General features: G+C 42.1%; 55 protein-coding genes and 3 pseudogenes (1 of these 58 only partly in view). 9 read left to right on the forward strand and 49 right to left on the reverse strand.

Going from position 1 to position 57671, the window contains the following annotated elements:
- Window positions 1–42: 42 nt before the first annotated feature.
- From MKZ04_RS14020 to flaG, 9 genes are all read right to left on the reverse strand, one after another.
- Window positions 43–897, reverse strand: a complete 855-nt coding sequence (locus MKZ04_RS14020) for a YitT family protein (RefSeq protein WP_020453097.1) — start codon at window positions 895–897, stop codon at window positions 43–45.
- Window positions 898–1100: 203 nt separating this feature from the next.
- Window positions 1101–2202 (reverse strand): peptide chain release factor 2 gene (gene prfB / locus MKZ04_RS14025; RefSeq protein WP_096748347.1). Its coding sequence is split into 2 segments (ribosomal slippage): window positions 1101–2129 and window positions 2131–2202, totalling 1101 coding nucleotides; the frame shifts between segments, so codons are not numbered across the junction.
- A 62-nt stretch (window positions 2203–2264) separates the two neighbouring features.
- Window positions 2265–4790, reverse strand: coding sequence for a preprotein translocase subunit SecA (gene secA / locus MKZ04_RS14030; protein WP_020453099.1), 2526 nt, complete (start codon window positions 4788–4790; stop codon window positions 2265–2267).
- Between the two features lie 160 nt (window positions 4791–4950).
- Entirely contained in the window at window positions 4951–5511 is a 561-nt protein-coding gene (gene hpf, locus MKZ04_RS14035; RefSeq protein WP_025810706.1) for a ribosome hibernation-promoting factor, HPF/YfiA family, read from the reverse strand.
- A 231-nt stretch (window positions 5512–5742) separates the two neighbouring features.
- Complete coding sequence (locus MKZ04_RS14040; protein ID WP_020453101.1) at window positions 5743–6120, reverse strand: hypothetical protein; 378 nt, start codon at window positions 6118–6120, stop codon at window positions 5743–5745.
- 9 nt (window positions 6121–6129) lie between these two features.
- Window positions 6130–6471, reverse strand: coding sequence for a flagellar protein FliT (locus MKZ04_RS14045; RefSeq protein WP_020453102.1), 342 nt, complete (start codon window positions 6469–6471; stop codon window positions 6130–6132).
- Window positions 6471–6872 carry a flagellar export chaperone FliS gene (gene fliS, locus MKZ04_RS14050; RefSeq protein WP_020453103.1) on the reverse strand — a complete coding sequence of 134 codons (402 nt, stop codon included), beginning with the start codon at window positions 6870–6872 and terminating at the stop codon, window positions 6471–6473. The genes MKZ04_RS14045 and fliS overlap by 1 nt, the downstream gene beginning before the upstream one ends.
- Window positions 6873–6893: 21 nt before the next feature.
- The gene (locus MKZ04_RS14055; RefSeq protein WP_075212707.1) at window positions 6894–8375 is read right to left on the reverse strand and encodes a flagellar hook-associated protein 2; all 1482 of its coding nucleotides are present in this window, start codon (window positions 8373–8375) and stop codon (window positions 6894–6896) included.
- An 18-nt stretch (window positions 8376–8393) separates the two neighbouring features.
- Window positions 8394–8735, reverse strand: a complete 342-nt coding sequence (gene flaG / locus MKZ04_RS14060) for a flagellar protein FlaG (protein WP_020453105.1) — start codon at window positions 8733–8735, stop codon at window positions 8394–8396.
- Window positions 8736–8993: 258 nt separating this feature from the next.
- Between flaG and MKZ04_RS14065 the strand changes: the two genes are divergently transcribed.
- Window positions 8994–9377: a hypothetical protein gene (locus MKZ04_RS14065; protein WP_229129243.1), complete on the forward strand. Its 384-nt coding sequence runs from the start codon at window positions 8994–8996 to the stop codon at window positions 9375–9377.
- A gap of 142 nt (window positions 9378–9519) precedes the next feature.
- On the opposite strand, the gene hag is transcribed toward MKZ04_RS14065, so the two are convergent.
- From hag to MKZ04_RS14140, 15 genes are all read right to left on the reverse strand, one after another.
- A complete protein-coding gene (gene hag / locus MKZ04_RS14070; protein WP_151253365.1) occupies window positions 9520–10455 on the reverse strand; it encodes a flagellin Hag in 936 nt (311 codons plus the stop codon).
- Between the two features lie 134 nt (window positions 10456–10589).
- Window positions 10590–10814 carry a carbon storage regulator CsrA gene (csrA, locus tag MKZ04_RS14075; protein ID WP_020453107.1) on the reverse strand — a complete coding sequence of 75 codons (225 nt, stop codon included), beginning with the start codon at window positions 10812–10814 and terminating at the stop codon, window positions 10590–10592.
- Window positions 10808–11239, reverse strand: coding sequence for a flagellar assembly protein FliW (gene fliW, locus MKZ04_RS14080; RefSeq protein ID WP_035337783.1), 432 nt, complete (start codon window positions 11237–11239; stop codon window positions 10808–10810). Before fliW ends, csrA begins: the two co-directional genes overlap by 7 nt.
- 21 nt (window positions 11240–11260) lie before the next feature.
- Entirely contained in the window at window positions 11261–11827 is a 567-nt protein-coding gene (locus MKZ04_RS14085) for a DUF6470 family protein (protein WP_341046190.1), read from the reverse strand.
- Window positions 11828–11876: 49 nt separating this feature from the next.
- Window positions 11877–12788 (reverse strand): flagellar hook-associated protein FlgL, encoded by a 912-nt coding sequence (gene flgL, locus MKZ04_RS14090; RefSeq protein WP_075212710.1) that lies wholly within the window; start codon window positions 12786–12788, stop codon window positions 11877–11879.
- Between the two features lie 10 nt (window positions 12789–12798).
- Window positions 12799–14322, reverse strand: a complete 1524-nt coding sequence (flgK, locus tag MKZ04_RS14095) for a flagellar hook-associated protein FlgK (protein ID WP_229129242.1) — start codon at window positions 14320–14322, stop codon at window positions 12799–12801.
- Window positions 14323–14337: 15 nt separating this feature from the next.
- Entirely contained in the window at window positions 14338–14814 is a 477-nt protein-coding gene (locus MKZ04_RS14100; protein WP_023856391.1) for a flagellar protein FlgN, read from the reverse strand.
- An 18-nt stretch (window positions 14815–14832) separates the two neighbouring features.
- Entirely contained in the window at window positions 14833–15099 is a 267-nt protein-coding gene (gene flgM / locus MKZ04_RS14105) for a flagellar biosynthesis anti-sigma factor FlgM (protein WP_020453113.1), read from the reverse strand.
- A 79-nt stretch (window positions 15100–15178) separates the two neighbouring features.
- Window positions 15179–15598, reverse strand: coding sequence for a TIGR03826 family flagellar region protein (locus MKZ04_RS14110; protein WP_020453114.1), 420 nt, complete (start codon window positions 15596–15598; stop codon window positions 15179–15181).
- A 58-nt stretch (window positions 15599–15656) separates the two neighbouring features.
- Window positions 15657–16391, reverse strand: coding sequence for a ComF family protein (locus MKZ04_RS14115; protein ID WP_341046191.1), 735 nt, complete (start codon window positions 16389–16391; stop codon window positions 15657–15659).
- A complete protein-coding gene (locus MKZ04_RS14120; RefSeq protein WP_341046193.1) occupies window positions 16348–16632 on the reverse strand; it encodes a late competence development ComFB family protein in 285 nt (94 codons plus the stop codon). The genes MKZ04_RS14115 and MKZ04_RS14120 overlap by 44 nt, the downstream gene beginning before the upstream one ends.
- A gap of 54 nt (window positions 16633–16686) precedes the next feature.
- Window positions 16687–18081, reverse strand: coding sequence for a DEAD/DEAH box helicase (locus tag MKZ04_RS14125; RefSeq protein ID WP_341046194.1), 1395 nt, complete (start codon window positions 18079–18081; stop codon window positions 16687–16689).
- Between the two features lie 123 nt (window positions 18082–18204).
- Window positions 18205–19047: a DegV family protein gene (locus MKZ04_RS14130; RefSeq protein ID WP_020453118.1), complete on the reverse strand. Its 843-nt coding sequence runs from the start codon at window positions 19045–19047 to the stop codon at window positions 18205–18207.
- Window positions 19048–19166: 119 nt separating this feature from the next.
- Complete coding sequence (gene degU, locus MKZ04_RS14135; protein WP_003185730.1) at window positions 19167–19856, reverse strand: two-component system response regulator DegU; 690 nt, start codon at window positions 19854–19856, stop codon at window positions 19167–19169.
- An 81-nt stretch (window positions 19857–19937) separates the two neighbouring features.
- The gene (locus tag MKZ04_RS14140) at window positions 19938–21095 is read right to left on the reverse strand and encodes a sensor histidine kinase (RefSeq protein WP_020453119.1); all 1158 of its coding nucleotides are present in this window, start codon (window positions 21093–21095) and stop codon (window positions 19938–19940) included.
- Window positions 21096–21317: 222 nt separating this feature from the next.
- On the opposite strand from MKZ04_RS14140, the gene MKZ04_RS14145 reads away from it, so the two are divergent.
- Complete coding sequence (locus tag MKZ04_RS14145; protein WP_095323723.1) at window positions 21318–21956, forward strand: YigZ family protein; 639 nt, start codon at window positions 21318–21320, stop codon at window positions 21954–21956.
- A gap of 14 nt (window positions 21957–21970) precedes the next feature.
- On the forward strand, window positions 21971–23047 hold the full coding sequence (locus tag MKZ04_RS14150) for an LCP family protein (RefSeq protein WP_095323724.1): 1077 nt from the start codon (window positions 21971–21973) through the stop codon (window positions 23045–23047).
- 51 nt (window positions 23048–23098) lie between these two features.
- Here the strand turns inward: MKZ04_RS14150 and MKZ04_RS14155 are convergent, their stop codons facing one another.
- The 14 genes from MKZ04_RS14155 to MKZ04_RS14220 all read right to left on the reverse strand — a co-directional run bounded on the left by MKZ04_RS14155 (window position 23099) and on the right by MKZ04_RS14220 (window position 39113).
- Window positions 23099–23482 carry a YunG family protein gene (locus MKZ04_RS14155; protein ID WP_341046196.1) on the reverse strand — a complete coding sequence of 128 codons (384 nt, stop codon included), beginning with the start codon at window positions 23480–23482 and terminating at the stop codon, window positions 23099–23101.
- Window positions 23483–23590: 108 nt separating this feature from the next.
- On the reverse strand, window positions 23591–24655 hold the full coding sequence (locus MKZ04_RS14160; RefSeq protein ID WP_020453123.1) for a glycosyltransferase family 4 protein: 1065 nt from the start codon (window positions 24653–24655) through the stop codon (window positions 23591–23593).
- Window positions 24656–24785: 130 nt separating this feature from the next.
- A complete protein-coding gene (tuaH, locus tag MKZ04_RS14165; RefSeq protein ID WP_328066811.1) occupies window positions 24786–25973 on the reverse strand; it encodes a teichuronic acid biosynthesis protein TuaH in 1188 nt (395 codons plus the stop codon).
- Between the two features lie 21 nt (window positions 25974–25994).
- Window positions 25995–26753 carry a teichuronic acid biosynthesis protein TuaG gene (gene tuaG, locus MKZ04_RS14170; RefSeq protein ID WP_026580179.1) on the reverse strand — a complete coding sequence of 253 codons (759 nt, stop codon included), beginning with the start codon at window positions 26751–26753 and terminating at the stop codon, window positions 25995–25997.
- A 29-nt stretch (window positions 26754–26782) separates the two neighbouring features.
- On the reverse strand, window positions 26783–27457 hold the full coding sequence (tuaF, locus tag MKZ04_RS14175; protein WP_035337789.1) for a teichuronic acid biosynthesis protein TuaF: 675 nt from the start codon (window positions 27455–27457) through the stop codon (window positions 26783–26785).
- 41 nt (window positions 27458–27498) lie between these two features.
- Window positions 27499–28953 carry a teichuronic acid biosynthesis protein TuaE gene (gene tuaE, locus MKZ04_RS14180; RefSeq protein WP_020453127.1) on the reverse strand — a complete coding sequence of 485 codons (1455 nt, stop codon included), beginning with the start codon at window positions 28951–28953 and terminating at the stop codon, window positions 27499–27501.
- Between the two features lie 63 nt (window positions 28954–29016).
- The gene (locus MKZ04_RS14185; RefSeq protein ID WP_101561403.1) at window positions 29017–29946 is read right to left on the reverse strand and encodes an NAD-dependent epimerase/dehydratase family protein; all 930 of its coding nucleotides are present in this window, start codon (window positions 29944–29946) and stop codon (window positions 29017–29019) included.
- Between the two features lie 17 nt (window positions 29947–29963).
- Window positions 29964–31295 (reverse strand): UDP-glucose 6-dehydrogenase TuaD, encoded by a 1332-nt coding sequence (tuaD, locus tag MKZ04_RS14190; RefSeq protein WP_095292153.1) that lies wholly within the window; start codon window positions 31293–31295, stop codon window positions 29964–29966.
- A 198-nt stretch (window positions 31296–31493) separates the two neighbouring features.
- On the reverse strand, window positions 31494–32672 hold the full coding sequence (tuaC, locus tag MKZ04_RS14195) for a teichuronic acid biosynthesis protein TuaC (RefSeq protein ID WP_020453130.1): 1179 nt from the start codon (window positions 32670–32672) through the stop codon (window positions 31494–31496).
- A 22-nt stretch (window positions 32673–32694) separates the two neighbouring features.
- Window positions 32695–34134, reverse strand: a complete 1440-nt coding sequence (gene tuaB / locus MKZ04_RS14200) for a teichuronic acid biosynthesis protein TuaB (protein ID WP_020453131.1) — start codon at window positions 34132–34134, stop codon at window positions 32695–32697.
- A 23-nt stretch (window positions 34135–34157) separates the two neighbouring features.
- A complete protein-coding gene (locus tag MKZ04_RS14205; protein ID WP_445662248.1) occupies window positions 34158–34793 on the reverse strand; it encodes a sugar transferase in 636 nt (211 codons plus the stop codon).
- 253 nt (window positions 34794–35046) lie between these two features.
- Window positions 35047–36534: an N-acetylmuramoyl-L-alanine amidase gene (locus MKZ04_RS14210; RefSeq protein WP_026580183.1), complete on the reverse strand. Its 1488-nt coding sequence runs from the start codon at window positions 36532–36534 to the stop codon at window positions 35047–35049.
- Window positions 36535–36618: 84 nt separating this feature from the next.
- Window positions 36619–38763, reverse strand: a complete 2145-nt coding sequence (locus MKZ04_RS14215) for a SpoIID/LytB domain-containing protein (protein ID WP_026580184.1) — start codon at window positions 38761–38763, stop codon at window positions 36619–36621.
- A gap of 29 nt (window positions 38764–38792) precedes the next feature.
- Complete coding sequence (locus MKZ04_RS14220) at window positions 38793–39113, reverse strand: hypothetical protein (RefSeq protein WP_026580185.1); 321 nt, start codon at window positions 39111–39113, stop codon at window positions 38793–38795.
- A 197-nt stretch (window positions 39114–39310) separates the two neighbouring features.
- Here MKZ04_RS14220 and tagU point away from each other — a divergent pair, with 197 nt between their 5' ends.
- Complete coding sequence (tagU, locus tag MKZ04_RS14225) at window positions 39311–40231, forward strand: polyisoprenyl-teichoic acid--peptidoglycan teichoic acid transferase TagU (RefSeq protein ID WP_026580186.1); 921 nt, start codon at window positions 39311–39313, stop codon at window positions 40229–40231.
- A gap of 30 nt (window positions 40232–40261) precedes the next feature.
- Here the strand turns inward: tagU and wecB are convergent, their stop codons facing one another.
- On the reverse strand, window positions 40262–41401 hold the full coding sequence (gene wecB / locus MKZ04_RS14230) for a non-hydrolyzing UDP-N-acetylglucosamine 2-epimerase (RefSeq protein WP_026580187.1): 1140 nt from the start codon (window positions 41399–41401) through the stop codon (window positions 40262–40264).
- Window positions 41402–42237: 836 nt separating this feature from the next.
- Between wecB and galU the strand changes: the two genes are divergently transcribed.
- Window positions 42238–43116 carry a UTP--glucose-1-phosphate uridylyltransferase GalU gene (gene galU / locus MKZ04_RS14235; protein WP_026580188.1) on the forward strand — a complete coding sequence of 293 codons (879 nt, stop codon included), beginning with the start codon at window positions 42238–42240 and terminating at the stop codon, window positions 43114–43116.
- Window positions 43117–43166: 50 nt separating this feature from the next.
- Here galU and MKZ04_RS14240 read toward each other — a convergent pair.
- From MKZ04_RS14240 to MKZ04_RS14270, 6 genes and pseudogenes are all read right to left on the reverse strand, one after another.
- Window positions 43167–43466: pseudogene (locus MKZ04_RS14240) on the reverse strand (hypothetical protein); the annotation flags it as partial.
- A gap of 511 nt (window positions 43467–43977) precedes the next feature.
- Window positions 43978–46680 (reverse strand): bifunctional glycosyltransferase/CDP-glycerol:glycerophosphate glycerophosphotransferase, encoded by a 2703-nt coding sequence (locus MKZ04_RS14250; protein ID WP_341046201.1) that lies wholly within the window; start codon window positions 46678–46680, stop codon window positions 43978–43980.
- Between the two features lie 96 nt (window positions 46681–46776).
- Entirely contained in the window at window positions 46777–48117 is a 1341-nt protein-coding gene (locus tag MKZ04_RS14255; protein ID WP_026580190.1) for a glycosyltransferase family 2 protein, read from the reverse strand.
- A gap of 533 nt (window positions 48118–48650) precedes the next feature.
- Complete coding sequence (locus MKZ04_RS14260) at window positions 48651–48734, reverse strand: hypothetical protein (protein ID WP_257007265.1); 84 nt, start codon at window positions 48732–48734, stop codon at window positions 48651–48653.
- A 115-nt stretch (window positions 48735–48849) separates the two neighbouring features.
- Complete coding sequence (locus tag MKZ04_RS14265; RefSeq protein ID WP_245117679.1) at window positions 48850–49029, reverse strand: CDP-glycerol glycerophosphotransferase family protein; 180 nt, start codon at window positions 49027–49029, stop codon at window positions 48850–48852.
- Window positions 49030–49210: 181 nt separating this feature from the next.
- Window positions 49211–49409: pseudogene (locus tag MKZ04_RS14270) on the reverse strand (hypothetical protein).
- Window positions 49410–49929: 520 nt separating this feature from the next.
- Between MKZ04_RS14270 and MKZ04_RS14275 the strand changes: the two are divergent.
- Window positions 49930–50327: pseudogene (locus tag MKZ04_RS14275) on the forward strand (sugar phosphate nucleotidyltransferase); the annotation flags it as partial.
- Window positions 50328–50398: 71 nt separating this feature from the next.
- Here MKZ04_RS14275 and tagH read toward each other — a convergent pair.
- Entirely contained in the window at window positions 50399–51982 is a 1584-nt protein-coding gene (gene tagH / locus MKZ04_RS14280) for a teichoic acids export ABC transporter ATP-binding subunit TagH (protein WP_341046203.1), read from the reverse strand.
- Between the two features lie 19 nt (window positions 51983–52001).
- Complete coding sequence (locus tag MKZ04_RS14285; protein WP_026580192.1) at window positions 52002–52829, reverse strand: ABC transporter permease; 828 nt, start codon at window positions 52827–52829, stop codon at window positions 52002–52004.
- Window positions 52830–52868: 39 nt separating this feature from the next.
- Here MKZ04_RS14285 and MKZ04_RS14290 point away from each other — a divergent pair, with 39 nt between their 5' ends.
- Complete coding sequence (locus MKZ04_RS14290) at window positions 52869–53183, forward strand: hypothetical protein (RefSeq protein WP_142368384.1); 315 nt, start codon at window positions 52869–52871, stop codon at window positions 53181–53183.
- A gap of 30 nt (window positions 53184–53213) precedes the next feature.
- On the opposite strand, the gene MKZ04_RS14295 is transcribed toward MKZ04_RS14290, so the two are convergent.
- Both MKZ04_RS14295 and tagD read right to left on the reverse strand, forming a co-directional pair.
- The gene (locus MKZ04_RS14295) at window positions 53214–55328 is read right to left on the reverse strand and encodes a CDP-glycerol glycerophosphotransferase family protein (protein ID WP_026580194.1); all 2115 of its coding nucleotides are present in this window, start codon (window positions 55326–55328) and stop codon (window positions 53214–53216) included.
- A 142-nt stretch (window positions 55329–55470) separates the two neighbouring features.
- Complete coding sequence (gene tagD / locus MKZ04_RS14300) at window positions 55471–55860, reverse strand: glycerol-3-phosphate cytidylyltransferase (protein ID WP_026580195.1); 390 nt, start codon at window positions 55858–55860, stop codon at window positions 55471–55473.
- A 363-nt stretch (window positions 55861–56223) separates the two neighbouring features.
- Here tagD and MKZ04_RS14305 point away from each other — a divergent pair, with 363 nt between their 5' ends.
- Window positions 56224–57003 (forward strand): WecB/TagA/CpsF family glycosyltransferase, encoded by a 780-nt coding sequence (locus tag MKZ04_RS14305; RefSeq protein WP_026580196.1) that lies wholly within the window; start codon window positions 56224–56226, stop codon window positions 57001–57003.
- 19 nt (window positions 57004–57022) lie between these two features.
- Window positions 57023–57671, forward strand: the 5' portion of a protein-coding gene (locus MKZ04_RS14310) for a CDP-glycerol--glycerophosphate glycerophosphotransferase (RefSeq protein WP_026580197.1). Its footprint extends 515 nt past the window's final position; only the first 649 of its 1164 coding nucleotides appear in the window; the start codon lies at window positions 57023–57025; its stop codon lies off the right edge, out of view.

Raw genomic sequence — 57671 nt, forward strand, 5'->3', positions numbered from 1 at the left:
AAGTCAGCTCCTTTAACAAGTCAACCTTTATTATAACCTCGATTACGCGCGTTTAAAACCCTCGCCAAGCACCTCTGAAGCATCCATTGCAATGACAAATGCAGACTCATCAATGTGTTTCACAAGTTGTTTCAGCTTTGTGAACTCGGTCTGGCCGACCACGCACATCAAAATGGGCCGCTCATCATCTGTATAGCCTCCGACCGCTGATATTTTCGTAATCCCTCTGTCAATTTTATTCAGTACCGCATGTCGAACTTCCTCTTCCCGGTTGGTAATGATCATCGCCATTTTGGAACGGTTCAGCCCGACCTGGATAACATCGATGGTTTTGCTTGATATATAAACGCCAAGCATAGCATACAGTCCCTGTTCGATGTTAAAAACAAACATCGCCGACAGGACGATCGTTCCGTCGATCAGCGCCAAACATTTGCCTTGCGAAAGCCCGGTGTACTTATGAATGATTTGCGCAGCCAGCGCAGTCCCGCCTGTAGAACCCCTTCCGAGAAAGACCATCCCGATACCAACTCCGATGCCGACACCGCCGAAAATGGCGGCTAAGAGCGGATTCTCTGTCGCCGGAGCAATGTCCCGTGTCATATATACGATAAAGGGGAGAAAAACAGACCCGACAAGCGTTTTAATGCCGAATTTTCCTCCGAGTATGAGAATCCCGGCAATAAATAAAGGAATATTAAATGCCCATTGCACATAGGCAGCTTCAAAGCCGAATGATTGCAAAATGGTGCTGATGCCGCTGACTCCGCCGGCTGCAATCCGGTTGGGAAGCAGAAACATATTAAATGTCATAGCGACGACAGCTGATCCAAACAGGATATAGCCGTAGTCACGCAACACCGCAAACAATTGATGTCTCGTTTTATCCATATTCATATCTGTCATCCTCCGCACGATTCGTTACCAATCGAGAGTATAGCATTTAGCTTATTGTAAGTAAATAACAGCCAAATAACGTATTAATCGGATAAAGCGGCAGAGGGACAAAGCTTCTTACGGCTTAGGCTGAACATATCCAAGCGGATTTACCCGCAAAAAAAAAAGACACATCTCACAATATGGATGTGTCTTTCTCCAATTTAGGAAAGCTTTGAACGCAAATATGCGTCGATGAAAGAGTCAATGTCTCCGTCCATAACCGCCTGCACGTTCCCCATTTCCGTGTTCGTTCTATGATCCTTCACTAGGGAATACGGATGGAAAACGTATGAGCGGATCTGGCTTCCCCAGCCGATTTCTTTTTGTTCGCCGCGAATTTCGTCAAGCTGTGCCTGCTGCTCTTCGATTCTGCGCTGATACAGCTTCGACTTCAGCATTTTCATGGCACGTTCGCGGTTTTTAATTTGTGAGCGCTCCGTTTGGCAAGTGACGATGACGCCTGTCGGCAAGTGGGTGATCCTGACGGCGGAGTCTGTCGTATTGACGTGCTGCCCGCCGGCGCCGCTTGCCCTGTACGTATCGACTTTAATATCTTCCGTACGGATCTCAATGTCGATTTCTTCGTTGAATTCAGGCATGACATCACAAGACACAAACGACGTGTGCCTGCGCCCTGATGAGTCGAACGGAGAAATTCTGACGAGCCTGTGTACGCCTTTCTCGGCTTTTAAATAGCCGTAGGCATTGTGTCCTTTGATCAGGAGAGTGACAGACTTGATTCCTGCTTCATCCCCTGGGAGGTAATCAAGGGTTTCCACCTTAAATCCGCGGCGCTCTGCCCACCTGGTGTACATTCTGAGAAGCATTGAACCCCAATCCTGTGATTCGGTGCCGCCGGCTCCCGGGTGAAGCTCAAGGATCGCATTGTTTTTATCATACGGCTCGCTTAACAACAGCTGCAGCTCAAATTCGTTAAATTGCTTTGTTAAGCTTTTCAGCTCGCTGACCAGTTCATTTTGCAAGTCTTGGTCAGGATCTTCTTTTAAAAGATCGTGTGTCATTTGCAGTTCTTCATGAGATTCGCTTAACTTGTTATACGTGTTGACATAATCTTTTAACGCATTCGCTTCATTAATGATCGTCTGCGCTTTCTGCTGATCTCCCCAAAAGTCAGGGTCAGCCATCTGCTCGTCTAATTCGCTGATTCTTGCTTCCTTTGTTTCGAGGTCAAAGAGACCCCCTGAAGTCCGCTAATCGAGTAGCCATATTTTCAAGTTCCTGTCTGATTTCTGCCAATTCCATTATTCTTTCACCTCATCATAGATTTCAGCCTGTTCAAAATAAAAAGAGGCGTGCACCTCTTTTTATTCTGTTCTTCCGCAGCAGTTTTTATATTTTTTTCCGCTCCCGCAGTAGCAAGGATCATTGCGTCCGATATCCACCGCTTTGCGGACCGGTTTTTTCTTCGCTTGCTTTTCCTCATCGCCTTCTTTCGGCTGATGGGCTGTCGTCTGTCCTTGAATGACCTCTTCGCGCTCAAGGTTGTTTTCAATTTCAGCCTTCATGACGAATTTGGCTACATCATCTTCGATGGCCGCGATCATGTTTTCAAACATTGCAAAGCCTTCCATTTGATACTCGCGAAGCGGGTTTGTCTGAGCGTAAGCGCGCAGATGAATTCCTTGACGCAGCTGATCCATCGCATCGATGTGATCCATCCATTTCGTATCCACTTCGCGGAGAACGATGACTTTCTCAAATTCGCGCATTTGTTCAGAGCCGTACCGCTCTTCTTTCTCATCGTATTTCGTCTTAATCCTGTCATAAATGAGCTCTGTAATCTCCTCAGGCTCTTTTCCGAAAATGTCGCTTTTCTCCACTCCGCCCTCATCAAGGAAATTCGCATTTACAAGCTCGACAAGGCCTTCAAGATTCCACTCTTCAGGCAGATCTTCCTTTGGCGTGTATGAAGCAACAGCCCTCTCAAGTGAAGCTTTAATCATATTTTCGACGATGGAGCGGAGGTTGTCGGAATCGATGACCTCAAAGCGCTGTTTATAGATGACCTCACGCTGCTGGCGGAGCACGTCATCGTATTGCAGAAGCTGCTTACGGGCATCAAAGTTGTTGCCTTCCACACGCTTCTGTGAAGATTCGACCGCTCTTGAAACCATCTTGCTCTGAATCGGCGTCGAATCGTCCATTCCGAAGCGGTCAAGCATCGCCATCGTCCGTTCTGCACCGAAGCGTTTCATTAATTCATCTTCCATGGAAAGATAAAATTGGGTGATACCAGGGTCCCCCTGACGGCCTGAACGTCCGCGCAGCTGGTTGTCAATCCGCCGTGATTCATGGCGCTCTGTACCGATAACGGCCAGTCCGCCAAGCTCTTTTACGCCTTCGCCAAGCTTGATGTCCGTACCACGTCCCGCCATGTTGGTCGCGATGGTGACCGCGCCTTTTTGCCCGGCATCTTCGATAATCTGGGCTTCCCGCTCGTGGTTTTTCGCGTTTAACACCTGATGCGGAATGCCTTTATTTTTAAGCAGCTTTGAAATCAATTCAGATGTTTCAACCGCAACCGTACCGACAAGAACCGGCTGACCGACCATATAGCGCTGGGCGACATCCTCTGCAACAGCTTTAAATTTTCCTTCCATGGTCCGGTAAATTAAATCCGGGCGGTCATCACGGGCGATCGGCTTGTTGGTCGGAATCGTTACAACCTGCATGTTGTAGATGTTGCGGAATTCTTCTTCTTCCGTTTTTGCCGTACCCGTCATCCCTGCCAATTTTTCATACATGCGGAAATAGTTCTGGAAGGTGATCGTCGCGAGCGTCATGCTCTCATTTTGGATCTCAAGTCCTTCCTTCGCTTCAATGGCCTGGTGGAGCCCGTCGCTGTAGCGGCGGCCTTTCATCAGACGGCCTGTGAAAGAGTCGACGATAACGACTTGGCCGTCTTCGACGACGTAATCGACGTCTTTATGCATCGCCGCATGGGCTTTAAGCGCCTGGGCAATATGATGGTTTAAGGCGACATGGCGGACATCAAACAAGTTTTCGATGCCAAATGCCTTTTCTGCTTTTGTCATCCCTTCTTCAGTCAGCTGAACGCCTTTTGTTTTCACATCGTATGTGTAGTCCTGATCCACTTTTAACGTGCGGACAAACGCATTGGCCTGAACGTACAGCTTTGTTGATTTGGCCGCTTGTCCAGAAATGATGAGCGGCGTTCTTGCTTCATCGATCAAAATCGAGTCGACTTCATCGATGACTGCAAAATGAAGCGGACGCTGAACCATCTGCTCTTTATAAAGCACCATGTTGTCGCGCAAGTAGTCAAAGCCAAGCTCATTATTCGTAGAGTACGTAATATCGGCTGCATAGGCTTCACGCTTCTCGTCTTTTGAAAGGCTGTTCAGGTTTAAGCCGACTGTCAGCCCGAGAAATTCATAGATTTTTCCCATCTCTTCAGCATCGCGGCTCGCCAGGTATTCGTTGACCGTCACGATGTGAACGCCTTTCCCTGACAAAGCGTTCAAATAAACAGGCATTGTGGACGTCAGCGTTTTACCTTCCCCCGTTTTCATTTCGGCGATATTCCCTTCATGAAGGGCAACGCCTCCCATCAGCTGAACCTTAAACGGGAACATGCCTGTCACACGCCGGGAAGCTTCCCTGACAACGGCAAACGCTTCAGTCAAAAGATCGTCAACTGTTTCGCCTTTTTCAAGGCGCTCTTTGAACTCGATTGTCTTTTGTTTCAAAGCTTCGTCTGAAAGCCTCTCTATATCTGCCTTGAGCGCATCAATCTCGTTCGCTTTCTTTTCATAACGGCTGAGCGTGCGTTTTGTCGGATCAAACACTTTATTTAAAATTCCAAGCATAGAATAACGCTCCTCTTTATTTTCCTTGTTTAAGTATGAGTAAACAGTAATTTTTATATATGCAATATCATATCATACCTTTTGTCATTTCCAAACAATTTACCGCGGGGAAACGGAAAAAATCCCCTCTGCGGAAGATCCGGGAGGGGACTTGATATATTTATTCGTTCGGTTCGATCAAACCGTATTTTCCGTCGTTTCTTCGGTAGACCACATTGGTCAGATTGGTTTCGGCGTTTGTAAATACAAAGAAGCTGTGTCCAAGCATATTCATTTGTAAAATCGCTTCTTCATTATCCATCGGTTTTAAATTAAAGCGCTTTTGACGGACAACCTGCGGCTGTTCATCCTCAGTGTCATCCTGCACGGCCGTTCCGATGCCGTTTTCTTCGGCAAAAACATACTTCGGAGAACCTTTTTCGCGGAATTTCCGGTTCACTTTTGTTTTGTGCTTGCGAATTTGACGTTCCAGTTTGTTCGTTGCGAGATCGATTGCATTGTACATATCTTCGTGGTGAACTTCCGCACGGAGAGAGAGGTCTGTCATTGGAATTGTCACTTCCACCTTAGATTCCTGATCGTTGTAGAATTTCAAGTTGACGTGAACAATCGCATCAACGTTATTTTCAAAATAACGCTCAAGCTTTCCAATTTTCTTCTCGACGTGTTCTCTTAACGCTGGTGTTACCTCAATGTTTTCTCCTCTGACGTTGTACTCCATCAAAAGAACGCCTCCTTTATATTAAGGATATGTAAATACATTTCGTCTTTTCCCTGCTGAATTCCTGCATAAACGTAAAAATTATGTGAAAAATCCGTGAATTTTGACGAAGATTGTCTCCTGTCATTTGAACCCCTTTATTAAATCTTAAATATATTCACATGCGAATAAAATCAGAACGCCATTTTTGCTTTTTAAAAAATATGGCATACACCTGTCAGGTGTATGCCGTCAATGGATAACGTAAGGTCTCATGCATTGGTGGATCGTTTTCATCCATTCCCGATAAAGCGGTAAAAAATGATGGGTTAAGTCATGCTGAAATTCAGCAGACGGATAATTGTAATAAATCAGACTGTCAAACTCACGGAAGACTCTGTCAAAAAAACGAATCGAAGATTTGGCACAGCTTGTCTCCAAAATCGACAGCAATACAGCGTGCGACGAATCCAACTGAAAAAAAGCATAGATTAGATCGTTAAAAATCCGCTCTCCTTCTGTCTTCGCCAAATCTTGATTCGCTTCTATTAAATAGCAAAACCCCTCTTCAATCGTAAACAAAAGCTGATAATAAGTCGTTAAGAGCATGTAATCGTCGGTGCTTGTCAAAGCGATCACCTATTTGCGCTTGTCATAATATGTGCCGTCAATCGTCATGTTGGCGTACGGATTGATATAGGAATGATGCATGGCTCGCTTCTGCTTCGCCTGAAGCAGCTCATGTTTGACAGCCTGCTGCAGCCTTTTTAGTTCGGCCATGAGCAATGGCTCCATATCCGTCACTTGCCGCAGCTGCTGCTTTTCTGTCTCAGAAAGAGGCGGCTTGATCTCCTTGATCAAGCCATCGCGTTTTTCAAGAAAAGCTTCGATTGCCTGAACCAGCTCATCACTTTCCGGGGCGTCTTTTATTTGAGCGAGCATATGTTTTGTTTCGCTGTACAGCAGCTCAATCTTTTCCATTATGCCAGCCCGCCCGATCCGAACCGGCCCTGCCGTTCGATTTGAAGCGCTTGCTTCCAGGCATCGCGTAAATCTTTAACATACCCTTCGACTTCCGTCACGATATCTTTGTCATTGCGAATGTTGGCTTCAACCAGGCGGCGGTGGATATACTCGTACATTGCCCCCATTGATGCGGCCAATTCGACTTTCCGGTCAAGAGTGATATTGAGCTCCTGAATAATCTTTTGAGCTTTAACAAGGTTCGTATTTTTCGTTTCCATATCCTCTTGTTCAATCGCCTGTTTCGCCAGCTTCATAAATTTAAGGCAGCCATCAAATAGCATAAGCGTCAATTCTCCAGGGGTCGCCGTGTTGATTGAATTTTGCTGATAAGCTGCATACGGGTTGTTTAAAGCCATTCTTGATCCTCCAAACTACGATTATTGTCCAAGCAATTGCGCCAAATATGTTGATTGTTCATTCATTTTTTGAATTGCTTTTTCCATCGCCGTGAATTTTGTGTAATAGCGATTTTCGATTTGTTTCAGGCGGTTATTCATGGACGAAATATCGGTTTCAACTGTATTTAAGTTTTTCCCAATCAAGAATTGATTGTTTGCCATTGATGAATTTCCCGCTTTATCTTCAATCTGTTTCTTCGTATCAGTTAAAACAGACTGAATCCGCCTCAATATCCCTTTTTCATTATAGTTTTCAGTACTGCTAGTTCCCGCCATAAAAAGGTTAGCCACACTGTCGGGGTCCTCTGCGATCTTTTCTCTCAGTTTTTTTTCGTTTATCTCTAAATGACCGCGCTGACTGTAAACGCTTGAAGTAGAAATTCCAAACTGGGTAAGTTGCAGCGATTCTCCATTAGCAGATACATTAGCGTAAAAATCAGTCCGCATTTGGTTGGTGGCGCCGCTTAAAATCGTGTCGCCCCTTAACAATCCGCTTTTCGCTTTTTCTTCCCATAGCTCAATTTGCTTTTCCGTCATATCTTTTTTCTGTTCTTCTGTCAGCGGCGTATAGTCGCGGTATTTCTTTTCCGTGAGCTTTCCGTTGACCATATCGATCAGTTCATTGTATTTTGTAACGAAGTCTTTAATCTTCTCATAAATCCCATCAACATCAGTTGCTACGTCAAGCGAAACAGGGCTGGTTGTCGTATTTTTCAGCTGATATGTCACATTATTAACGGTAAAGTTGTTCGTTGTCTTCTCAATCTGCAACCCGTTGATGATAACTTCGGCATTTTGACCGGCTAGACTGGCTGTCAGCTTGTTGTCTGCGTCAAGCGCAAAACCGAGTTGATTAGACATAAAGTTCGCCGTCGCATCATCAGCTGCCTGTATGCTGCCCCCTGCGCCGGTTGCTTTTGATGTGAAAGCGATCGTTTCCACATATTCAGAACCGTTATAAATCTTTTCTTTCATAGCGGTTACGCCCAAGTTTGATTTGTTGATTTTGGAAACGATGTCATCCAGCGTATCCGTGCTGCTGACACTGATTTCAACTTTTTTTGCAGTCGTTTCTCCAGGAGCTGTCACTTGGAAAGTTAGCGTTTGATCGCTCCCTGTATACCCTGAAAGGCTGGAAGATTTATAGGTGGCCGCAGTTGCCAGCTTGTTGATTTGAATCGTGCCTGATGCCGCATTCGTGGTGCCTGTTGCCGTAACAGCCGACTCGTTAGAGCTTGTCACCTTTTTCGCGCCGTACGTGCTGGGACGGAGCATAAGGTTGATTGATTCCTGCAAATCTTTAATTTTTGTATTGATTTCACGATAGCTGTCGCGCTGCCATTCCAAAGTCTGTTTCTTTTGCGTGAGCTTATCAAGCGGAACTCTCTCCGTCTTCATTAATTTACTGATAATCTCATCAATATCCATTCCTGAAGCTAAACCAGATATCCTCATTACCATACCTTGTACACTCCTGTTCTATGTAGTTTGATCGACAATTAATCCCATAAACTCCGCCATCGCCGCATAAAAATCGAGCCACTCCTTTGGTGGGATCTCGCGTACGACTTCCTCCGTCCGATTGTCCACGACCTTCACATAATACTCTCCCAATTTTTCGTGAAGCACAAACTGAAGGTGGACTTGAGACGGCTCCAAAAGATTGTTTGCGCCTTGTACCGTTTTTTCAAGCTGAGCAAATGTAAATTCTGCAGCGTCCGTCTGCTGCGGACGTTCCACAGCTTCGTACTGTTTATTCAACATCTGTGTTTTGTAAGCATTAATAATGGGTTCTAAAGATGACAATCTATTGATCGACAATTTTCACCATCCCCTATGCTATGATCTAAAACTTATATCGGCAGTAAGAGAGAGAGATTCAATATATTCATGGAAAAAATTAATGAAAGGCAGTAGGAACTAGCCACTTAAAGTATATTTAAATATTTTAAGAGTAAAGACCATGTTAGAATCTCCTTTTTATAACACATGAAATATTTTTCAATAAATTTTCAAACTTGTTATTTGTTTCAATGTTATAATTAAATTGAAAATATCTACAAGAAAGGGGATTTGTTCATGAAAAAAATATTTTTGTCGCTGGCAATAGCCTTTGTATTGTCATTTGGTTTTTACTCATCTTCGAAGGCAGCAGTATTAGCTCGAGTAGCTGTATACCCTGGTGAAATTCGCCAAAGCGCTGATATTTTTCATGGCGTTGGGGAGGGGGATTTCCGGTGCAGATTTTATAATGCAACACGTTTAGGCGGTGGTACATGTTCACTTTATGAAATTACTCCAGATGGAAGAAATAAATTAGTTGCCTCTTCCAGTGTAGATTACTCGCTACAACAAGAAATTCAGACAGTTTATACAGATCCAGATCTCCTCTACTATATAAAAGGGAAGAATTCTGCACTAAGTGGTACAAGAACACTTATTATTAGCGAATTCTCTAATTAATAGACATTCTATATTGAGACACTCTAAGATCAATAATTGAATATCTCTTATCTAACCTTTTAAAAAAGATCTTAGCAATCTTTACTGGGATTGATATTCCAATAAAAAAGACCTCGGCAAAAGCCAAGGTCTTTTTAAGTAATTAACGAAGCAACTGAAGTACGTTTTGTGGCTGTTGGTTAGCTTGAGCAAGCATAGCTTGAGAAGCTTGAGAAAGAATGTTGTTCTTAGTGAACTCGCTCATTTCTTTAGCCATGTCAACGTCACGGATACGAGACTCAGCAGCAGTTAGGTTCTCACCAGAAGCACTCAAGTTGTTGATTGTGTGTTCTAGACGGTTTTGAACCGCACCAAGTTTAGAACGTTGAGTAGATACTTGTTTGATAGCATTATCAATTGCGCCTAGTTGATTTTTGAAACTGAATTTAGCTTTATCTTCATCAGAAAGGTCTGTTCCATCTGCGGCTTTACCAGTCAATTTAGTAACATCGATATCAGCAATTTTGAAAGAATTTGTATCGTCATCTGGATCAATTGTTCCGATATCTTGGATTGACATGCTTGAGATATTTACAGACAATGTTTGCTCGCTGTTAGCACCAATCTGGAATGTAAGCTGCTCAGTTGCAAAGTCTCCGTTCAACAGTTTTTTACCGTTGAACTCAGTGCGGTCAGAGATACCTTTACTTGCACCGGCTTCAGTAGAACCGCCGATTTCTTCTTTAAGTGCTTTAATCTCATCTTGGATTGCTGCAAGATCAGTATTATCTTGAGTTCCTAAGTTGTTTGCTTGAACAGTAAGCTCACGAACACGTTGAAGGATGGAGTGAGTTTCAGTCAACGCACCCTCAGCTGTTTGGATAAGAGAGATGCCGTCTTGAGCGTTTTTCTGAGCCATTTCAAGACCGCGAATTTGTCCTCTCATTTTTTCAGAGATTGCAAGACCTGCAGCATCATCTCCTGCACGGTTGATGCGAAGACCAGAAGAAAGTTTCTCCATGTTCTTTTGGCTTGCGCCGTTGTTTGAAGACAGACGGTTCAGCGTGTTAAGCGCTGCAATGTTGTGGTTGATTCTCATTGTATATTTCCTCCTTGAAATGTGTTTGATTGCACGTCCATGTGCATATTTTGGAGCATTCAGGCTGTCCTTCCTGCTACATACTTTATATCGGAGATGCCTTAAAATTGTTTATAGCAAAAATAAAAAAATCCTCACTTTTTTTGTGAGGACAATTTCGCAAGCAAATCGTTTGAGATGGAAGCGGCCCGGTTGTTTTCTTCCTGGATTGCCAAATAGATTTCCTTGCGGTGAATTTCGATATGCTTCGGCGCGTCAATGCCGATTTTCACCTGGTCGCCGTCAACGGATATGATTTTCACTTCGATATCGTCTCCGATTTGAATCGCTTCATTGAGCTTACGGGATAGGACTAACATGCTTCCCCTCCTATCGGCTGCTTTGTCAGATAAGAGGAGTCATGCAAAATCACTTGTTTGGCAAGCATTTTTCTGCGGTTCACGACAATCGGCGCCATCAAATTGGCCGTTGATTTCTCGAATGGCTCTTCGATCGTTAAAATCGCCATCACTTCAACGTCTTCGGCAGATTCGATTTCAAGAAGTTCAACCGTCGTTTCATCAAGATCAAAGCCATAATCTTTGAAAAAGACGAACGGACTGGCGACAATGAATGCAAGCTCTTCCGACTGCACCGACTGAAGGACGACAAACGGCGAATCCTCGGAAAGCGGCAGGATGACGAACTTCTTCTCCCCTGTAAATCCGGGTAGGCCGTTTTTAAACATGATCGTCTGATCTTCTTGAATTTGTGTTTCTCCGTGATACTTCGTTTTAATGATCATCATTCACGATCCTTTGCTAAATTACTTTTGTTTTGGGTATTCCACATCTATTTTTACCTCCGGATATTGGAGCATGTCAACCTTCACACTGCCTGGCGTATAGTTAACAACCGGTTTATTCGGCGTTGCTTCGATGATAGGCTTACGCGGTGTTGCTTCAATGTTCACTTTGGCCGGTTCATATGCGATCTTCACCCTGTCAAATGACGGCGTAAAATGAACGCCGATTTGAATCGGTTCAGTCTCGCTGATTCGTCTCGCCTGGTCTGCAAGCGGATTGCCTTCGATTTCAATCCGCATCATCTCGTCCCCTTCTTCAGCGGTCCGAGCCATTCCGGCAAGCCAATCCTGATAGCCTTGCTGCGCCCCTTCTTCAATCCTTTTAAAGATATGCTTTCTTTCTAAGTCTTCCCATGCTTTAGTCTGGTCAATCGTGAGCTTCGAAGGGGTAGTTGTCATCTCCAGTTCAGCCGGCGGCTGCTCGATTTTCAAGTCGGCGCGCGGCTGTTCCATTTTCAAATCCGGCGGCGTTGTTGTTAAACCGATGCGGCCTGGGATATTTTGCATGATCAGCCTCGGCATCTCCATTATGATATCCTCCTTTTGCTGAAAAAAAGCAACTCGGATAGAGTCGCTTTTATCTTAAAAAGTCAACCAGTGTCGGCTGAACAATTTTCGCGTTTACGGCAAGTGCAGCTCTGTGAACCGATTGCTGTGTAATAAATTCAGTAATGATTTCTTCAAGCTCAACATCTTCGTTGTCTGACAAAACTTTTGTCGCCGTCTCTTCCTGCTCGCTCAGCCGTGAATTGATCAATTCGAGCCGATTGTAGCGCGCTCCAATATCAGACCGCTCATTGCTCATCTGATTGGAAAACTGGTCAATGTCTGAGAGGGCGTTTTCCATCCCTTCCATTGTTCCCGCTTTTAAGGCGTTCTCGAGAGACTCAATCATTTCAAACACATTTTGTCCGCTGCCTGACTGCCCGCCGAAAGCCGAAATCGGATTTGAGTTTACATTTAAGGTTGCGTTTGGCGAAACATTGATGTTGACGTCAGAGCTGCTTGTATAGTTTTCAAAATTGTATGTGTACGTACCGTCGGCGTTTTTTGTGATTGGAGCGACGTCAGAGTTCGTACCGTTAAAGAGGTAGCGGCCGTTGACCTGCGTATTGGCGATCTGAATCAGCTGGTCTTTCAGCTGGCCGATTTCGACTCCGATCGCATTTAGTTCTTCCCCGCCGTTTGTACTGTTTTGAGCCTTAACAGTCAGCTCCCTGATTTTCCCCATGATATCAATGCCTTCTGTAATGTTCGTTTCCGTGTTTTCAAGCCATGTAAAAGCTTGGGAGGCATTACTTTGATATTGTTTAACCTGAGACAATTGCGTATTGTACTTCAGGCTTTTCATTGCGACGACGGGATCATCGGACGCCTTTGAAATCTTTTTTCCTGACGAAATCTGGGATTGAAGCTTATCCAGCTTTCCATAGCTTGAATTGATGTAGCGCAAAGAGTTTTTTGCGATCATCCCTTGGGTTACCCGCATGAATCTTTACCTACCTTCCCACGACACCCATGCCGTTAATAATTTTATCGAGGACTTCGTCCTGCAGCGTTATCATTCTCGCAGCTGCGTTATAAGCATGCTGGAATTGGATCATGTTCGACATTTCTTCGTCTAATGATACGGCGCTTACAGACTGCCTGTTCAACTCAGCAGTGTTTACAAGCGTTTCTGTATTTTTGGCCAGTCTGTTTGTTTCCTGAGCTTTTACACCCATTTCACCGATAATACCTGCATAATAGTCTAAAACGGTCGTCGTTTTGTCGCCGATTTGAATTTTCTTGGTGAAGACATTAGCGAGATTTGTCGCGTTGGAGTTGTCGCTCGCTTCACCATTCAGCGATGCAGCGATTTTATCGCCTTTTGAATTCATGATCTCATCGGTTACTTTGATTTTGCCGGCGGCTCCCTTTGCAGGCTCAGCCTCTCCTCCGGTAAATTCAAAAAAGATGCCTCCCGGTTCTCCCGATGAAGTAAACCCGCTTTGATGGACTGCATTAAACTCTTTCGCAAAAGCAAGCGCCAGCGTATCCAGATCTGCGAGCATTTCAGGATACAAACCTTTTTCTTTACCGTTTGACATATATCCGTAAGACTCGATTAAACCGCGCAGCGATCCTTTGCTAGTAAACGATTCGATGCCGATGTCCGTCCCGCCGAGGGAAACGCCTGTCACAAGGCCTGTATCGTTGTCGTAATTTACTTTGACAGTTTCAGTCGTGAAGTTTGGTCCGTCAAGAACCTTGCCCAGAGACTGGCCGTTTTCGTCCAGGATTTCGATTGATGCAATGCCTTCAGCGGTTGCAAGTGGGTTGCCGCCAGTCTTCGTATAGCTGACTTTGATATTAACCATTGAAGACAGTTCATCAAGGAGCTGATCACGCTTATCGTACAAATCATTCGGGAGATAGCCGTTTGGCTCGACTTTGGCGATCTGCTCGTTCAAGCTGTTCAGCTGTGACAGAAGCGAGTTGATCGTCATCACATTTTGATCAATCTGGTCGCCTAAATTTGATTGAACGGTTGTCAGCGATTGATATAGAGTGTTAAATGTATCGGCCACCGCCTGCCCTTTTTGTCCGACGACAGAAGCAGCGCTCGGCTCGTGGGCGTTGTTCGTCAATTCCTGAATGGAATTCCAGAATGAATTCAGAACCTTGTTTAATCCGGTGTCGTTCAGTTCATTCATAATCCCTTCCATTTGGTTAAAAGCGTCCACTTTTGCATTATAATAGCCTGCCTTTGTATTCTGTGTCCGGTATTGATAGTCCAGAAAGCTGTCTCTTACCCGTTCAACCGAACCGATCTCAACGCCTGTACCCATTTGGCCGGCAAGTCCGATAGAGTCTTTTGAAACGGTCGGATAAGGGGTTGACGCTTTAAATGTGACACGCTGTCTTGAATACCCTTCAGTATTGGCGTTGGATATATTGTTTGCTGTCACGCTCAGAGCTGATTGCTGCGCGGACAAGCCTCTTTTGGCGATTTCCAGCCCTAAAAAAGTTGGGTTTGTCATCTTTTTCACTCCGTTCTAAGCTTTTGAATCGAATAAAGAAAGCCGTTTTGTTCCGCCAGTCTGATTTGACTGTTGCTCTTTTCCGTAATTCGAACCGCTTTCTTTCGGAAGGAGCATATCAAATGTAAGCGAGATAAATTGAAGCGACTGAAAAGTCAGCTGCTTGTTCAAATCGTTCACATCCTTTAAACGAATGACGAGCTGTGAGAGCTTGGCATACAGCTGTTCCAGCACCTTTTTCTCGCCGCCCGCAGCTCTGCTGATACATGCGCTGATGGTCGCGTCCGAGCTGCCGATACAGCTTTTAGTTGCTTCAATGCGGGACTGCTCCGTTTGTTCAATGGCTTGCACATACTTTTGTTCTTTCGTCACGATTTCTGAAAGTGCCTTTATTTCGTTCGTCTTCAGCGCCTCCGTTTTTTGTTCCGACAGAGACAGCAGATGTTCATGCAGCACGCATAAGCGCTCCAGCTCTTCAATCACCCGTTTCACTGAACTGACTTCCTCCTTTTATTGCTGTTTATAAAAATTAACCATTTTTTCAGCTATGCCTTTGCCGTCCACTTTGTATGTTCCATTCTCTACGGCTGCTTTCAGCTGGGCAATTTTCTCCTGACGCTCCTTCATTAAATCAGGGCCTTTTTGCAGCTCCTTTGCTTTCGCAGAAATCTCAACTTTATCTTCCGGCTGTGCTGCAGCCTGGGAAGAAGCTGTTTGTTTTTCAAATGATTTATGATAAGGATTAACAGGTTGTGTTCCATATTGGTTGATCTTCATGGGATTCCTCTCACTTTCCGCCATAGTTATCTATGATCATACTCATTTTATCGTCTGAGCTTCAAGTTAGTTTAGGGAATCAGTCATTTTTAGGATTAAAGGTATAGTACGTGCCTTTAGAACTATTTCTCTTCTCTTTTTCAAGCTGCTCCAGCTGGTCTAATTGACTCATTTGCGATGCTAAATCTTGATCGCATGACAGGCAATAACGCCCTTCCCGAATAAGTGTGCCGCACCTTTCGCACGGATAGCCGAGATTCGGGAAATTGGAGATTTGAATGCGTTTCTGTCTGATGAACTTCAATATTAACTCTTCTTCGACACCTGTTTTTTCTACGATCTGAAACATTGTAGACTGCCGGTTTTCTTGTTTTTTCAGAAATTTATAAACGGTTTCAAACGCACGTTCTTCTTCTTTCAAGCATGAAACGCAAACGGTTTGAAAACTGCTTTTCATAAACAATGCATTACATCTTGGACAATTCGCCAATTGACTCATAAATTTTGACCCCTATCCTTAAATTCTATCTTTTATATCGGCAGGGAAAAAAAATGATTTAGCTTCGAATTAATGTAAATGATGATACAGATTTTGCCTCACCGGATGTCATCAGACAAGCAGCGGCATGATGAAGGGTCGCCCCTGTCGTATACAAGTCGTCGATCAATATGATATCCAGATTCTTTACCGATCCCTTTTCGGTTCTAAAAACCGTTTTGGGCTTGATCCGTTCTTTTCTGCTTTTTTTGGATTGTTTTTCATTTTCGATTCTGATCAAAGGATGCATAACGGGTTTTTTTAATAAGGAAGCAAGCCTCTCCGCCTGATTGAATCCCCGCTCCGCTTTACGTTCTTCACTGAGTGGTATCGGAACTAAAACAGCTGGAGTGCGGCGGTAATATTGGTGGAAAGCATTGATATATAAAGGAGCAAAAGCGAAGACCAGTTCAGCATCACCTCTGAACTTAAAACGGGCAAGGACTTCTTTCATGAAGGTATTGTAGATATAGACAGAGCGGTTTTGCCTCAAAAGAGAGCGGGTTAACGGATCAGCTTCCCATTTTAGGCAGTCACCGCAAAGTCCTTCGCTCTCTTGGGGGCGCCCGCACTTAGGGCACACCGTTCCTTCGATCCTGATAAAATTGTCTTTACATGCCCTGCATATTTTCTCTTCTGATCGTAAAAAGAATAAAGCGCGCCATGAAAGAGAATGTAAAAGAGGCGCTTCACAAATTAAACAATGCAGTTCATTTCCTCCCTTTTCGATTGCTTTCGCAAAGCGGGTTGTCATTCACCTTTCTGGCAGCTTCTGCCAAGGTGACGAGCATTGATGTATTTTTTTGTTTGTCAACGAGCTCTGCTTTTATGTAAGTCAGCTTCGACTCATCTGTTACATATTGCGGTTTTACTGCATTTAAAGCCAAGGCGAGCACATCCTCTCTGCACCTGTTGCACATACAGCTCATGTGCAGCTGTTCGATATACTGATCAAACAACTCTTCCAAAACAGCCTCTTTAGCATTGACTAGCATCCGGCACCGCTCCTCATTTTATATTCATAGGTATACTTTACCATGAATATCAGACTAGTCAATCAGCATTTCCTTTTTAGACAGTTTATTCATATATTGAATATGACGTCGTGCCGCATTCATCGACTTTGTCCTGCCGTGATGAAAGAAACAGACGTCTCCATCTGTGTGCTCAGGATGCCTGCCGGCTCTTCCGGCCATTTGGACAAGAGCGCTTTCCGAAAAAACAGCCGACTCTGCCCCCAATACTCCAACCTGTGCTTTTTTGACGGTTACACCTCTCTCCAAAATCGTTGTCGTCACGAGCACCTCAAGCTTACTTTTCCTAAACCGGTTCACTTTTTCATTTCTCTCAGGGTCTTCGGCATAGACTCCTTCTGTGCGAAATGTTTCCTTTTTCAGCAGACTGACCACGGTTTTAAGAACAGGGATAGAGGGAACAAACAGAAAAACCGGATGCTGCAGTTCCTGGTGCTTAAAAAGCCATTTTTTGAGGCGAAAAGGAACTTTTCTTCGTTTCAACCCCCTTTCCCAATTTCCGCACCAAATCAATGTAGGTTCAGGCAGCGGGCTGCGGTGGAATCTTGCGGGAATACGGACGGTGTGCAGCTTTCCGCTCTCAGCCCTTTTCTTCATATCTCTAGAAGGCGTGGCAGTTAAATAGATATGTGCGCTTTGCCGTTTGGCCGATTTTTTAACAGCGTATTGCAGCGTATTATCAATAGAATACGGAAAAGCATCCACTTCATCTATGATGATCACGTCAAATGCTTCTTTATAGCGGAGTAGCTGGTGGGTAGTTGAAATGACAAGCGGCGAGAGAGTCCCAACGTCTGGGCTCCCTCCGTATAAAGCGGCGATTTCCACCCCGGGAAAGGCGTGGCGAAACCGTGGAGCAAGCTCGAGCACAACGTCTGTTCTCGGAGTGGCGATACATACTCTCAAACCGTTGTTCAGCGCGAATTCAATTCCTTGAAAAAGAAGTTCTGTTTTTCCCGACCCGCAAACCGCCCAGATCAACAGCTCTTCTTTCCTGCGTATAGCATCGATAATAGATTTTGCCGCTTTTTCCTGACCGGCTGAAAGCGCGCCCTTCCACTCCGTGTAAACAGGCGCCCATTCATGTCTGCCATGTCCACGCCAAGTCAACAGAGGGGTACACTCGCTCACCCTGCCCATCATGACACAGGCTCGGCAGTACACGCAGCATTTATTGCACCTATAGCAAGGATATCGAGCGAAACAGGAGCGCTCGTGCTGGCCGCACCTCAAGCAAACAAAGCCTCTCTTCGTTTTTTTAATGCCTTCCTCCGTTTTTATCAGGCCTTCTTGGATATGCCAATCAATGACAGGTTCCGGAAAAGGAAGTTCGCTTTTCAGAACGTGGCGCTGCTCCAAACATGACCGCAATTCACAGGAATAGGATGCCGGATGTTCGATGTGAATCACCTCCAATCTGCCATTCAGTATCTATCATCCATGTTTTCTTGTAAAACAGTCAAAATCTAAAAATCTCCCTCCAAAACCGTAGAAAAAGAAAAAATCTCCGTTTTGCAAAACGGAGATTGGCTTTTATACTGTATACCAGGCGATACCCATTGCTCCTTCACCAAGGTGAGTGCCGATCACAGGCCCGAAATAGCTTTTATAAAATTCGACATGTGCGTATTGCTGCGACAATTCTTCGATTATTTGATCGGCTTCTTCTTCACGGTTGGCATGAATCACAACTGCTCTCAACGGCTTTCCTTTCTCGGCATCTTCGCCAAAAAGCTCAAATAAACGGTTCATCGCTTTTTTTCTCGTCCGGATTTTTTCGAAGGGAACGATCAGCTTGTTCTCAAAATGCAAAATCGGCTTTACTTTTAAAAGGCTTCCGACAAAAGCCTGGGCGCCGCTCAGGCGTCCTCCCCTTTGCAAATGCGAAAGGTCGTCAACCATAAAATAAGCCCTCATTGAGGTTTTCATATGATCCAAGTGGCGAATGATTTCTTCCGGAGCCGCTCCTTTTTCCGCCATCTCAGCCGCTTCGATCGCATAAAAACCTTGAGCCATGCAGCTGATTTCTGAATCAAACGGATACACTTTAATTCCTTCAAGCATACCGCGTGCTGATACAGCGCTGTTGAATGTTCCGCTGATGCCGCTGGAAAGGTGGATGCTGATGACCGCATCATATGTTTCCCCGAGTTTTTCATAGAGAGAAATCAGCTCGCCGTATGCGGGCTGGGAAGTCGTCGGGAGATTTTCGTGAGCTTTTACTTCTTTGTAATAGTCCTTCCAGCTCATATCGATTTCTTCCCTGTATGAAGTCTCTCCAAAGATCACATTGAGAGGTATCATATAAATATTGTAGCGCTCACGCAGGTCTTTAGGTATATATGCCGTACTGTCTGTTACTACTGCTGTTTTCATGAAATAAACCTTCCTTATGAAAGATACTCTTTTCTATTCTAAAAGAAAAAGCAGCTTTTTTCATTATAAAGTTTGATTTTCTGCTAAAAGAAAAGACCTGCCTTATGGCAAGTCCACCTTTATCTCATTTCTACCCAGCCATTTTTAATGGCTACAACGACAGCCTGCGTTCTGTCGTTTACATTCATTTTTTGAAGGATGTTGCTGACATGGTTTTTAACCGTTTTTTCACTGATAAATAATGATTCGCCGATTCCGCGGTTGCTTTTTCCGTCCGCCAGCATCTGCAGAACCTCGCATTCCCTTCTGGTAAGAATGTGAAGAGGTCTCCGGATTTCCGGATACACTTCATGCTGAGCGTGAGATGATACACCGCTTGTTGCAAGACGGCGGAATTCATTCACAAGATTATGAGTAACCTTAGGATGCAGATAAGATCCGCCTTCAGCCACAACTTTCACGGCTTCGATCAGCGTGTCGGCATCCATTTCTTTCAGCAGATAGCCGCGGGCTCCTGTTTTTAATGCATGTGTAACATAGTTTTCGTCGTCATGGATAGATAAAATAATAACCTTTGATTCCGGATACAAGTCGACCAGTTGTTTTGTCGCTTCTACGCCGTTTACATTCGGCATATTAATATCCATGATTACCACATCAGGATGGTAGTGCTCGACAATGCGAGCCGCTTCATCTCCGTCGTCTCCTTCGGCCACTACCTCAAAGGTAGGTTCGAAATCCAAAATCCGTTTGACACCTTCACGGAATAACTGATGATCGTCAATAATTACAATATTTACTTTAGTCACAAGCTACGCCTCCCCATTCTCATTGTTAAACACACCGCTTTTATGGTCAATATGTCTTTTGTCTCTATTTTACAATTATCTTTACAAAGACAGCGGAACTTTAATCAAAATAAATGTCCCAAGACCTATTTTCGAATCGATTGTCATTGAACCTTCGAGCAAGTCGACTCTTTCTTTCATACCTAGCAGACCGAAAGATTTGTTCTTCTTGCCTTTAACTTCTTTTAAGTCAAAGCCGTTTCCATTGTCTTTGATAATCAACGTCACAAAATCTTTTGTCACTTCTACTTTAACATGAATCTCAGTTGATTCGGAGTGTTTTAAGGCGTTTGTCACTGCTTCCTGTGCAAGCCGGAAAAGTGCAACCTCAAACCGCGGTGCTATTCTTCTATCTTCCGATTCTCCGATGCATTGGAAATGGATCTTTGCTTTTCCATGATAATCTTCGATCGTGTTCAAGTATTTTCTGAGCGTCGGTATCAATCCCAAATCGTCTAAAGCCATCGGTCTTAAATCATAAATGATTCTTCTGACTTCATAAAGAGCATTTCTGACGTTTTGCCGGAGGTTTCTAATTTCCTGAAAGCCTTCTTCTGTTCCTTTGTCTCTGAAGATGCGTTCGATCAGCTCAGATCTCATCATGACGTTGGCCAGCATTTGCGCAGGGCCGTCGTGGATTTCCCTTGAGACCCTTTTTCTTTCTTCCTCTTGGGCTTCGATGATCCGCAGTCCGAAATCCTGTTTGGCCTGCGCATCTTCTAGGAGAACGCCAACCTGGCGCAGATCCTGATTTAAATAGTTTAAGACGACGGTAATCTGGCTGACAAGCCCTTCCGAACGCTCGATGATTTCCTGAAGCCCCAAAAGGCGCCGTTCCAGATCATCACGCTTCTCTCTCAGCTGCTTTTCACGCTGCTGGATCATCGTCAGTTCAACCTGCAGTTTGTGGGCTTTTTCATAAGCTTCGCGAATCTCTTCTTCACTGAATTTATGAAAGTTTCTGCTGACCTCAGACAAGCGGTTTCGCGCATGGCGGGCATGCACTTCCAGCCTGTCTCCAAGATCGATGACTTCGTTGACCTGCTGTTTAATCTGCTTCAGCTCTTCTACCAAGCCTTCATATTGCTGACGGGACTGCTCTCCGATTTGAAAGACCTCATCCTTGCTCCCGTCAACCGTTTTTAACATCTTCATAATGATTGAATCTAAAACTTTGGAGTCCATTTTGGAAACACTCACCCATTTTCCCTCCGTAACAGCATTGTCATTTACTTTTATCATAAATTTCATTGAACTGAAATTCGTGTCGAATTATAATGAAAGAATGCGTATTCTGGTTTTTTGGTCTTTTTATGGTTACCGATCCATTTCTATTTAATCATAACAAAATACGCGCCAAAATTCTAAGTCTGTTCGATTTTTAGGAGAACAGCCGCATGGCTTGTCAGGAGGTAAGCAGGCATGCTGCAAAGTTATCTCACTGTTGCAGGTGAAGGGACCCATGAAATCGTGATTGAAAAATCCCGTTTTATATGTCACTTAAGCCGCGTCAGTACTGAAGAAGAAGCACAGAACTTTATCAATCACATAAAAAAGCAGCATTGGAATGCGACGCATAATTGCTCGGCTTACGTCATAGGAGAAAATGATCAAATTCAAAAAGCAAATGATGACGGAGAACCGAGCGGGACAGCTGGAGTTCCGATGCTTGAAGTTTTGAAGAAACGCAACCTTAAAGATACGTGCGCCGTTGTGACGAGGTATTTCGGCGGTATTAAACTCGGCGCTGGAGGGCTGATACGGGCTTATGGAAAATCCGTGTCAGAGGGGCTGAACCATGTCGGCGTTGTCGAACGAAAGCTGATGCGGGTGATGCACACGACAGTGAACTATACATGGCTCGGCAAGCTTGAAAACGAGCTTCGCGAGTCCCCTTATCAAATAAAAGACATTCATTATGCCGACGATGTCGAGTTTGAAACGTATGTCAAGGAAAGTGAAAAACAGGCATTTACGAAATGGATAACCGAATTAACAAATGGCAAGAGTGAGAATAGTGAAGGCATTCAAGTCTATTTGGAAGAAGCTTTTAACAATTAAAGGAGAATTATTATATGGCTGAGCGTATTAAAGTGAAAGTTCGAAAAAAAAAGAATAAAAAGAGAAAGCTGCTTAAACGGTTTATAGTCCTTATGCTGCTCGCACTTCTCGTAGTGGGCGGAGTGGGCATATATAAAATTATTAACACGATTTCCGCGGCTGACGGCACTTATGATGAGCTTGAGCGCGGAGAGAAGTCAAAGCTCAGAGACGATGTCGTTAATATTCAAAAAAAGCCGTTTTCAATTCTTTTTATGGGGATTGAAGATTATTCGACAAACGGTGAGCACGGACGGACGGATTCCCTGATTGTCGTGACGCTCGATCCTAAAAAGAAGTCGATGAAAATGCTGAGCATTCCGAGGGACACAAGGGTTCATTTGGCCAGTGACACAACCGGTACAAAAACAAGAATAAATTCGGCCTATGCAAAAGGCGGCAAGGATGAAACGACCGAAACGGTTGAGGACTTCCTCGGAATCCCGATCGACTACTATGCAACAGTCGATTTTGACGGATTCAAAGATGTCATCGATGAAATCGGCGGAATCGATGTTGACGTCCCGTTTGATTTTAGCGAAAAAAGCGATGTCTCCAAATCGAAGAGAATCTATTTTAAAAAAGGAAACATGCATTTAAATGGAGAGGAAGCTCTTGCCTACGCAAGGATGAGAAAACAGGATAAGCGGGGAGACTTTGGGAGAAACGACAGACAAAAGCAAATCTTAAAAGCCGTTCTTGATCAAATCTCAAAACCGCAAAACCTCGCTAAAATTGATAAAATTGCCCAAAAAGCGAGCAAAAACATTCAGACCAATTTCAAAATCACACAGGCTCTGGCGCTTCAGCAAATCTACAGCGGCTTTACTGGCGATGATATTGAAACATTAAACATCACAGGAAAAGATCTTACGATCGCTGATGTTTACTACTTTGAGCCAGACCAGCAAAACCTGGCAAACGTGCAAAATGAATTGACCCATCATTTGTACCCGGACTCAACCGCTGATTCAAGCGGAACATCGTCTGAATCTTCCGCAACCGCTGACGGGGCAGACAGCTCAGCTGAATCGTCTGCTGCTTCTTATTGATCGGCTCTGTTGAATGTTAAATTTATCATGAATAAATTGAAGGGGAACTCTTTATATATTAAGGGTTCCCCTTTCTTTTGAAAAAGACAAATGATTGATAACACTTTGTTTTAAATAGTTATACTGTTTTTCGTTAGTATCAGAAAATGCCTCATTTCTATTTGAGGGAACATCCATATACAGGATGTCTTCTTTGAATTGGGAAACCGTTAAATCATACCTTTTACCATTGATAACATTATAAAAATGCCACCCTTCAGGCAGCTTTGTTTTCCCTATTTCTCCACCTAAAAGATCATTTACAACTAAGGCGGTTACGCCGCATTGTCCCTTTGCAGGGTTATCCTGACTCCATTTTGAACTTGAATCCAAAGACCAGGATTTATAGAGTGCTTTCATTATTTGTTCGATCTGTCCATGGTGATGATCATCCATAAAAAATCCTCCTTCTCATAGAGTTTTAGTTATTCAACCAACAGCTTGTGAGGCTTCCTGAGTTGCAGCAATAATAAAACCCCTGGAATCCAGGGGTTTTTGTGCACATTAATTCCTCTTCACCATCCGCCTGTAAAACTTCGTAAAGGGCTTGTACTGCTCATTTACAAGGCCTGTCACTTCTGCGATGATCTGCATGAACAGGATTAAGCCGAAGATGATGAAGATGGACACCCAGAGCGTCGCGGTTTTTAAAAGAATGGCGCTCAGGCTGAAGACGATGCCAATTAAATAAATGACGATGACGGCTTTCCGATGGGACAGGCCAAAGGCCATTAGCCTGTGGTGAATATGCGATTTGTCGGGCGCCGAAATCGGCTGTTTGTTTAAAATCCGCCTGATGATCGCGAATGTCGTGTCAAATATCGGCACTCCTAATATAATGATTGGAATGACGACGCTGAACAGGGTCACGCTTTTATACAGTCCGAGCAGCGACAGAACCGAGATCACATAGCCCAAGAAGAGCGAGCCCGTGTCTCCCATAAAAATTTTCGCCGGGTGGAAGTTATAGAACAGAAAGCCGATCGTGCTTCCGATGACAACCAGCGACAGAGAGAAGATCAAGATTTTATCGGCAGAAAAAGCCATGACGGCAATCGTCGAAAGGCCGATGACGGATATACCCGCAGCCAGTCCGTCCAATCCGTCGATTAAGTTGATGGCATTGGTGATCCCGACGATCCATAAAATCGTCAGAGGGTATGCGAGCCACCCCAAATCAAAGCGAAGATCCCAAAATGGAATCGATAAAAATTCCATTTTTAAGCCTGTACTGACGATGATGCAGGCTACTAATATTTGAACGATAAATTTAATTCTCGCGCTTAAATTGTGTTTGTCATCTACAATGCCCAAAATGACAATCATAAAAGCACCGAGTGTAATTGCTGTTATTCTGTTTTCATAAAGGCCGCCGGCAAGCGAACCGGTCAATACTCCTATAAAAATGGCTAAACCGCCCATTCTCGGCATTACTTTATCATGTATCTTTCGTTTATCCGGCTGATCCACGACCCCGGATTTGATTGCTAGACGTTTGACAAGCGGAGTAATAATTAAAACAGTAATGAGAGAGACAAAAAACGCAAGTACAGTGCGTTCATAAGACATAAGGAAGTCTCCTTTTTAAATGAAGTCTGGTCGTATTAAAGATCATACCTTTTCATTATACAATTTCATTATTTATTATAACAAGCTCCAGCCAAAAGAAACATCATGAATTAATATCCCCCGCCGCAAATTATGCATCTTTATTCAAGTTCAATTGATCAAGCATCGATAAAAATAAATGATGCCAGTCTCTTTCATGTGCGATCTTTCTGCGCAGTTCCACATGGGAGACATCATCATGCGCAAGCTCCAGCTCTTCACACAGCGCTGTAAATTCAACGGGGTCGTTTCCTGTTAGATGACGGTAAACGTGTTCCTGTTCAACCTTTTTTGTTGAAGGAAGGTTCATACCGGCGACAGGCTTTCCGGCAGCCAAAAATTCAAACAGCTTTAAAGGGAATACCGCATTATTATATGGCGACGGTTTATACGGCATGATCCCGATATCCACTACATTCATATAAGCCGGTACTTCCGACGGCGCAGCGGGCCCCGTCCAAATGACATTTTCTTCTTCAAGAAGCGCTTTAAAATCTTCGTCTCCGTTTGTCCCGTCAGGACCGACAAATAAAAACGTCCACTCTTTTTTGGTTTTGGCAGCTTCTTTGATGAGCTTAAAATCGAGCTTCGGCTTAATTCCGCCGATAAAGCCGAGGACGGTGCCTTCCCTTCCGTTCAATACATCGGCTTTTTGCTTATTTTTCGCAAACAAGCTGTATTCCACACCATTTTCGATTGTAAAAACCGGCTTTGTCTCTCCTTGAAGCCGGTCTGCTACGTTTTGGTGCAAATATTCAGAAGTGCAAAAAATCGTATCAGCAGCTTTAATGATTCTGCCTTCAGCTTCAAAAATAACCTTTTGCCTGAATCCTGAGACAAGGCTTTGGCTTCCGCTGATCGGCGCCGCCCACAGGTCACTGCAGTCATAGATGACCTGATCCCACTGATAAAGTGATGACAGCAGCGGAAAACCGGGGAATGTGTACCATAAGCACACCTTTTCCCCCTGAACGTCTTCTTTCAGCCGGTCAAGCAGCGGCTTCAGCTTGCTTTTATAAAAAACATCCTTGTAGCGGGCAAACCTGAATATTTTCTTTTTCAAAAAATCTTTGACTGCAAATTGCTTGATTCCGTTGTCAAGCAATGTAAATGTCTCGCGGGAAGGATTTTCAGACGGACAGACCCAAATGACTTCCTTCGTCTCCTTGCGGCCGGCTAAAAACTCAGCAAGGCGGTGCCTTCTGTACCTTAGCTGATCCTGTCCCCATTCACCTGTCGCTACTATGACGTGTATGACTTGATCTGCTTTCACTTTCAATCACCTTTTCTGTCAATGCCGTTATAATCTTTTCATGACTGCGTTCTTAGCGTAATGGAAAAAGCACCATGTCGCTTTCATCAAGTGAAGGCGTTCGATTTCCCTGTACACATACCAGGTTTTTCGCGCCGCCTTCCACTTGTTTCTGGAGATCGATGTTTCAACGATGCGGTATTCGGCGAGGGGTTCGTTCAAACCGAATGCCTTGAATCCTCGCTTTAATACGGACAGCCATGTCGCCAAATCCTGACGGGTTCTGATATTCGGCATCCGGATATCACCCGTTTGCTCTCTGTCAATCATTACCGTCAAACAGCCGATAATCGTATTTTTTAATACATCATCATATGTAAGGCTGACGGGTGCATGAATGGTTTTATGAAGCGGTTCGCCGTCTTGGCTGATCAGCTCGTATGCCGTAAATGTGAAAGCGTGCTGATGCTTCCTCATAAAGGCAAGCTGCTTATCCAGCTTTTCTGCTTTCCACACATCATCGCTGTCCAAAAAGGCGACATAGCGCCCTTCGGCTTTGCTGAGCGCTGCATTTCGAGCCGCTGCAGCGCCTTGATTTTCTTTCAGAAAAATGGCATGGATCCGTTCATCATCTTCTTCATAGCGCTTCAAAATGTCTCTTGTCCCATCTGTTGAGCAATCATCGGCAATGATCATTTCCCAGTCGGAAAACGTCTGATTTAAGACGGACTGAATGGTTTTTTCGATAAATTCCTCCGCGTTATAGGAAGGCGTAATGACAGAGATTAAAGGTTTTTGCCTCGTCATGGTCCTGATCCACATCCCCAATTAAAAATTTAACGTTCTCTGAATACTTCCGGAACGACAATGATAAAAAACGACAGCGCTAAACCGATCAGTACGCCTAATACCGCTCTTTTTTTAGGCGACATGCCGGCAGCCTGGTTATCCAGCACGATCAAAGGCTCAATTTCTTCAGCAGCCTTCATATCGAGCCTGCTTGTTTCAAGCTCATACAAAAACCGCTGTTTATCAACTTTGGAATCAGCGCTGACTGTTTCGCCTTCAAGCGCCTTTATATTCTTTTCGATGACTTCTTCCCTTTTTGAAAACAGCGCCTTATCGCCTTTCATATAGGCATCTTTAACTTTTCCTAAAGTATCCAATGTTTTCTGTTTGTCAGGCCCTGTATAACTTAAGTTAAAAAGTGAATCCGTTCTGATTTCAATCGCCAGATCGTCTTTCAACTGCGCCAGATCCTCTTCCGGCATATCCGGGAAAATGTCCTTTAAAAAGGCTTCGTTTTTCAACAGCAGCGGCACCTGCTTTGCATTGTTGTACTTCGCTTCTCCATAATTCCCGGTTGATATCGTTACAGTAGCCGTGTAATCGGACGGAGCAACGCTCCCCTTCGGCATAAAATAGCCGACAAGACCAAGAATAAGAGGAAGCGCAATAATCGCCACAATAAACTTTTTCACTCTACCAGCAATACGTTTGATTAAATTCATCACATGAATTTCTCCCTGTTTTTAAATTCGATTTTCAAAAATCACCTATACTGTTCGGTTTCATCCGTTCCGCTGACTCTAAAGGTATTAACCGTCGCAATCACAAGGGCGAGAAACACCCAATGGAAATATAGATTCGAGACGGAACTCGGACTGATGCTTGATACAAGGAAGGCGACGAGCGCGGCTGTCAAACCTTCAATGAGAAGCTTGTACCGCTTTCCAAGCGATCTTTTATAATATCGGTAAAGCACGGTTATTAAATAAATGTACATCGTTAAATAACCGAGCATCATCACAACTCCAAAATTCGTCATGATCTCTACGAGCCAGTTATGAACCTCCACGACCCGGTCTGTATCGAACAATGCGTGATGTTCCAAATAATAAGGTACATTGCCGGCGCCAACGCCGAATCCGTAAGTATCCAGCACATAATGCCCGGCGTTTTTCAACAAGTTTGCCCTGGCGACATTGGATGGCAGCGGCTCGCTGAAATCGTGTGTAGTTTGCGGAGCCAAAAAGTATGTATAAAAAGCTCCGGTGATCTTTCCTGCAAACAGTGTGACAAAAGCGATACATCCTGCAGCTGCGGCGATGAGCGCCCATTTTTTAAGCACCTTCGGCAGCAAAATAAACGCATAAACGGCAAGTCCGGCTATAATTCCCAGGATGCTGGCTCTTGATCCTGTCAGGAAAATCAAGTAGGCCGAACAGAACGCAAGGAGCAGCCCCGCTATTTTTAAGTAGCTGTTTTTAATATTTTTGAAAAAAGATAAATAAAAGAAAAAGCTGATGGATAGAAATGTCGCAAAGTCATTCTGATTGAAAAAGACGGATGTCGGATAGTGCTGTTTATAGTGCGGCCCGTTATAAAGGGTCGAGCTCGGTAGGTGGTTTAATGTAAAGTGGTTGTAAAACCCGATGACCATTAAAAATACGGTCATGACCAACCATATGTAATAAAACGCGAGAATTCGATCCATTTTTTGAAAAAACATAACAATCAGAAAAACAAAAAACATTCCCATTGCCAATAGGAACAGATATTTTACGCCCTCAGTAGCAGACTTGACCCAAAGCAGCGAAATCATTCCATAGCAGAACCAAAACGTGAAAAACATCAGAATGCCTTTAACATGCACCTGCTTCCACTTTTCAAGGTGCTGGCTGCCTTTCAACATTTCCGCTATGAATAAGAACCCTGCCAGAATCAGAAGAATGCGATATGGAAACAGGCTGAAAAAGCCCAATTTAATCGTAAAAAAAGCATTGTTGGCAAATGTTGCAGCGATGAGCAGATATAATACGGGCATCAGCAATTGCTCGGACGACAAATACTTCCGGAGCACAATGATCAAAGTCAGCGCAATCAAAATCAGACATGCTAACAAGACTTTTTTTGCATTGGACTGGGCCAATACAACGAATGCTAACCCTGCGGTCAATGCGGCGAGCCAAACCAAAACATTGACCGCGGAACGTTTGAGACTCATTTTTCCCCCTCCTTCCGCTTCTTTCTGGAAAAGGGCTGCCGACATCAGCCAGCAGCCAGTGATTTACATATTCATTTCTTTTTTATAATATGAAATGGTCTTTTCCAGTCCTTCAGCGAGCGGCATTTTTGGTTCCCAGTTTAAAATTTTCTTTGTTTCTTCATTACACAGTGTGCTGTGGCGGATATCCCCCGGTCTTTCATCTTGATAAATCGGAGACAACGCCGAGTTCGTCGCTTTTTTCATCTCTGCAAACAGCTCATTGACTGTGATCGAAAAGCCGTTCGAAACGTTTAAACAAACGTTTGATTGAGCTTTGAGCGCCTTGATATTGGCGGAAGCCACATCACCGACATAAATAAAATCGCGCGATTGTTCTCCGTCTCCAAAAATAACCGGAGCCTTGCCGCTTGTCAGCAAATCGGAGAAAATCGATACGACGCCGCCCTCTCCTTTTGCGTCCTGGCGCGGCCCGTATACATTGCTGTACCGCAAAATGCAATACTCGGTTCCATACAGATCATAGGCCAGCTTTAAGTAGTTCTCCACCGTAAGCTTCGTCAGCCCGTAGGGTGAGCCTGGATTTGTTTTATGACGAGTGTCGACAGGCAGATATTCAGGATCTCCATAAACAGCTGCTGATGATGCAAAGACAATCTTTTTCACGCTGCATTCACCCGCTGCCTTAATGATATGGAGCGATCCCTTGATATTGATGTTTTCATCATTTAAAAAATCGCTGACAGACTCCGCCACGCTTACTTGTGCAGCTAAATGAATAATATAATCGGGATCAATGCTTTTGATGACGTCGATGACTTCCGGCTTTGTTATATCCTGCTCATAAAAGTCAACCGCGAGACCTTCAATGTTGGAGCGGTGTCCCGTAGTTAAATTGTCAAGAATTGAAACCCGGTAATTTTCTTTCAGAAGCTGTTCAGCGATATGCGAGCCTATAAATCCGCATCCGCCTGTCACTAGTACTTTTTCCATTAATAACACCCCTCGTTTTATACTTTTGTTAAGCTTTTCTCTCCCTGTACTCCAGGGCGGCCAATTGAATGATAAATAAATCCTTCTCTTCTCATATCTTCAAGTTTAAACAAGTTACGTCCATCAATTAGAACAGGACGATTTAAATATGTTTTCAATTTCTTAAAATCCATTTCTTTAACCTGTGGCCAATCTGTCAAAATGAGGCAAGCATCAGTATCCTTTACAGTATCATACAAATCGTTGCTGTATATGGCCTGATCTCCCAATAAGCGTTCTGCCTCCGGAATTGCAATGGGATCGTATGCTTTAATATGAGCACCAAGGCCTCTCAGCATCGGAATGACATCCAGAGACGGCGCCGAGCGCATATCGTTTGTATTCGGCTTGAATGCCAGCCCAAGAACCGAAATGGTCATGCCGTTTAAATCGCCAAACACATCAAGGAGCTTTTGCACAATGTGGGCGCGCTGCTTTTGATTCGTCTCAATAACGGCTTCAATCATTTTAAAAGGATAGCCGACTGACTTCGCGATGTGCAATAAAGCCATTGTATCTTTAGGGAAGCAAGAGCCGCCAAAGCCGATTCCGGCATTCAAAAATTTATTGCCGATTCTGCTGTCCAGTCCGACACCTTCAGACACCTTTGATACATCAGCTCCGACCCTTTCGCAAATATTTGCGATATCATTAATGAACGAGATCTTTGTAGCCAAAAATGCATTTGCAGCGTATTTAATCATTTCTGCACTTTCAAGGTTAGACTTGACGATTTTCGTTTGAAAAGGCTTATGGAGCTCTTCAATAATCGCAGCAGCCTTTTCGCTTGTCGCACCGATGACGGCTCTTTCCATATTCATCGTATCGTAAATAGCTGTTCCTTCACGAAGGAACTCCGGATTCGAAACGACGTCGAAAGGGAATTCCCCTTTTGAATTGCGTTCTATAATGGCTTGTACGAGCTTTCCTGTTCCAACAGGGACAGTGCTTTTGTTGACGACGACTTTATAGCCGTTCAGATGCTTCCCGATCATTTCGGCAACAGATTTGACAAATGTCAGGTCTGCTTCCCCTGTTTCCGACATCGGTGTTCCGACTGCAATATAAATAATCTCTGCTTCTTCAATCGCCTTGGGAATATCAGTAGAGAAAAATAAGCGATTTTCGTTTACGTTTTTATCCACAAGTTCTTTTAGGCCGTTTTCATAAATCGGCATCACTCCTGCTGAGAGTCCTCTTATTTTTTCTGCATCAATATCGCAACAGACAACCGAGTTTCCCACTTCGGCAAAACAAGTTCCAGACACCAGCCCGACATATCCCGTTCCAATGACAGCGATTCTTTTCAACATTATCATTCCCTTCTTTCAGCTGACCCTTCAAATCCAATAGCTTGATTTAGGTAATGATCTTTATCTCTTTTCTATTGAAAAAATCTGGGTTTTCCGTTTTCCCAATTCTTATTTTTATTAGCTTAGACGCAAATAAATGGGTTTAAACAGTATTATATTCAACACTCATGCGCATATTAACCGACAGATCCCAACTTAATTTTTGTTCTCGGCAACATCTCCATACACATCCAGCAACTTGCCGGCATTTTTAAAGGCGTCATAATCATCGTGCACCGTTTGATACAGCTCTTCAGCGATGTCTTCTTGCCAATTCGCGCCTTCCAAATAACCTTTGACAGCTTCTGTTATGCTGGAAGCCGAGCGCGGCTTAATCAGCAAATGTTCGTGTTTTCCGAATAAAGACGGAACCCCTCCGACCGCCGTACAAAGCACCGGAACCTTGAGGGCGAGCGCTTCAATGACGACAGTCGGCATCCCCTCAGAATACGAAGGAAGCGCAAACAGATCTGATGCAGCCAGATATTCTGATATCTCATGGTTTGCGACCTGCCCCGTCAATATCGCTTTTTCACCGGCGGTTTGACGAATGTGCTGCTTCTCCGGTCCGTCGCCGATGAACACAGCTCTGTAGCTGTCATCAAGCTGCTTGACCGCTTCCGCCAGCTCGGCTACTCCTTTTCCTTTCACCAAGCGGCCGACGAACGTCAGCAATTTTTTGTCTTTCGGCAGGCCGAATTTCTCCCTCAATTCAAATGTTGAAGCGGAGGGTTTTTGAAACCGGTCCAGGTTGACGCCGATAGGAAGAACCGAGCATTCAGCACCGGTCATTTCTTTTGTTTTGGCTTTCAGCTCATCGCTGACAGCCAGAACTTTTGCCGCGGAATGCACAGCTGTTTCAAATGCTCGAAATGCACCTTTGCTGTAATGGGGATAAATATTGACATCGCTTCCGTGCAAAGTCAGAACATAAGGAACTTTCAGCCTCTGTGAAACAACGGCAGCGGCACCCCCGGATGGCATCGCGAAATGGGCATGGATAAGATCCGGCGCAAGCCCGTGCTTCTCGATCGTCCTCAATACAGACTTTGCAATCCGGCGATGCGGCTGTGCCCATTTTAGCTGTCCAGGCAGAGCCGTATACGGCGGTCTGTAGACCGGGATGCCTTTTCTTTCTTCATATTCCGGGACTGTTCGTGCTTGACGGTATTTTTTTTTCAGCAGCCTGAGGGGAGCAGGGTTCACAGGTGATGGACATATGACCGCCACATCAACGCCCTGCATCTGCAGCGCCTGAACCTGTGTTTCATGAAAAACGCCTTCTCCCGGTTTTTGACTGCTTGGATAAACACTGGTAATCCAAAGAACCTTCAATGATGAAACGCCCTTTCTGCTGTCATCTTCCTAATTGGATCTTCATAGCCCGCCGATAAAATTTACTGACCAGAAAACCGTAAAAAATTCCGCTGATTCCGACGGAAACTGCCAGCTGAAGCATGGCGCCGTGAAGCAGATGTCTGCTGCCGACGCTCAAGACAAGAGCCAGCAATGCCATGAGCAGTGTCAAGGCCAGCGGTTTTCCAACGGTTCTGAAATATTCGCCCATCTTCAGCTGGATGACATATTTGAGCAGCCATCTGCCGATAAAGAAATTGATCAGGCTGATCGCTGCATAGGTCCAGGCGGTGATCGTCAAATCATTCGTTAATACCGCCGCATAAAGAGACAGCCCGTAAAGGAGCATGATCCCGCTGTCCCAATAAAATGCCAGGTCTGCTCTCCCCTTCGCCAGCAAAACCGATCCGTTCGGATTCATCAAAACCCTGAGCAGCCCGACAATCGCGAGGATATTCAGAACCGGTACGGCCTGCAGCCATTTTTCTCCGAAGACGACTTCAATAAATAAATCTGAAACGGTCATCAGTCCGATCAGAAGCGGGAATGAAATCAGCGAGAGAAGCTTTGTCATATTTAAAAAGCCTTCGCGCAGCGTTTGATTGTTCCCTTGATTCTTTGAGAAGACGGGAAACGCTACCCGTGTCACGATCGGATTGATTTTTAATACGGGAATCGTAATAATTTGATACGCCAGGTTATAGATTCCCAATGCTTCCGCACCGAGAAACCGTCCGATCAAAATCATGTCGATATTGGCGCCAAGCCTGTTTACAAGCCTTGAAGCGAGCTGAAACGCGCCGAACGAGAAAAATTCTTTCACTTCCCCCAACGCAAAGACGAGAGATGGACGCCATTTTTTTAAATATACAGCAAAAAACATGATGCCTTTAACCGAATTAAGAAAAACTTGTGACAATGCATAGGCCACAATCGGATCCATCAGAAAAACCAAAACGAGCAGGAGCACAAATGACAAAACGGTGACACCCGCTTCTATTTTGCTCAGCACATTAAACTTCAGATCTTTTTGCAGCATATATTGATACTGCTGGCCGACCGGGGCGATCAAAAACATGACGGCCAAAATCCGCACAAGAAAAACCAGTTCGTCCCGCTGATAAAAGTCTGCGATGAACGGACTCAGGAAAAAGAGGCCGATAAACAAAAGGATGCCCGTTAGGATATTCAGCCAATATAAGGTCGATAATTGGCGTTCACTGATGTTCTCCTTTTGAATTAAAGCGGCCCCGAATCCCATATCGAGTACAATTTGTGTAAAAATCGTTACGGTGGTCAGCATTCCGACCAAACCGAATTCGGCAATTGTCATGATATTGCCGAGCAGTGCAAACTGTATAATTTGAATGACCGTGACGATCAAAGTTGAAACACTTGTCCATTTTGCACCGCTTAATATTTGTTTCGTAATGGTAGACATAGCATATTCCTAACTTCCTCGTATTATCTGGCTCCTTCGCCGGTTAATACTACTTTAATCGTTTTCAGCATAACCTTCAAATCGAGAAGAAACGTTAAATTCCGAATGTAATACAGATCGTGCACCAATTTTTCTCTCGGACCGATATCATAGCCTCCGTTTACCTGTGCAAGTCCCGTTAACCCAGGCTTAACAATTAAGCGGTTTTTAAATCCCGGAATTTCATGGTGAAACTGAGCGGTAAACATCGGTCTTTCAGGCCTTGGTCCCACAAGGCTCATATCTCCGGCCAGAACATTGATCAACTGCGGAAGTTCATCGATTCTTGTTCTTCTTATAAAAGACCCGACTGCAGTGACGCGCGGATCATCCTTCTGCGCCCATTTCGCACCGGATTTTTCTGCGTCAATTCTCATAGAACGCAGCTTGATCACCTTAAAATGCTTTCCGTCTTTTCCGACGCGTTCCTGCCGGTATAACGGAGAACCCGGTGTTTCGATACAGATTAATATACAAAACAGCAGAATAAACGGCAGTGTAAGAGCGAGCCCAATCAAGGAAAGGACGATATCCATTATCCGCTTCATATATAAATAACGTACTGCTTTTTTTGATAGAGCACAGGAATAAGTTTGCTGGCTTGAATATTCATTGTACATTCTTAAACTTTTGTCGATACTCACTAGCATACACCTCGATTAGTATGTTACTGTTTGATCTATTCGTCAGTGTAGCATACGAACGTAAACACAATGTAAAGGAGTCATTAAAATTAGTAAATTCATTGATTTTATGTTAAAAATGCATCGCCTCCGTTTTGTCTTTAAATTCACCAAAAATATCATACTATATTATAAAGACAAAACAAAGGCAGCATAGGCAATTTTTCCGAAAAACGAATTTCTTTATATTTTAATAGTAAGCAACAATTCCGTCGTAAATCGCTTTAGCGCCTTTTTCTTTGTAAGTCGAGCTTTTGAGTTTTGTCGCATCACTTACATTGCTGATAAACGCAAGTTCAACAAGGCAGCTTGGCATTTTTGATTCCCTGATGACATGGAAGTTGCCGATTTTCACACCGCGGTTTGACGTATTCAATGCAACATAGAGACGGTTTTGAATCTCGGTTGCCAGCCTTTTGCTGTTGGCCGATTCATACGTTGTATAATAGTAGGTTTCTGTTCCGGAAGCAGCAGGTGTTGCCGAGTTTGCATGGATGCTGACAAACAAATCCGCATGATTTGACTGCGCTTTTGATACACGCTGTGCGAGCGTCAGGTAAGTGTCGTTCGTTCTCGCCATAACTGGCAGCGCCCCGCCGTTTGATAATTTCGTATTAATTAATTTTGCGACATCAAGGTTCACGCTTTTCTCATATAAACCGTTGCCGACAGCACCGCTGTCTGTACCACCGTGCCCTGCATCAATGAAGATTTTTTTGCCGACGATCGGATTCTTCAGCTGTGATACGACATTGGATTGAAGAGAAACCGTTCCGCCAAGTACGGTAAACGTCGTCATGTTTTTGGAACCGATCACTTCTCTTGTCGGTGTCGGCAAAGATGATGCATTCGTGAACATCATCGGACGGTTTTGCTTAGCCGCCAGAACAGATCCTGTTAATCCGTCGGCATACGCATACCCATTGCTGATGATTGCACTCTTCGCAGAAGAATAGTATTTCTTGACGACATTGGCCGCGACTTCATAGCGGTTGCTGCCGCCGATTCGCGTCGGAGAAGCAAGCTGTTTATATACGGTGCTGGAGATGCTGACTTCACCGCCTACGACAATGGTCGATGTTGTTCCTTTGCTCTTCATTGCATTTTTTGTCGCTGTCGGGATGGAATTGGACGATGTTAAAAGGATCGGGATGCCGTTTCTCGCGGCATATGCGCCGATCGCAAGGCTGTCAGCATAGGCCGTTCCGTTGGCGATGACAGCTTTTGAATTGCTCGGCAGCTTATTCGCAATATTTGCCGCAACCTCGTAGCGATTTGCCCCGCCGATGCGTTCGACAGATGACACACCAAGCTTTTTAATCTCGCTTACGACGCCGTTTTGAACGCTGACGGTTCCGCCGATTACAATCACTTTGCTAGGTTTTAACTGACTGATTCGGTTTTTAGTGGCCGTTGGCAATTTGGACGCTTCCGTTAATAGGACAGGCGCGTTGTTTCGGTAAGCAAATGGAGTCGCTGAAAGGACGTCGGCATATGCCTTTCCATTTGCAACAATGACTGTGCTTGCACTTGACCATCCCTGCTTGGAAACATTCACCGCAACCTCATAACGGTTTGCACCGTCTAATCTTGTGACAGAGTTGGCTGCAAATACATTAGGTACAAACAAAAAGAACCCTAACAACAACATAGGTACAGCTTTAAGAAAGACCCTCAAAAAAATAACCTCCAAAAATGTAAATGTTATGTTTTCCCCTGAACATGAACAGAGGAGGCACTGCTGCCTCCTGTTCTAACTCTATTAATAGCTTGATAGAGTCGTATTTGGATAATAGAAACTTAAGATTTTCTTGTAATCGTGCCCGGCAGCAGCTCTGGCATTTGCTCCGTACTGACTCATGCCGATGCCATGGCCGAATCCTTTACCGCTGAGAACAAAAGCGTTCGTAACGTTAGATACCGAAGCATACGTGCTCTTCATATTCATGCCGCCCAGCATCGATCTTAATTGAGTCGTCGTCACGGAAATCGTCGCTGTTTTTTCTGAGAGATTTCCGTTTGACAGAACATAGCCGTTTGATTTTTCTTTGACAAAGTAAGAAAACTTCACCTCTGCTGTTTTCGGCCGCTGACCGGCAGTTTTCGCGCTGCTCAAGGTCAGGCTTGAGATTTTCGTGATCTTAATGGATTCTGCACTAGGATATTTATTGGTAATAAACCAGCTTTTCAGCCCAGACAAATAGGCAGAGTTCGTTTCATTTGTCGTATTCCACCATGTGCCAGGGCTCTTTAGGTTTAAGCCGCTGGTATTGATCTGCGTTTTATTCAAGGATATCGACCAGCTGTTTTTCGGGTCGTATGTATCCGCTTTGGCGATTAAATATGGAACATTGCCGCCCCATACCTCTGCGCTTGCTTCCGTATATCCCCCGTTGCTCGATGAGTAAACAGCCGAAATCAAGTTGCCGTTATATTTTAAAACTTGTCCTTTTGTTGTATTTACAACGCTGGATGTCTTCGAATTCCAGTCGTATCCCCCGTAAACCTGAAACGCTTGCGTATCGGCCACTACTTTTCCTGCGGAACCGACCGAATATGTTCTCGCTGCCACCGCTTGGGCTTTTAATGCTTCCGTCTGCCAGCTTGCCGGCATTTCGTGCGGCACAACACCTTTCAAATAATCTTCGAACGGAATGTTTTCGTTTATCGGCCGAACATATTTGCTTGATTCAATCGTAAACTTCATATTGCCTAAATAAGGCCTTCCGTTGATGCTGATGGAATTTGATGTCGAGTATTTTTTAGGTGATGCCGTAAATGTCGTTCCAAGCGTTTTGACAGCTTTATTATTTTTGTAGAGTACAAGCTTTCCGCTTGATAGATTAACAGAGTATCCATCTCCGGTAAGCATGTCTGCCAGACTATTTTTCAATGAATCCGTGATTGAAGTGGTCCCCCCAAGCAAAGCAAAAGACTGGGTTCCTTTTTTCGCGACTACATCTGCTACAGGAGTCGGCAGGCTGCCCGATTGGACAAGCAGCAAAGGATGCTTTTGTTTGGCTGCAAGAACGGAACCGGCCAATGCATCTGCAAAAGTCGTTCCGTTAGACATGAAAACCTTTGATGCGTTCATGTTAAGCGTGTTGACAATATTCGCCGACACTTCGTATCTGTTCGCTCCGCCGATGCGGGTAACAGACGCTTTTTTCTTTAATGTGTTTTCAACGCCTGTGCTGACACTCAACGGACCGCCGACGATCGTAACCTTGCTCGGAATATTGTAATCGCTTCGGATCGTATTATTCCCTGAAAGCAGTATCGGATAACCGTTCATTGCCGCATAAGGCGCGATCGACAGAGCGTCGGAGAAGACTAGACCTGTGGCAACAATCGCCTGGCTGTAGGACCCCATCCGGCTCGCGATGTTTTTGGACACATCATAGCGGTTGGCGCCGCCGATGCGGTCAATGGCCCCATACTTTTTCAGCGTGTTTTCAACATTTTTGGAAACGCTCGCCGTTCCCCCGATAATTAAGATGTTATCAGGCTTCATCTTGGCAATTTGAGTTTCGGTTTTCGCCGTCAGCGTGCCCGCATCAGTTAATAGAATCGGCGCATCGTACTTCTTTGCAAGCGGAGATGCAGAAAGCGCATCCGCAAAAGCGTCCCGATTGACAATCACGACAGTGCTCGGGTTCGTCCATCCGGCTGATGCAACATTGTTTGCCACATCGAAGCGGGTCGCCCCGCCGAACCGCTCTGTCGCGGAAATTCCCGAGCCCGGAATTTCGTATGCGCCGGTAATGCCGAAATCAACGCTTGATTTATTGCCCAAATAATTGCTTAATTTTACCGAGATTGTTTTGTCGGCAGCCTGGGCAGATTGTGTAAACATCAGAGCTGCAGCAGTTACTGACGACAGAAGCAGAAGCTTCATTTTTTTCAAAACGTTATAAACCCCCTTGATTCAGCTCTTTATTTTGTTTCGATGCTTTTCAGCTCCAAAACGCCATTTCCGCCTTTTTTATATTGGACTTCTACTTTTTTGCCTTCTTCAATGGAATTGACTTTATCCTGAAGATCTTCATCGACTTGAAGCGTTGTTTCTTTGCCATCGATGTTCACCGCAATTGTGTGGCTGTCAGCCAACCCCACGAATGAGCCTTCTTTAGTGACGGTTTCTTCAGATGCCGCATTTTTATTGTTTGTGCTTGACTTGTCCTCCGATTGGCCCGAAGTGCCACAGGCTGACAACAAAAGCAGCATTGATAATGTTAGAACTATGAGTTTTTTCATCTTCTTCACCTCTCCCTTTTTATCGACAAATTCCAACAGATTCTTTAATTATAGCGAAAAATTTTGCAGATTGATTGGTTTTTTTGAAACATTTTTCTAAGGATTTCGTCTATCCAAAAGGACACATATAACTTTTTGTTGTTTTTGAATTTTAAGAAACTTATAATCAAAGTAGAACATTAAAAGGTGAGGGCTATATGAGAGCTGAAAAGAGGAAGAAAAAGAAAAAAATTTTTTATACAATTATCGCTTTGATTGGTATTTTTGTTCTCAGTACAGGCAGTTACGCCTATTACTTATGGCATAAAGCGGCATCTACAGTAGCGAGCATTCATGAAAATATTAACAAATCAAAAAAACGCGATTCAGCTGTTGACATTGATAACCATGACCCGTTTTCCGTGCTTCTCATGGGTGTCGATGAACGGGACGGTGATAAGGGGCGCGCAGACTCCCTCATCTATATGACGGTGAACCCGAAAACGAAAACGACTGAAATGGTCAGCATCCCGCGGGATACGTATACTGAAATTATCGGCAAAGGCAAGTTGGATAAAATCAACCATTCATACGCATTCGGCGGTGTTCAGATGACGGTAGACACGGTTGAGAACTTCCTCGATGTTCCTGTCGACTACTTTATCAAAGTCAATATGGAAAGCTTCAGGGATGTCGTAGATACGCTTGGCGGCATTACCGTGAACAGTACGTTTGCTTTCAACTATGACGGATATTCATTTGGCAAAGGCGAGATTACGCTGAACGGAAAAGAAGCGCTCGCTTATACGAGAATGAGGAAAGAAGACCCGAACGGCGACTTCGGACGCCAGAACAGGCAGCGTCAAGTCATCGAAGGAATCATTAATAAAGGCGCCAATATATCGTCTATCACGAAATTCGGAGATATGTTCAAAGTGATCGAAAACAACGTTAAAACGAATCTCACGTTTGACGATATGTGGGATATTCAATCCGGCTATAAAGAAGCCCGCTCAAAAGTCATCCAGCATGAGCTGAAAGGCGACGGCACAAAAATCAACGGAATCTATTATTACAAAGCTGACGAAAGTTCCCTTTCCGACATTACAGCCGAACTGAAAGAAAGCCTTAATAAATAAAAAAAGCTTCCTGAAAAGGAAGCTTTTTTATTAGTCTTTAAACACGTCAGGCCGCGCGCTTCGATATCCGTACCGATAAAGCAGCGCCTCTGCAATTCGCCGCGAAGCCTGTCCGTCCCCGTATGGGTTTGAAGCCCGTGACATTTTGCGATATTCATCTTGATCGGTCAACAGCTGTTTAGTCAGCTGATAGATCTTATCTTGATCCGTGCCTGCCAGCTTAAGTGTCCCGGCCTGAACGCCTTCGGGCCGTTCCGTTGTATCTCGAAGCACGAGGACCGGCTTTCCAAGCGACGGCGCTTCTTCCTGCACCCCGCCCGAGTCAGTGAGGATGAAATGAGCTTCAGCCGCAAAGTTGTGAAAATCAATGACTTCAAGCGGCTCTATCAGATGGACCTTCTTCAGATCACCGAAATGCTTTGCAGCCGCTTCACGAACAGCGGGATTGAGATGAACGGGATAAACAACCTGTACGTCGTCAAATTCTTCGACGATCCGCCTGATTGCTTTAAACATATTTTCCATCGGCTCACCTAAATTTTCACGGCGGTGGGCGGTAAGCAAAATCATCTTGTCATTTCCTATTTTTTCAAGAATGGGATGTGAATAGCCGTCCCTCACTGTTGTGTGAAGCGCATCGATTGCCGTATTTCCAGTGACGTAAATCGTCTCCTGGTCTTTATTTTCACGGAGCAGATTCTTTTCGGCCTGCTCTGTCGGCGCAAAATGAAGATCGGCAATCGATCCCGTCAGCTGCCTGTTCAGCTCTTCGGGAAACGGCGAGTATTTGTTTCCGGTCCTGAGTCCCGCCTCTACATGGCCGACGGAAATCTGGTGATAATAAGCGGCAAGACTTCCCGCAAATGTCGTTGTCGTATCACCGTGAACAAGCACAATGTCCGGTTTGATAGACTGAAACAGCTCGTCCAGTTTCACAAGTGCATTAGACGTAATTTCAGCCAGCGTTTGCCTTTCTTTCATGATATTCAAATCAAAATCAGGCTTTATATTAAAAGCTTCAAGCACCTGGTCAAGCATTTGCCTGTGCTGTGCTGTAACCGTCACATAAGACTCAATTTCGGGGTGTTTTCTTAATTCAAGCACAAGCGGCGCCATCTTAATGGCTTCAGGGCGCGTGCCGAAGATGGTCATGACTTTTAATTTTTTCACTATTGTCACCTTTTTCTTAAAGTAATTGTTTGTTAAATAGAATATTGAATCCTTCTCTTTAATAAGTTTACTTACTTTTATTCCTATTAAAGAGAAGCTTTTTTTCGATTCAGGGTGCTATTAAAACGGCGGAACATGCCCTTTGTTCTAACAGCATAAAATACTCGACCAAAACCTTTCAGGATCCTTCGAAATAAAACACACCGTTCCAATCATGATAAAATATCTTTGAGCTTCTTCACACTAGAATGGGAAGATTAAATAAGGAGACATCCTCTCCCTGTTTATACACCTGTCCAAACAGCATAAAAATCGACAAAAACTGCATAAAGGAAGAATACTCTTCTTGTGCCACCTTCGGAAAGCGATTCAAGCTTATTATGTACGTACGGAGGTTAAAATAATTTGTCCAGCTGAAACAATGTCCTCTTTTTGTTTCTAGGTCAAAAAAACAACCGTTTTGCCGGCTTTCCGCTGTTTTGCAGAAGGTAATCGACCTATTTACAGCCAAACTTTTCTCTTACTGAAGAGCTGCAACAGCGCGCCCTTCTCTAACAGGTCAGGTGAATCAATACTATTATATAGAATCTTTATTTACACTATCTTTTTATCGTTTCAAGCATGTTGACGTTTATCATTCGCATCCATTACCATAGCAATCCTCTCTATTGATTTCAAGTTTTAGTACTCCCTATATTACTTGTTTAAAGTTCGTTTTTCTTATATGATAAAAAGTGTTAACAATATGAAAAATGGGTATGTTCAATAAAGACATTAAAATACTTGCGATTCATTGAATTTGATCGTAGACATTGTATAAGGAAGGTGTACTGAACATGAAAAAAGTACGTAAAGCCATAATCCCTGCCGCGGGTCTCGGAACGAGATTCTTGCCGGCTACAAAAGCAATGCCGAAAGAAATGCTCCCTATCGTTGATAAACCAACTATTCAATACATAATTGAAGAAGCTGTTGAAGCAGGTATTGAAGATATTATTATCGTCACAGGTAAAAGCAAGCGTGCGATTGAGGATCATTTTGATTACTCTCCTGAGCTTGAAAGAAATCTAGAAGAAAAAGGTAAAGTAGAACTCCTTGAAAAAGTGAAAAAAGCTACGAATCTGGCTGATATCCACTATATCCGCCAAAAAGAGCCTAAGGGACTTGGGCACGCTGTATGGTGCGCTCGCAACTTTATCGGTGATGAGCCGTTTGCGGTTCTGCTTGGAGACGATATTGTTCAAGCTGAAAAACCCGGATTGCGCCAGTTAATGGATGAATACGAAAGAACGCTTTCTTCTATTATTGGTGTTCAGCAAGTGCCAGAAGAAGAAACACACCGCTACGGCATTATCGATCCTCTGACAAGCGAAGGCCGCCGTTATCAGGTAAAAAACTTCGTTGAGAAGCCGCCTAAAGGCACAGCTCCATCTAATCTTGCCATCTTAGGCCGTTACGTATTCACGCCTGAGATCTTCATGTACTTAGAGGATCAGCGGGTTGGAGCCGGCGGAGAAATCCAGCTGACAGACGCCATTCAAAAGTTGAATGAAATTCAAAGAGTGTTTGCGTACGACTTTGAAGGCAAGCGTTATGATGTTGGTGAAAAGCTTGGTTTTATCACCACAACTCTTGAGTTTGCGATGCAGGATAAAGAGCTTCGCGAGCAACTTGTTCCATTTATGGAAGGTCTACTAAACAAAGAAGAAATCTAAACAAAAAGGCTATTGGACATTCATCCAATAGCCTTTTCTTATTTCGATATTAAGGTCGGCCTGTCGCTTAAAGACAATGAGGCTGGAGTAACGAGAGAAATGTTATAAAAAACAAGCTCTGATGCTTTATCATTCTCCAGTACATAGCTGCATTTTTTCATTATCTAAATCCAGCGTCCTGCTGCCGTCAGCTTCCGCTTTGAATCTTGATCCTTTCAAACAGATGCGTTTTCAAATGCAATAAACTCTTGCTTGTTGTCTGCGAAGAAGCGTTCCTCTGTCTTGTCCTTTGCATCGCCATGATGGTTCTACACTTCATTTTGCGGAAAAGCGCCAAACGAAGTGAATGAAAACATAAATACAATCATACAAATTAAATAGGAAATATATTGTATCCAAGGGTAAACACCGCTTGCTAAAAAAGCGACATAAACACTCATCATTACAAAATTAACTAAATAAATTTGAAGTAGCCGCGACAGAAGGCATTGAACTGGTTGGGCAACTACATTGATCCACTTAAACACACTGTTTGATCCATCAAGAATAGTCGGTCTAATAAAAAGCCACGGAATCAAACCAGCCATCATCCAAACAATAAAAGGCACTTCTCCGATACCTATTATGACTTACTTACTGTCGCAGATTCCCATACCAAATACAAACAAACAGTACGCCAGTATTTTAAAAACCGCCATAATACCCCAAGATAACTTTTTGGATCTTTCGGTAAAAGAAATTTGAAAGCACCGGTGAATATTGTAAGAGATGTTGAGTCTTTTTCCCTTTTAAAAAAGTAAGGAGAAGTTACGCAGAACTTCTCCCATAATTTTAAAGTGTCATTAAAGATCAAATTTAAGCTCATTTAGCAATTTTGCTATTGTCTAATTGCAATATTGCATTATAAATCCGATCCCTATTATTTTTATCAGTATATGCAAAGAAGTTATCCACTCTTTTTCTATACTTATCTTCCATACGACCATTATTTTTCATATAATAGATAACTTTATCAATTAAGCTGTTATGATCTTCTATTACATCGCCAAATCCCATTTTCTTATAATCATAGTAATCAAGTTTAAAATGGTATGACTTTTCGTATTGATAATAGATCACAGGCTTTTTCTCGTATGCAAAATCAAATGCAACAGATGAAAAATCAGTAATCATTATATTAGAAGAATTAAATAACATTTGATAGCTGCTATTATAATCTGCAAACTTTACATACTCATGTTTTTCAAAATCTACGATCTGTTGTTGAATGTCCGGATGCGGGAAAAAGGTTATCTTATAATTATTATCCTTAGCAAATTGAATTAGCCGTTCATCATTAATCAAAGCATTATACCTAGCAAAGTATTCACTTTCTTTAAATTTCGGATTGTACGGTCTTACTCCTTTTGCCTGATCTTTAGGTAATACAATATCTTTTCTCCATGTAGGCATGATTAGAAGCTGCTTTTCCCCTTTACTCTTCTTAAGATTATCATATCTTGGAAATCCACCCAACAAGATATTTTCTTTATTATAATTGTAATTCCCTTTCACAATAGACTGATATTCAGGTTTCGCTGAAGTTACTAATAATTTGATATTCTTGCTGTATTTGTTTAACCATTTAGAATGATCTGCCATTGTTATTCCATGTTGTAAAAAGACAAACTCAAAATTAAATAAATCTCTAAAATAAATCTCCATATTGAAAAATGGATTTACAACCCAATTATCCGCATGTGTAGATATTACCTTGGAGGAGGATAAGGTTAAAATTTTATGTCTAAAAGATCTGTATGGTATAACCTTTCCGTATTTTTTAATTCTGACATAATCCTTGCTATCTTTTTTTATTATAAAGTATTTTTTTACCCCATCATTCTTGTTGGTTGCGTATTTAAAGAGGTGCTCGGCATTATCATCAGCTTTGTCTTGTCTGTCTATGAATAACCATACTGGTTTTCTATTAAAAATCGTGAAAACATGGTATGCCATTCTTGCCACCAATGCCTTCTTAATAGCTGATTTTCGTTTCTTTGATTTCCCCCCTGATTTATGAAGAGATTTTAAGAAACGAAACTCTTTTATAAATCTATTTTTAATATTGTTTTTTTCATACATTAATTTTTTGTAATTATAATAAAAAATATAATCTTTTTTAGCTGTATAAGAATTATATAGATTGCTTGACAAACCTGAATACTTGAAAAAGCGAAGTTTTGTTATCTTCATTTTTTCACCCTTAGCTATATAAAATTCAATATGTTGATTGTCTGCTAGATAGCTTTTGGGAATATCTATAGAAAAACCAGGATATTTTTTTATTACTTCTCCTAAACTTATATAGTCATTATGCGGTCTTTTTATATGCTTTGCTTTTATTTTTGTTTCGCCAATTTTAGCATAAAAATTAAAACCGTCGGAATCAAACAAAGAGCTCCAAAAACCTTCTATGTGAATAAACTTCTCATTTTCTTCTAAAATCTCAATAGTTAGAGTTTGATCCGATAATTTCGAAACAATTTTATCTTCTCTGTATAAATAATAATCATATTCGGTTTCACTTTTATATACATACCTACTATAATTTTCACCGTGTTTTAATTTTAAAGCATGATATAAATAGAAATGGCTGATACTTTTTGTTTTAATGATGACATCGTCGTCGATATACGATAATACTTCTCGAATCAATGTTAAAAATTCGCGGTATTCATTTTCGTCTAAAGGTGTTTCACTAATGTCTTTAACCAATAATTTCCATTTCAAATCATGCATAATCATATATTGAAGAAACAAAGGTATTTTCTGTTCATGGTTTTTTGTAATATCGATTAAATTCTTAGAGAAAGTGATAAGTGAATGGTTAAACCAATTCTTATTTGCTTTAGCAGTCTGCATGGCAGATGATCCATCTTCTCTAACTCTATAATGGTATTTTGCCTCTTTAACTAGACCATACTTTTTCTTTTGCGATATGATTAAATTAACTAGTTTGGCATCTTCTCCTATTTTACAATTTTCATCAAACCTGATATTTTTCAAGGCATCTTTTTTTATAAATGTAGAACAGCAATGAGTTAATATATAATGCGGTTCTTTTTCTACATCCAATATTCTTGTAGAAGAAAACTTATTATTTAGATTGTGTTCTCCTGTTCTTCCTTCTGCAAAAAAAATAGGGATTGCTACAATATCAATTTCATTCTTATGCTGGTCAAAGAAGTTTAAAACATTTTCGAAGGTTCCTTCTGAAACAAAATCATCCGGATCCAAAAATTGAATGTATCTACCTTCAGCATATCTTAAGCCATAATTTCGAGCACTGCTCACTCCGCCATTCTGTTTTTTTACATATACAATGTTATTGGGATATTTTTGTGCATATTCTTTACAGATGATTTCACTTTTATCGGGGCTATCATCATTCACAAGTATTAACTGAATATTCTCAAAACCTATAGTCTGGTTAATGATACTTTCTATAGCATCAGTTAGATATAACTCAACATTATAAATCGGCATTATAACACTGAAATCATAGTTAAAACTCTTTTCATTCATAAAAGATCACTCCTAAACAAAATGTTTATATGAATAAGAATCCAGTAAAAAAAGAAAAACCAAAGGGAGTGCCACTCTTAAAAAACAGGTTTAAATCTACCTTTTTTTAAAAACCCTTGTAAGCAAACTTTTAAAAATGTTTACATGGTTAAGTTCTAAAACATCATTTGGTGTTTTAAGGACAAAGTCAAATGCAAAAGCCCAAATCGGTATTTCAACAACAAAGCCAGCATATCTAAAATCTCTTAATTTATATCCCCATACTTCAATCGTTTTTTTCAGTTCTTCTCGTTTGCATTTTTTTAATCTATTAAAATATCTTATATAAATTTCATCGTTTTCTTGCATCTCATAATACTGGTTAATAAAGTGCCCTGTTAATTCAAGCTTAAATCCTTTTATTTTTGTCGAGGTAATAGTACATGAACTTTGTAGTACTCTTTCTTTTTTTATGTTTTCAAGAGCTTCTGTATTTGCTTCTAATAAGTGATACATAAATTCTTTATAATACATGGGCATATTTTGTTCTTTTATAATTTGTGGTTTAATATATCTTAAAATTTTAATAAAATCATCAACAAATTTTTTTTGTTCTTGTTGATCTAAAACAGACTTATAAATATCTCTATAGTTCTGATATAAAAACAGTTTCATATGATATACAATTAAAAATTGCAAATAAGGCAGAACTATATCATATTGTTTAATTGAATCCCTCAACAAAGTCATATAACATGTATTCAACAAATATGTGTACCTTTTTTTGTTAAACCATGAACGATCAACTAATGAGTTCTTTTCCTTTCGTTTTCTATAATAATACTTTCCTTCTGCAACTGCTCCGTATCTTTTTTCTTTCAGCAATAACTGGTTAAAAAAGATAGCGTCTTCCCAAAACTTTATAGTTTCATCAAACTTGGCGGTACTATTTAGTATATGTTTTCTATAAAAAGTGCCGCCAATATAAAAATGAATAGCCTTATAATCGTTGAGGATATTTATAACTCTTGTTCCTTTTTCAAATCTATTATTTAATTTATGTCCGCCTTCTTTTTTACCTGTGTAATAAACAGGTAATACCGCAATGTTTACATCTTCGGAATCACAAAAAAAATTATAAACACTTTGCAGCGCATTTTGAGAGAATGTATCGTCAGAATCAAGAAAACCAATGAATTTGGATTTTTCACTTACATTTGATAACCCACAATTTCTTGCAGCAGAAGGTCCGGAATTTTCAATTCTCAAGATTTTAATATTATTAGGATATAGATCTTTAAAGAATTCACAAATTTGAGGACTGCTGTCAACGCTGCCATCATCTATTAATATCAGTTCTATATTTTCCTTAAATCCAATTGACTGGTTAATGACACTCTCTATTGAGTCCCTTAAATAATTCTCAGAATTATATATTGGCATTATGATAGAAAACATGTAGCACCTCTTTATTTAGAAGTTAAAGGATTGTTTCAATTACTCTTTTAGAAGCCTTGACATCTTCTAAATTATAAAAAGCTCATAGTTAGATCTATATAGATTATGTGTAACAACTTTTTTACTGTTTTTATAAGTTCTGCCTTGTTTGAACTAAGTTTTCTGATGTTTTCTGTTGAAAATTAAAGTAGAAAATATTTAAGGGAATCCGATAAGCCGAAAGATCAAATGCAAAAAACACAATGGGTTTTTTAATTAATATATCAGATCATGTATTCTAAGAAGAATAACCACAGAGTCTCCAAGATTCCCTCTTCATTTCCCCTAAATCATTGGAGTTTAAATTTATACTGGCCAGCTTTCTTAAATTCATTATCCCTCCAAGTTGGTGCACATATAAAATTTTTTTATTTTCTCTAATCTGACGAAAATTGAATGTCATTTATTGTATAACCAACTTTAGAAATTTCCCTTTTGAATATTGAAGAGCACAGCACGTTTGAAAATTTCAGTCGAGTATGCATTAGAGAAATTCAATAATCCCATTTGCTGGCTTGCTGCAGAACATTCTGTTTATACTTTTCAGTTGTGGTTCCGGGTATGTGCACTTCATCCATATCATTAGCTAGTTTTTTTAGCGGAGTGCCGTGCCACGTTTGCAAATACTTGTGTAATCCATAAGAGGCAGTCCGCTGTTTGTAATCCAATACTTAGCTGTAGGCAAGTACCAAATCATTTAAGAGAAAAACTTTTCAAATATGCATCAACGCCGTCTAATGCCGACAGATATCGTTTATCAATGCTCCATATCAGTTTGTGACCATATTGGTCTTTATTTTCATACATATATTCGTAAATTGCTCGAGGGTTGCAGTGAAACTGTTTTCCAGAATAGCTTTCAAATAAAATCAATTTATTGTTTCTCGGAAGAAGAGCAAAAATCTTAATCAGAACTGAATAAGCCCTAACTTATAAACTTCTGCATTTGGTTATCATAAAAAAATTCCATCATGAACTCCTTAAAGAGTGAAGATTAATACTTGCGCAAACAAGAAAAAAAGAAGCAACTGAATTTACTTCAAGCCTCTTTTAGTTAGAGCTTCATTAAACTAGCCATGTCTTTTTTGACTTGGGTAGTTGAAATGCCTTCTGTTCTCGGAAGGTAAATGATCTCACAATATTCCTTTGTAGATCTTACGATAAAGTAATCACCCCGATTTTTTGCTCTCTCCGGCAGCTTCATATATCCGTAGTGAAATAAATCAATGTTCCATACGTATCACTTTCTTCATTAGATAACATCACCTTCTAACCGTTTTCAACTAACAGATTGTTTATCATTTCGACATATTTTTTACGCATCATTAATAATAAACAATAATAGCATAAGTTCCTATAAAAGTTAAGGCTCTTTCAAAATGTCAATCCTCAGTATTTTTTGGTATCACCGTTGTATTGATATATATTTTTTTTCAGGTCTAATATCTTAGCTATACCTATTATAACAAGTTTTCTATTTCGGAAAATTCGATTCTTTTATTGCGTTTTTAAGTGTAACGATTTTCTTTCTGCTGTGTTATTTATTTTGTACGCCTTCCTCATATTAATTCATCGTCAAAACGTGAAGGAATTGTGATATTAAAGTTAAAAATGTGTTCCTAAAAACTTGGTGGTAAGGTAGAGTAAAATCTTTTCAGGTTACTAAGAGGCTCTAATCCAACTATACGATGACACATGTTTTTTATAGTAGAATTAATACGATACAAGCGAAACTCATTAATCAAATTAGAAAAAGGGCAAACTGAAAAATGAAAAAAGCTTGCTATCCTGGATAATATTAACTATATCCGCCTAAAAGAGCCTAAGGGACTCGGGCACGCTGTATGGTTCGCGCGCAACTTTATCGGCGATGAGCCGTTTGCGGTTGTTTAAAGACGATATTGTTCAGACAGAAACACCAGAATTGCGCCAATTATGAAAGAACCTTTCTTCTATTATCGGTGTTCAGCAAGTGCCAGAAGAAGAAACACGCCACTACGCCAATACTGACACGCTGACAAGCGAACGCCGCCGTGATCAGGTAAAAAACTTCGTTGAGAAGCCGCCTAAAGGCAAAGCGTTATGATGTTGGTGAAAAGCTTGGCTTTATCACCACAACTCTTGAGTTTGCGATGCAGGATAAAGAGCTTCACGAGCACCTCCTTCCATAAATGGAAGGTCTACTAAACAAAGAAGAAATCTAAACAAAAAGGCTATTGGACATTCATCCAATAGCCTTTTCTTATTTCGATATCAAGGTCAGCGTATGCTCTTCGTTATCAACTGCAAAGACCCGATCAGCTGTATTCACAAGAAAACGATCCTTGCTGCTGTCATACAGTACATCACTGTCTCTTAAAGACAATGACGCCGGAGTAATGGGAGAAATGTTATAAAAGACAAGCTCTGATGCTTTATCATTCTCCAGCACATAGCTGATTTTTTTATTATCATAATCCAGCGTCCTTCTGCCGTCAGCCGTATTACCTTCAGTATAGCCTTTCAATTTCGATTGAATGCTGGTTCTGCTGTCTCCCAGGAAGTCCAGGAAGTATTCATAGGTAGAAGTTCCCGTTTGCGAAACATAAGGCGTAAAGGCCGCAGCATGCAATTCAGCATGTTTCATATTTATTGCAATAGCGCTCTGTTTTACAAAATAAGAATGCTTGTTAAACTTTATTTTTGCTGTTTTTTTGCCTTTTGAAGCTACCATCACCTCGGTACCGAATGGAAGAGTAATGTCAGTCTTCTGTTTTAAAGCTTGATCCTTATAAACAGACACTTTTTCATCTACAATAAACCCCTGCTTATTGACTGCAGTTAAGCGTTCCTCTGTCTTGTCCTTTGCATCGCCATCATGGTTCTTCACTTCGTTTTGCGGAATAGCGCCAAACGAAACAATGGTACGAAGCGGGGTGTTAGAGAACATTGTTCCTGCGGTAAAAACCGTCAGGATAGACAAAATAGCAATTTGAATGGCATTAGCCAGTGATTTCGGCTTTTTTTTCTTTTTGCGAGAATGGGCAAACGCTTCAGGATCTTCTTTCTTCCGTTCTTCGGTTTGCTCTTTTTTATATGTTTCTTTTTCTTTTTTCGACAGCTTATTAAACCAATCAATAAACGCTTTGTACTCTTTGACAACCGTTTTTGTTTCACCAAACATGCGAAGCTCGCCGTAGTGCATCCAAGCGACGCGATCACACATCTTTTCAATCTGGCCGATGGAGTGACTGACAAAGAAAATGGTTTTTCCTTGCTTTTTAAACTCATTCATTCTGTCTAAACACTTCTGATAAAACGTTTGGTCCCCTACGGAGAGCGCTTCGTCAATAATTAAAATATCAGGATCCATATGCACTGAAATCGCGAAACCGAGACGTGATTTCATACCGCTGGAATAGTTTTTAACCGGCTGATTAATAAAATCGCCAATCTCGGCAAATTCCACGATGCTGTCATACATTTCATCAATTTCTTTATTGGTTAACCCCATCATCAAACATTTGAGCCGGACATTGTCCCGGCCCGTCAATTGATTATTTAAACCAGCCGCAATCGCAATCAGCGACGGCTGGCCGTTCATTTCAATTTCACCGCTGGTCGGCGGAATAATTTTAGCCAGCAGGTTAGACATGGTCGATTTTCCTGACCCGTTTATCCCTACAAAACCGATTGTCTCTCCCTCATACACGTCAAAGGAGACATTCCGCACAGCAAAAAAACCATTATCCTTAGCCGGAAAAAACAATCCTTTAATCTTGTCCGATTGTTTTTGATACAAATGATACTGCTTTGAAACATTTCGAAACGAAACTTTTAGTTTCATCGTACAATCTCCTTACGTATTAAAGAAAGTCAACAAACTTGTCTCTGAATTTCATATGCAGGATAGAACCTACAGTCAAGATTAATAATGTCAAAGCCCAGAAATACAGCGTGTAAGTTACATCTTCGAAAAACCAATCTCCGCCGAAAAAACTGTTTCTGAATCCATCGATAATATAAAAAAGCGGATTCAGCTTAATCACGCTCAACATTGTCGGATGCTTGTCCCCCAGCTGCGTAGAAATATCCCAAAAAATCGGCAGCAGGAAAAACATCAGCCTTGTCGCCGATTGCAGCAGGAACTGATAATCTCTGACCAGTACACTGATTGTTGAATTAAACAAACTGAAAGCGAACATAAAAACAATCATGCAAAACAAATAGTAAATATATTCAAGCCAGTGAAGATTTGGATAAATCCCAAACCCAAGCAGCCCAATGACATAAACCACTATCATCACAAAGTAGCTGAACAGGTTAGCCGCAATCGCCACTGAAGGAAGAGAGCTGATTGGAAAATTCATTTTGGCCACCATGTTGATTCGCTTATATACACTGTTTGAACCGTCAAGAATCGTCGGACTGATAAAAAACCAAGGGATCAAACCGGCAAGCATCCAGATGATGAAAGGCACTTCACCGACGCCCGTAACCACCTCACTGCTCTTTCTGATTCCGATCCCAAATACAAACCAATAAGCCAGCATCTGAATGAGCGGATTCAAAAACTGCCATAACACGCCCAAATAGTTCATTTGATATTTTGATTTTGTTTCATATGCCGCCAACCTGATGATTAAAGGCAGCGATAAAAACTGTTCTTTTAACACTCTTAGTAATGCTTTCATGATTTATCTTCCTTAGCCTAATATAATAGCTGTTACCTCGTGCACCGATTAATTGTAACAAATTTTATTCGTTATTGCTATTCAAACAAATATCTAAGAGAATGCGTGCCTGTTATAATAGGAAAAAAACGACACAAATGGTTATTCCCAAAACAAGCAGCACGAGGATTTCGCCCCAATATTATCGGAGTGCTTGTTGAAAATATCGAAGAAGCACTTACTGAAGCTATGAAGAAATATATCACCGAAGGTATTGAATATCGCACTTTGATTATGAATCATATAACAATCATGCACCGCAGCTCTTTTATAAAAATGTGTGTCAGTCCTAGCTCCACACAAAAAACAGCTTGAGTATAAACTCAGGCTGTTTTTTCATGAAGATTAAAATATAGATTTGACGACCCGCTCAGAAGCTTTGCCATCTTCAAACGAACAAAATTTTTCATAAAATGACTCGTAATTCTTGTGTAATTGAGGGTTCCTAAGTACCCTTTCGATCTCTTCCATAAGCTCGGATTCATTGTAGACCAATGTCCCAGGTGCTTCTCTTTCAAGATCAAAATAAAATCCTCTTAAAGTGTCCCTATAACTTTCGATATCATAAGTATAGAAAATGATAGGTCTTCTTAAATTTGCATAGTCAAAAAATACAGACGAGTAATCCGTAATTAAAATATCACTGATGACATACAGCTCTCTAATGTCGGGATACATTGAGGCATCGTATATAAAACCTTCATACTGTTCAAAATCAAAGCTTTCAGCTACTAGATAGTGCATTCTCAACAGAATAACAGAATCTTTCCCAAACTTTTCTTGCATCTTGTCTAGATCCATTTGAAGTTGGAATTTGTATTTTCCCTTAGCATAAAATTCATTATCCCGCCATGTCGGTGCATATAAGATGACCTTTTTATTCTCGGGAATATTCATTTTTCTCTTTATGGCCTTCATCGTTTCTGGGCGGTTGTCTGTATACAAAAAGTCATTCCTCGGGTAGCCGGACTCAATCATTGTTTTGTTAAATTGAAAAGCGCGGGCAAAGATTTCGGTTGAATAACGATTCGGGGATATTAAATAGTCCCACTTCGATGCTTCTTTAGTGAAATTTTGCTTGTACTTCTCAGTGTTGGTACCCGGCATGTGCACTTCTTCCATATCGACGGCAAGCCTTTTCAGCGGAGTCCCGTGCCATGTCTGCACATATGTCGTGTGCTTTGGTTTAGGAATCCATAAAGGAAGCCGGCTGTTTACAACCCAATACTCCGCTCTTGCCATGGCAAACAGCCACTTCAGGGTGAATCGGTGAATATAAGGAACGTTTTTTTCTTCGAAAATCTCTGTATAACTCGGGTTTACACTCCATATTAAGTTGTATTCCGGATGATGTTCCTTCATATATTCGTAAATGGCTCTCGGATTGCAGCTGTACTGCTTGCCGGCAAAGCTTTCAAAAATGACGGTTTTCTTTTTAACAGGCAGTTTGCCGGCCAGTCCAAAAGTAAAATAGTAGGCTCTCTTCACAATGCCCGAAATCTTTTTCTTTACTTTATTCTTGTCTCTGCGAATGACTGACATCAGCCTTTTGCTTTTTCCTTTAGCAAAATAAACTGCACGGGTTTTGATCGTATAGTCGTTCATTCTTAGGCGCATGCCCCTTTTTCGTTTCTGCGGATAGATGTGAAAACGGGCAGGTCCTTTTTTTGTGTCAATAATTGAAAAACAGTCTATATCATCTCTAAGCCTGAATGCCCTGCTTTTTATAACGATTTCCTCCCCTGTTGCAGCATCTTCACCTACGTATTCTATAAAAAATTGAAAGAAAGCAGGCATCCTGTTCTCTTCATAAAGCTTTTTCAAATCAATTTCCGCCTCGAATCCAACGGCATGACCTGAATCACCGCGCTGAACGTCTTTTAAAGGAAAATCAAAAACCCTTTCCTCATCTTTTTGACTAATTTCCTTTAAAACCAGCCTTCTGCTTTTTATCATCGAACGTTCTTCCGCATCTAGCAGAAAAGTATAGCCTTGGATCATTAGTTTTCCTTCGGAGCTTAACTTAATGCCTTCCGCCTCCGCCACTGCTTTTCTTCGTAGAACATCAAGAGCGAAATGGCCTTTACGGGTCGTATATGGCAAATAAATGAACTGATTGGCTCGATCCCGATGCCAAGACAGCTCTATTGGTTTTGAGGCTGTGTAAATCCTCTTTTTACATTGATTTTTTTCATTATTTTCATATATCACATAAAAATCAATGAGCGTTTCGTCTATCATCAGATTAGATAGATCATCTAAAGATATCTCCACTGCTTTTAACTGCTTTGAATCGTTTATTTTGTTACAAGTTACACGCATCTCTTTTTTCGAATTGCGGTTAACTGCCAAAACACCGACATGTTCAAGAGAGGCAGAACTTTCGAACGCAAAATAGAGGCAAGCATCGTTAATTTTTATTTCCCGCAGCTGAAATTCTATCGGAATTGCACTATCCATAAGATCAGTCTACTCCTCTTTTTTTATTCAAAAGCAAAGCTGTTCATACTTATTATATTAAAATGACTCGTATACGAAACAAAAAGCACTTCTTATCTTTTTTAAGAAGTACTTTTTGAATTTTTATAAAGCTAAGCTTACATTAAAGGTTCGCGATTTCCTCTTTAATCTTCGTCGTGGAAATCCCTTCAGTTCTCGGAAGGTAAACAACTTCGCAGTAATCCTTCAGGAAATCAAATTTTCCTTCCCAGTCATCCCCCATGACAAAAACATCGATGTCATGGTCGATCACATCTTGTACCTTTTGATCCCAGTTTTTTTCCGGGATGACTTCGTCTACGTAGCGGATCGTTTCAAGAATGAACTTGCGGTGCTCATAGCTATGATATGCTTTTTTCTGCTTTTGAAGATTGAATTCGTCAGTCGAAATCGCGACGACGAGATAATCCCCCAATTGTTTTGCCCGTTCCAATAACTTGATATGTCCCCAATGCAATAAATCAAACGTTCCATATGTGATGACTTTCTTCATTGTCATGCGCTCTCCTTTCTAATCTTAAGGCGAAAAGCTATATTGACATGTAGAAAACAATCGATAAGTTACATTCATTTCACAGGTCTTTACTGATCATTCATTATAGCACATCGCCTATCAAACGTTAAGTATTGTTTACGGTAAATGGCATTCCAAATTTTCCCCTAAGAAATCGATCCCTTTCTAAATAAGACGTAAAAAATCTTAATCTATTGTAAAGATATTGTTAAGCTTTTATGAATGATCTATGCTAAAATATACGTTAGACCTCCTGAATTTTTGGGCTGGTCTCTTAAACTTCGACTTTCATACATTCGTATATACTTACACTTCTTAACCGGAAGGAGGAAAAAAACTATGCTGCAAACGGAAACGGTTCATCATCTTGCATATGTTAACGGGGATTTGCCCGGATTTTTGAATCATCTTGAAGAATCCTTTATCGACCGCAATGAGGGGGCATTTATCGCAACGGTAAACCCTGAGATCGGGTACGCGGCTGCAAAAGACAAGGATTATTATCAAACAGTTTCATCTGCTGACTTTATCCTGCCGGACGGAATCGGCATCGTCCTAACGTCAAGGCTGATCAACAGCAGATTAAAATCGAGGATCGCGGGGTACGATGTATTTATTAACCTCTTGAGCCTGGCTGACCGCAAAAAGAAAAGAGTCTTTTTATACGGGGCCAAACAAGAGGTTATTCAAGCGGTTGCCGATCGGCTTTCAACCGAGTATCCCGGAATTGAGCTGGCCGGGTACTCACACGGCTATGTCAAAGACAAAGGCAAAGTTGCCAAGCAAATCGCGGCAGCCAAGCCCGACATGGTTTTTGTGGCTCTCGGATATCCGCATCAGGAAAAGTTTATTTATGAACATAAGCATTTATTTCCTCAAGCGATTGCGATCGGCATCGGCGGGAGCTTCGACGTGTTCAGCGGAAAAGTGAAAAGAGCACCGAAAATGTTCATCAAGCTGAATCTTGAATGGATGTACCGTCTGCTGACCAATCCGACGAGGTGGAAGCGGATGCTGAACATCCCGAAATATGTCCTTTCCGTTTTGAAAGAGGAAAGAGTTCAAAAACAGCGGCACTACTATCCGGAGCAGATCAAAGAGCAATCCAAAATCGATTTGTAGAAAAGAGTCTGGGTAACGAATGAATATACGTTCTTTATTGGTTATGATTTACTCGGCCGGTCTCGCTTTGACCGGCTTTATTTTCAAAAGGATAAAAGCACGCGACAGAGCTTTGTTGCTCGTTTCCTTTCCGGATAATGCGCGCGCGCTGCTGGATGAGTATGTCAGCAGCAGCAGGCCGTTTGAAATGGAAGTCCTTTATACAAGGCACGCCGTTTCCCTTGCAGATGAATATCCTTCCGTTCGATCGCAAGTGATCAACGAGAAAAATCCGATTCATCTCATAAAGGCCGTATACCGGATGTTTAAGTGTAAATTCGTGTTAACGGATAATTATTTTCTGCTGACAAGCGTATTGAATAAACGCCCTCAGACGACGTGCATTCAAATTTGGCATGCGTCCGGCGCTTTGAAAAAGTTCGGACTCGAAGATATCGGAAACCGGTATCGATCCGCCGCCGATATCAAGCGGTTTAAAAAGGTGTATCGTTCTTTTGATTACATCGCCGTCGGCTCGGAGAAAATGGCGGATATTTTCAAGCGGTCATTCGGCGTGAAAGATGACCGTTTTTTGCGGACAGGTGTTCCGTTAACTGATGAATATTTTCATGCCGGAAGACAAACAGCGGACCGTCCGGACCAAAAGATTATTCTGTATGCGCCGACAT

Source organism: Bacillus sp. FSL W7-1354 (assembly GCF_038002405.1).
GTDB lineage: Bacteria > Bacillota > Bacilli > Bacillales > Bacillaceae > Bacillus > Bacillus paralicheniformis.

Excerpts from the sequence above, each read along its gene's own strand:
- MKZ04_RS14020 (WP_020453097.1), bottom strand. The coding sequence starts at position 897 with ATGAATATGGATAAAACGAGACATCAATTGTTTGCGGTGTTGCGTGAC.
- secA (WP_020453099.1), bottom strand. The coding sequence starts at position 4,790 with ATGCTTGGAATTTTAAATAAAGTGTTTGATCCGACAAAACGCACGCTC.
- hpf (WP_025810706.1), bottom strand. The coding sequence starts at position 5,511 with ATGGAGTACAACGTCAGAGGAGAAAACATTGAGGTAACACCAGCGTTA.
- MKZ04_RS14045 (WP_020453102.1), bottom strand. The coding sequence starts at position 6,471 with ATGGAAAAGATTGAGCTGCTGTACAGCGAAACAAAACATATGCTCGCT.
- fliS (WP_020453103.1), bottom strand. The coding sequence starts at position 6,872 with ATGGCTTTAAACAACCCGTATGCAGCTTATCAGCAAAATTCAATCAAC.
- MKZ04_RS14055 (WP_075212707.1), bottom strand. The coding sequence starts at position 8,375 with ATGGTAATGAGGATATCTGGTTTAGCTTCAGGAATGGATATTGATGAG.
- MKZ04_RS14065 (WP_229129243.1), top strand. The coding sequence starts at position 8,994 with ATGAAAAAAATATTTTTGTCGCTGGCAATAGCCTTTGTATTGTCATTT.
- hag (WP_151253365.1), bottom strand. The coding sequence starts at position 10,455 with ATGAGAATCAACCACAACATTGCAGCGCTTAACACGCTGAACCGTCTG.
- csrA (WP_020453107.1), bottom strand. The coding sequence starts at position 10,814 with ATGTTAGTCCTATCCCGTAAGCTCAATGAAGCGATTCAAATCGGAGAC.
- fliW (WP_035337783.1), bottom strand. The coding sequence starts at position 11,239 with ATGATCATTAAAACGAAGTATCACGGAGAAACACAAATTCAAGAAGAT.
- MKZ04_RS14085 (WP_341046190.1), bottom strand. The coding sequence starts at position 11,827 with ATGGAGATGCCGAGGCTGATCATGCAAAATATCCCAGGCCGCATCGGT.
- flgL (WP_075212710.1), bottom strand. The coding sequence starts at position 12,788 with ATGCGGGTAACCCAAGGGATGATCGCAAAAAACTCTTTGCGCTACATC.
- flgK (WP_229129242.1), bottom strand. The coding sequence starts at position 14,322 with ATGACAAACCCAACTTTTTTAGGGCTGGAAATCGCCAAAAGAGGCTTG.
- flgM (WP_020453113.1), bottom strand. The coding sequence starts at position 15,099 with ATGAAGATCAACCAATATGGAACACAACCTGTTAATCCTTATCATAAA.
- MKZ04_RS14110 (WP_020453114.1), bottom strand. The coding sequence starts at position 15,598 with ATGAGTCAATTGGCGAATTGTCCAAGATGTAATGCATTGTTTATGAAA.
- MKZ04_RS14115 (WP_341046191.1), bottom strand. The coding sequence starts at position 16,391 with ATGACAACCCGCTTTGCGAAAGCAATCGAAAAGGGAGGAAATGAACTG.
- MKZ04_RS14120 (WP_341046193.1), bottom strand. The coding sequence starts at position 16,632 with ATGCTAGTCAATGCTAAAGAGGCTGTTTTGGAAGAGTTGTTTGATCAG.
- MKZ04_RS14130 (WP_020453118.1), bottom strand. The coding sequence starts at position 19,047 with ATGAAAACAGCAGTAGTAACAGACAGTACGGCATATATACCTAAAGAC.
- MKZ04_RS14145 (WP_095323723.1), top strand. The coding sequence starts at position 21,318 with ATGCTGCAAAGTTATCTCACTGTTGCAGGTGAAGGGACCCATGAAATC.
- MKZ04_RS14150 (WP_095323724.1), top strand. The coding sequence starts at position 21,971 with ATGGCTGAGCGTATTAAAGTGAAAGTTCGAAAAAAAAAGAATAAAAAG.
- MKZ04_RS14155 (WP_341046196.1), bottom strand. The coding sequence starts at position 23,482 with ATGGATGATCATCACCATGGACAGATCGAACAAATAATGAAAGCACTC.
- MKZ04_RS14160 (WP_020453123.1), bottom strand. The coding sequence starts at position 24,655 with ATGTCTTATGAACGCACTGTACTTGCGTTTTTTGTCTCTCTCATTACT.
- tuaG (WP_026580179.1), bottom strand. The coding sequence starts at position 26,753 with ATGACGAGGCAAAAACCTTTAATCTCTGTCATTACGCCTTCCTATAAC.
- tuaF (WP_035337789.1), bottom strand. The coding sequence starts at position 27,457 with ATGAATTTAATCAAACGTATTGCTGGTAGAGTGAAAAAGTTTATTGTG.
- tuaE (WP_020453127.1), bottom strand. The coding sequence starts at position 28,953 with ATGAGTCTCAAACGTTCCGCGGTCAATGTTTTGGTTTGGCTCGCCGCA.
- MKZ04_RS14185 (WP_101561403.1), bottom strand. The coding sequence starts at position 29,946 with ATGGAAAAAGTACTAGTGACAGGCGGATGCGGATTTATAGGCTCGCAT.
- tuaB (WP_020453131.1), bottom strand. The coding sequence starts at position 34,134 with ATGTCTACCATTACGAAACAAATATTAAGCGGTGCAAAATGGACAAGT.
- MKZ04_RS14205 (WP_445662248.1), bottom strand. The coding sequence starts at position 34,793 with ATGTACAATGAATATTCAAGCCAGCAAACTTATTCCTGTGCTCTATCA.
- MKZ04_RS14220 (WP_026580185.1), bottom strand. The coding sequence starts at position 39,113 with ATGAAAAAACTCATAGTTCTAACATTATCAATGCTGCTTTTGTTGTCA.
- tagU (WP_026580186.1), top strand. The coding sequence starts at position 39,311 with ATGAGAGCTGAAAAGAGGAAGAAAAAGAAAAAAATTTTTTATACAATT.
- galU (WP_026580188.1), top strand. The coding sequence starts at position 42,238 with ATGAAAAAAGTACGTAAAGCCATAATCCCTGCCGCGGGTCTCGGAACG.
- MKZ04_RS14250 (WP_341046201.1), bottom strand. The coding sequence starts at position 46,680 with ATGAATGAAAAGAGTTTTAACTATGATTTCAGTGTTATAATGCCGATT.
- MKZ04_RS14255 (WP_026580190.1), bottom strand. The coding sequence starts at position 48,117 with ATGTTTTCTATCATAATGCCAATATATAATTCTGAGAATTATTTAAGG.
- MKZ04_RS14260 (WP_257007265.1), bottom strand. The coding sequence starts at position 48,734 with ATGGATGAAGTGCACATACCCGGAACCACAACTGAAAAGTATAAACAG.
- tagH (WP_341046203.1), bottom strand. The coding sequence starts at position 51,982 with ATGAAACTAAAAGTTTCGTTTCGAAATGTTTCAAAGCAGTATCATTTG.
- MKZ04_RS14285 (WP_026580192.1), bottom strand. The coding sequence starts at position 52,829 with ATGAAAGCATTACTAAGAGTGTTAAAAGAACAGTTTTTATCGCTGCCT.
- MKZ04_RS14295 (WP_026580194.1), bottom strand. The coding sequence starts at position 55,328 with ATGGATAGTGCAATTCCGATAGAATTTCAGCTGCGGGAAATAAAAATT.
- tagD (WP_026580195.1), bottom strand. The coding sequence starts at position 55,860 with ATGAAGAAAGTCATCACATATGGAACGTTTGATTTATTGCATTGGGGA.